Source organism: Aliifodinibius sp. S!AR15-10 (assembly GCF_031569985.1).
GTDB lineage: Bacteria > Bacteroidota > Rhodothermia > Balneolales > Balneolaceae > JAMQKA01.
Map to the genome: position 1 here is coordinate 1 of NZ_JAMQKA010000035.1, position 57,671 is coordinate 57,671.

Below are 57,671 nucleotides of genomic sequence, written 5' to 3' on the forward strand. Positions count from 1 at the left end.
CGGTTTGAAGGCACTGGCTGACAGCGCCTCCGGTAGGCCAACTACCATCTCTACAACAGTATGTAAAAGAACATGTTGCTTAAGTCGGACAACATGTCTCTACTTCAAGGCACACACGTCAGTTCGAGATAAAACCTGTCATTGCAAGTAATCCAGCGACAATCCTATGCGTAAACAAAAAACGGATGAGGAGTCGCCGCATCGACCGCATCGTTGAGCCAACAATTTAGTAATTCTTATGTTGAACTCAGGTAAAGCCGGGCCTCCTCACGAGGGGGTTTGAATAAGCGCTGGTGAAAATCTCCTCTTTATAAGATTAACGCACTTACCAAGACGACTATCTCATACATAGTGAGACCAACGTCTCATACTTACCGAGACCATCGTCTCGTAGATCTTGAGACGACTATCTCAGTGCCTGTGAGACGACCGTCTCAATTAATTTAGCACCTCCTCTGAAATGCAACAATATTTAGCGTCAGTTCGAGACAGAACCTGTCATTGCGAAGAGGATTAAGTGATCATTGGAATCCCGAAAACTTGCGGGAGGCGATCTCCCGGCGGGTGAACAGTAAATGGACGGGGAGATCGCCACGTCGACCTCAAGATGGAGCCGGCTACTATCAAAGACGCCTCCTCGCGATGACAGCTATAATTTTTGTGATCCTTATATCCAACTGAGGTCAGAGTATGCTTGGAGCAAGGAGTAAGGTTACCGCATTTGTCAGGATTACGGGCAGATCGGATATCAAAACCCCGTATACCAGCCAGAGCCTACTACGGAACACATAATGAGATACATACCTAGCGAGATATCCTTTGCTTATTTTGTCTTCCATGTTTTATGGCCTGTGGAAAATATGCAATGCTAGTAAGTGTTCCGGCCAGCAAACCCAGGATGGTTGTAAGTATTGATAAGGGCCATAAAGGTTATAAAAATCTATTTCAGATCATTATATAACAAGATGCAAAGACAAATATAAGTGCGGCTATCCTCCTATTGCCTATTACGACTTTTTTAGAGCCTGTATCCCACCAAAACATAGAAATTATTGGCCGTAGTACCCTCAGATGCCAAGTTCCATTCCGCCATTCCATCAGTAATTTCATAACGCAACTCAAAATTAAACATACCTGAACTGATACCCAGCCCTGCCAGGCCGCCTAATTCATACCTTCTGTAATTGCCAAGCAAAGCCGGTTGAATTTCGCTGGATGCATCGCCATATCTACTTACCCCTTTGTTGGTTGTATTAAAAGCGAACCCGTTGGATACCCCTGCGTTCAAATAGGGCTGAACGTTATCCCAGCGAAGGTGCCGTCTAACGAGGATGTTCAGTTTCAAATAAGAGGCTCCGATTTGGTAGGTACGTGTCTCGGAGCTATTGCCCCCTGTTGTAGTGTATGTATAGTTCATTGGTCGATAAAGCAGTTCAGAAGTGGCGGACCATTTGCCAAGATTTCCTGGCAATAAGAGGTTTAGAGTAGCACCAAGAGTAAGATTTAGCGATTCATCAAAGACTAAATTGGTACTGGAACCGAAGGAGTGCCGATTATAGGAAACCTGTCCTCGTGTGGCTCCTAACTGCAGCGTAAACGATACTTTAGCTTTTTCCTGTGTGTGGACGTACTGTACTCCGGGAGCCGTACAATGTTGATTATAACGTTCAAAAAGCTCAATCATCGGCTTCATCGAGTACCGGAGATTATCGATCTCCAGGACAGCCGAACAGCCCTTGAAAAGTGATTTTAGCTGTTCTATGTACTCCTCGTTTCGCATTACTATTGATTGCCCATTCCTGTTTCCCTTTGAGACCTGGTGGATAAGCGGGTGTACTCTACCATCATGGGCTGCATAGAAATGGAGCTCCTGATCCATGTATGAAAACAGCGAAGTCTCACCTCTAACCAACTCCTGTAGAAAAACTGTATCCACCCGTGAATCAGGCATATCTTCCAGATTTCCAATACTACGTGGATTGGAATCAATTCGGACTTTACGGCTCACATAAAACCGGTTATCCACATGAAAAGATTTTAGATTACTGGGAGTGTATTCCTCCTCTTCCATCTCTTTGTTCCTTTTGAAGCGGATGAATCTGGGGTTCTTGATCCATCCCCGGAAATCAATATATCCGTAGGTGGTATCATTATCTTGAGATACTATATATCCCTCTACAAAATTAGATTGGGCAATTCCTTGAGTAGTAATAAGAGAAAGTACTGCCGCTGAAGTCAGAATAAACTTGATGAAATTCATTTCTAAATTCTGATTTAGAGTTGATAGATCTCCATAGATATAGAATTTCTCTTAAAACGCACTATTGTTTTGTAAAATGAGTTTTATGATTGTCAGTAACGAAATAAACCTTTCAACAGCGGGGTGGAATAAGATATCGTTAAGGTACTTTCTAAGATAAGTAGAGGTCAGGGAACTCCTTGAGTTGGACTCAACTACAAATATTATTCTTCATCCTCATCACCATAAAGCTCAGTCAGACCATTAATCATGTCTTCGGAGATACCCGCGGTCACAAATCCGCCGTCGTGGTAGAGGTTTTGCATGGTCACTTTGCGGGTGAGGTCGGAAAAGAGCGTTACGCAGTAGTCCGCGCACTCATCCGCACTGGGATTGCCAAGCGGGGCAATTTTGTCAGCGAACGTGTACATGGCGTCAAACCCTTTGATACCGCCGCCAGCCGAGGTCTTGGTCGGAGCCTGCGAAATGGTGTTAACGCGGATGCCGCGGTCGGCCAGCCGGCTACCGTAGTTCCGGGCAATGCTCTCGAGGAGGGCTTTGGCGTCGTTCATATCGGAATATTTTGAAAAAATCCGTTGTGCCCCGATATACGAAAGCGCAACAATACTAGCCCCGTCATTGAGAATACCGGCTTCATCCGCATAGCGCAGAACCTTGTGGAGCGAAATGGCAGAAATATCCAGTGTCTGCTGCAACCAATTATAGTTTAGCTCCTCATATCCTTTCTTCTTACGGATGTTGGGCGACATGCCGATGGCGTGCAGGATGAAATCAATGCCTCCATATTCCTCCTTCACGTTCTCCATCAGCTCCTCAATTTCGTCTTCATTCGTCACATCACACGGATAGATGGAAGAACCGGTTATTTCGGAAAGTTCATCCAAATCCCCAAAACGCAGGGCTACCGGTGCGTTACTCAGTGCAAACTCTCCACCTTCACGATCACAGGCCAGTGCAATTCGCCAAGCGATGCTGCGATCATCAAGTGCCCCAAAAATTAATCCCTTTTTCCCTTCCAGTAATCCATAGCTTTTCTGATCCGACATAAACTCGTTTCCTTACTTAACTTTCCGTTTCTTTTTGATGTGGTCGAAAATAACAAAAGAAATGGTTCAAATCCCAAGCGATTCGAAACACAAATAGAACCCAGATAACACGGATCAAGCTAATTTATACGGATAGTTTATTTTAAAAATAGGAGGCAGAAGTGGATGGGATTTGCACTGGAAACAAAGTTTGGCATCAAAGTGCAGGGATACAATGTCAAAAGAGATCGGTTAGGGCAAAAATCCTACTAAGGCTTCTTTATTTCAACGCGGCTAACAACCGAAGCCATACTACCGAAAATGCCAATCCCCCCGTCTACGTTATACCTGATATTCTGAATTTCCCCCAGTGACACGGATAGCCTTGCATCTCTCTGTCCATTTTGGGAGCGTAAAAAATCATAAATATTATCATCAATGGCATTAATGACTATATCATTTTGCCCGTAAAAGGCGATCGCGGCCCAGGGTACCCGAATAATGATATTTCCATCTTTGTTAGTTTGATAACTTTCTTCATTGGTAATTCCGATGGTATTCTTAATATATGCTTTGATAAATTCTCCATTTCTATTGACCAGGTCTCGATAAAAAGGCGTTAACTTGTTCTCTACCGGGTTTTCAGCATTAACTGTTATATAATAATAAGTCTGGCGCCCGGGAAAACTACTGCGGGTTGATACAATTTCAATTGGAACCTCTCCCTGATACAGGTAAGCAGGCTTTGGTTGTTTCACCGTTTTAAAAGTACCCGGAACAAATGTCTCGGCTACTATGACATCGCCACCAGGTAAGTCAACCTTTAGCTGGTACCACCGGTTCGATTTGACAATGACGCTATCTGCCGGGTAGTATTTACCGTGGTTCCCATGCATGAAACCATAAGATTCGGATACGGCGTGGTCATTACTCAGGAGCCTAACCTGAACATTTGCATTACTTACTCCTACGCTGTCCCAGTAAAAGAAATCGTCAATTGAAGTAGTTTTTGTCACCCATACGGAAGGCATTTGGTGACCCGCTATGAGGTAGGCCTCAACAGCATAATATTCCTGGTACTGCTCCTGGTTGTAGAGCTCGCAGCCAGAGACCAGGAATAAGACCAATATGCATGAGGCTGTCGGATTCATAATTCAAAATTTTATGCTGTAAGAAATACTCGGCATCAGGGGTAGTAACCGCACTTCATTCCGTTTTGCAAGATTGTGATCCAGGTTGTAGTTGTAAAACCAGATATTTCTCCTTGAATACACGTTTATCACCTGCACCTGAAGCTCTGTTACTGCCACACCCCAGAAGGTGCCCGTTCGAGTACAACTCAGGTCAAGGCGGTGATAAGGAGGCAACCGCGATCCATGTACTTTCCCGGTAATAATCTGGGGACTGTCTGTTGCACTTAACGGGGAATTAAATGTTTTTGATCTGGCAAGTGGCTTGGTGAAAGGCTGTCCACTGGCAAGGCTGAAAACGGTTGAGGCGGACCATTGCGCATTGAACTGATACTCCATCACCAGGTTCAAATCATGACTTCGATCAAACCGTGTTGGGTAAAATCCGGCAGTACCTTTCCGCGCCAACGGCTCGTTAAAGTTGGGAAATCTGCGACGTGTCACGCTGTAGGTATATCCCATGAACCCGGTCAGATCACCAATATGTCGTTCCATAAATAATTCAATTCCGTAGGCATACCCCTTTCCGAATCGGAAAATATCCCTGTAATTCATACCTGACCAATCTGGCAAAAAAGGATCCGGCTCAAAAAGACTCGACATGGTACGGTAATACAGCTCAGCGTCAATTTTATATCCAGCCCTTGGAATGGTTTTGATCCCTAAAGCAAACTGGTCACCGTATGCCGGGGGAACCTGGTCAGTTGCAGTGAGCCACACATCCAATCCAGTAAATGAATCATTCGAAATAAGGGTCATAAACTGGCTGTACTGTCCATATGCTGCCTGGAGGCGCAACGGCTCGATAGGACGATATTCAAACGAAAGCCTGGGTTCAGCTCGAAAAAAATCGCCGCCTATTATCTGGTTGATACGGACCCCTGGAGAAAACATCACATTATCAAATAACATCCAGTTGTCCTGAAGGTACAAAGAGCTGTACAACGAGCGAATTTCAGTTTCAAATGTTACATACTGGTCTTCCCTGTCCTCAAAGGACAACGTCTGATCTTTAATCCACAACCCTACTAAAAATTCGTGATTGCCCTCAGGCAAATATTCCACTTTAGCACTAACAGAAACATCATGAATGCCATTAGATCGTTCATAATAGGTAGAAGCGACATTGACACCCGGAAAATTATAATACCGGGAGTTAGAAATATTAATTTCAGTAAAAAGGTTATCAGAAAGAATATGTCTCCACTTAGAACTGATGATCTGGTTCCCATACTTCAAATCAATACCTACATCTTTTCCGACAGGAAATACCAGGTTATCCAAGCCGGAATAAAAGGAAAGGGATACTTTGTTATTGGGATTGATATTCCCGCTTACTTTTCCGTTCAGATCTGTGAAATAAAAATGTTCAGGAATATCTTCGTAGGACTTGCGGAGAACGCCAAGCATCGGTTCCAGTGTGGAACGGCGCATCGCCAGCATCCACGATCCGTTTTTGCCAAGCGGACCTTCCAAGGAAGCCCCCAATGCCAGGAGTCCCAGGTCGACAGTTCCTCCAAATTTATTCTGGGATCCCTCTTTGCTGTTTATGGATATTACAGAACCCAATCTCTCTCCAAACTGGGACGGGTAGTTTCCCTTGTACAGGTTCACATCACCTATGGCACTGGGATTAAAGGTAGAGTAAAAACCAAAGAAGTGCGATGGATTATATACTGTTGCATTATCCAAGAGAATGAGTGTCTGGTCCGGACTGCCCCCCCGGACATACAGCCCGCTGGAAAAATCCGACGCTGATGTAATGCCCGGCAGCAACTGCAGAGAACGAAAAAGATCGGTCTGCACAACAGATGGAAGATCATTCACTAACGACGCCGATACATGGGCGATCCCGATATTTCGACGCACTTCGTTCTGCATTTTCGACTCCACCACAACGTCTTGCAAGCGGTACTCCATTGGTTCCAGGGATATATCAAGTCGTAGACGCTCCCCGGGAAGCAGGGTAATCTCCTTTTCAAATCTTTTATAACCAATATATGTTGATACAAGAGTATAGGTCCCCGGGGCTATATCGTTCAGCTCATAATATCCCATACTGTTTGTTGTGGTGCCTCTGCCCTCAGGAGAAAATGCAATATTAGCTGAAATTAGATAGTCACCGGTATTTAGCTCGGTTATATACCCATAAACAGAAGAGGGGGCTTGTGCACCCACTAAAATTGGCGAAACCAACAATACTGCAAGTATGATAGGCCATTTACTCATTTTTTGATCCCCTCTCTTGTCTCTCTACTTTATTTATATAAAATTCGCATGATATATGCACCCTTTCTAGATTAAATTGTCCTAATTTTTACAAATATTTCAACCTAAGTTTATCCACAGCCTCCTCATTCTCTTCTTTCGGATCCAAATTGTTTTACTTTCCCCAGAATTCATATTCACCTCATACCCTTATTTTTTTAACAGACAACTTCCGATTCTAAAAGTGTATCACTTAACTCACGATGATTAAGATGAAGCTCCAGGCTCGAGTAATAGTGAAACCTTTAAGGTTTGGGGAATTTCTTTGAAAACTTAGATGGACTTAAAATGGAAAAGCTCGCAGATTGGGAAAATTACTACACTGGACAGCCTTCAATTCCTATAATTGAAATGTCTAAATTTATCACTGATTTCTTCTGTTGAACATGACGTTCAATGTCCTTATTTTGCGAGACTTTGTCCCGTGGCTTTATTTTGGGATAAAATTAATCACACAGTATTTACAGAACATCTTGAATTATGTTTGAAGATCTTCAATCAAAGCTAGATAAAGCGGTTCAGTCCCTGAAGGGCGAAGCGAAGATCACCGACGTCAACGTTGCGGAGACGGTTCGCGAAATTCGTCGTGCCCTGCTCGATGCCGACGTAAACTACGAGGTTGCCAAGGAGTTTACGAACAGGGTGAAAGAGCGTGCGATGGGTGAAGATGTTCTGACCGCTGTGAATCCCGGCCAGCAGTTCACCAAGATTGTACACGATGAGCTGGTCAATATACTCGGGCAGGATCGTGTGGATATCAGCGTTGCCCACACGCCCCCGACCGTTATTTTGATTGCCGGCCTGCAGGGTTCTGGTAAAACCACGTTCTCGGCCAAACTGGCCCGATACCTGAAAAGGGAGAACAACCGGAATCCCATCCTCGCGGCTGCGGATGTGTACCGGCCGGCGGCGATCGACCAGCTGAAAACACTGGCGGGACAGATTGATGTGCCTGTATATTCCATTGGTCAAAAAGATGCCGTTCGCGTTGCCAAAGAGGCGGTGTCGATGGCCAAGAGCCTGGCACTGGATACCGTTATCATCGATACCGCGGGCCGTATGCACGTGGATGAAAAGATGATGGACGAGGTCGCCGAGATTAAGAAAGCGGTTGAACCGCACGAAACACTCTTTATCGTCGACTCCATGACCGGTCAGGATGCGGTGAATACGGCAAAAGAATTTAACGAAACCATCAACTACGATGGTGTTGTACTGACCAAGCTTGACGGTGACACCCGCGGTGGTGCTGCCCTTTCGATTAAGAATGTGGTGCAGAAACCGATCAAGTTTGTGAGCACTGGTGAAACTCTCGATGCTCTCACGCCGTTCTATCCCGACCGGATGGCACAACGGATCCTGGGCATGGGTGATGTGGTCTCACTGGTTGAAAAGGCACAGAAAGAGTTTGATGAGGAGGAAGCCCAGAAGCTGCAAAAGAAGATCAAGTCCGACGACTTTAACCTGGAGGACTTCCGAGATCAGCTTAAGCAGATTCAAAACATGGGAAGCCTCACTGATCTGGTGGGTATGATTCCCGGGGCCAGCCAGGCGCTGCAGGATGAAGAGCTCGATGATGAGGCATTTAAACCAATTGAAGCGATCATCGACTCTATGACTCCCGAAGAACGCAGAAATCCCGATATCCTGAATGCAAGCCGGCGCAGACGTATTGCCCAGGGCTCAGGAACAAAAGTCCGGGAGATTAATGATCTGATGAAGCAGTTTAATCAGATGAAGAAAATGATGAAGAAATTCTCAGGCATGGGTTCCATCGCCAAGCTGATGAACAGTATGGGCGGGGGAATGAAGAACATGCCTTTTGGCAGGTAATGTATTGACGTGCTTATGTGTTAACGTGTTCATGTGCAAAATTTCTACGTTAACACATTAACACGTTAATACTTTGATACTTTGATACTTTTAGGACATTGCTTTTTAGCCGAGCAGTTTCCTAAATAAATATTGCGCAAGATTCCGACGTAATCCTCAAGAAACCAATTGTTAAACAAAACACTATAGGAGAAACACACATTGTTAAGAATAAGATTACAACGAAGAGGTCGTAAAAAGCGTCCTATTTATCACGTTGTGGTAGCTGATAGCCGCTCACCCCGTGATGGTCGTATTGTTGAAGACCTGGGACGATTCTACAACCTTTCCACACTTAACCAGTTGGAACTTGACAAGGATCGCGCAATTCACTGGCTCAAAAAAGGAGCACAACCGAGTGATACGGTACGTTCCATCCTCAAGAAACAGGGGCTGATGTACAAAATGCACCTGATTAGATGGGGCAAGTCGGAAGAAGAGATCGAAGCTGCCATGGAAGAATGGCGTGAACAACGCGCTGACGAGGTTGAAGAGAAAAAAGAAGAAGCTTCTAAGAAAGAACAACGCCGCGCCCTTCTCGAAGCCGAAGAGAAAGAATATCAGAAACAGCTTCAGAAAAAAGCGGAAGAAGCCGCCAAGGAAAAGGCAAAGCAGGAAGCCCTTGCTTCTGATGAAGATGAAGAAGAGGAAGATGAGACTACGGCGGAAGTTGCTGAAGAAGAACCTGCTGAAGAGGAAGTTGTAACAGAAGAAGCAGCTGAAACTGAAGAAGAAGTAGTCGCTGAAGAAGACAAAACGGAAGAGGTTGAAGCCCAGGCAGAAACAGAGGAAGAAGTAGAAGCTGATGCTGAAGCCGAGGCCGAAGTTGAGAAACCTGAAGCGGACGAGGAAGAAGAGCAGGAAGCTGCTGAAGAAGAAACGCAAGAAGCCGAAGCCTCTGATGCTGAGGAAGCAGAAGAGGATGAGGCCGAAGATGAAGAGGAAGCCGAGGAAGAAGTAACTGCTGAGGCTGAATCTGATGAAGAGCCTGAAGACGAGGATGAAGAAGAGGCCAAGGTCTCTACGGACATGCTTGCACAGGAAGCGATCGATCATATTGAGAATACCCCGCTTGAAAAGCTGGAAGGCTTTGTCACTGATGATGAAGACCGTGTGACGGTTCAGAGAGCATGGGAAACCAAGCAGGAAGAAGGCTAGCTTTGCCAAGTGTACTGCACGTTCAGCTGTAGCACACTAAATTATGTAGTACACTAAGTGCCATGCTGGAACCTATTGCAAACCAGTATCTACTGATCGGGTATGTTAACCGATCGCATGGAGTCCACGGAGAGGTCTTGATTATCCCCGAAGTGGAGGTTCCCACGCTTTTTGAAGAGATTGATATCGTGCATCTGCAAAACAGCAGGGGGGATTTAATCCCCGCCCGTATTGAGTCGTTTCGAGTGCAGGAAAAGCAGAATCGGCTCTCGTTCTTTGTTAAATTTGAACACGTAGCTGATCGCAATGAGGCGGAACAGATAAAAAACTGCCCGGTGTATGTTAACCGGGCAGCTGCCGAGAACCTCATTGATCAACCGGCAACGGTGGATCTCACTGACTACGAGGTGTATGATGAGCAAGATCAACAGCTCGGAAAAGTCGAATTCACCATCGATAACCCGGCGCACCCGATACTACAGGTGAGCACTGACGATGATCGACAACTTCTGATTCCGTTTGTTGATGAGTACATTGTAACATTAAATGAAGAGGATAAAATCATCAGGTGTCAAAACCTGGATCAACTGGAAGGCTTATAACCGATGATGAGAATTGATATCATATCGGCTGTTCCCCAGGTGCTGGAGAGCCCGCTGAACCACAGTATTGTTGGAAATGCCCAGGAGAATGGAAAAGTGGAAATTCAGATCCACGACCTCCGCGAATACTCCGAGGACAAGCACAACAAGGTGGATGATTATCCCTATGGGGGCGGTGCCGGAATGGTACTCACCCCACAGCCCATTTTCTCGTGCATTGAGAAGTTGAAAAGTGAGCGAGACTATGATGAGATCCTCTTTACCGCACCGGACGGTGAGCATTTTAATCAACAGGCAGCCAATGAGCTGTCGGTTCAACAGAATCTGATCATTTTGTGCGGCCATTATAAAGGTGTTGATCAGCGCGTGCGAGATGCCTTGATCACCAAGGAGTACAGTATCGGTGATTTTGTGCTTTCGGGTGGCGAACTACCTGCCCTGGTAATTGCAGACGCGATTGTTCGTCTGCTGCCGGGCGTGCTGGGCGATGCCGAAAGTGCCCTGAGCGACTCGTTTCAAGACGGACTGCTGGAGGGACCTGTTTACACCCGACCAGCAAAATTCAAAGGCATGGAAGTCCCGGAGGTTTTGCGATCCGGAGATCATCAAAAAGTGGAACAATGGCGACACAAACAGTCGCTGGAGCGAACAAAGCAGCGTAGACCTGATATTTACAAGAAATTTTTAAAAGAACACTAAGGACAGTACAATGGATAAGCTAAAACTTGTCGAACAGACACTAGTAAACGAAGACATACCTGATTTTCAATCAGGAGACACTGTAAATGTACATTACCGTGTACGTGAGGGAGATAAAGAACGTATCCAGCAGTTCGAGGGCGTTGTTATTTCCCGGCGCGGCAGCGGTGCCAATGAAACTTTTATCGTACGGAAAATTTCCGTTGGTAATGTCGGTGTTGAACGAATTTTCCCGACCCACTCACCTTTTATCGCCAAAGTGGAAGTTAAACGACGCGGCGATGTACGTCGCTCCAAGCTCTATTACCTGCGTGACCGACGTGGTAAGTCAGCTCGTATTAAAGAGAAAGAGCGTCAAGAGACAGCCAACTAGAAATTAGATTCACCAGTCACCGGGATACTGTGGGCTTACTTAGTACCTGTTTGTGACTGTCTGATACACTTGTAGTGTAGTGCACTTTAAAGATAGTGTACTACACTTTTTATTTGGAGAATTCCCGTCTTGTACCACTGTTACTACTATTTTACTGGTTTAACGAGTTCGAGATAAAAACTGTCATTGCGAGGGATTCCGTGGCAATCTCATAATAGGATAAATAAAAATCGGGCAGGGAGATCGCCACGTCGACTTCAAGATGGGGCCGGCTACTATCAAAGACGCCTCCTCGCGATGACAGCTATAATTTTTGTGATCCTTATATCGAACTGACGTTGGTTTAGCACAATGCACATCCCGATCGATATGAGAAATATAGAATAAGGGCTCTTTGAATAAAGGGAAAGGAGAGCTAAAAACTACCCTTGTACGTAGTTGAACTGGAGAACTAATATAATACTAACTTATATCAACCGGATTATTCCTTGGTTGCCTCGTATACAACCATCGGTGGTACGTTCAAAAACTCCATCTCTGTACTGATATTGCCAAACGCTTTCCTGAGAGGATCCTTAAGATGGCCGGAGGTCTGATATGCCAAAAACTTGCCGCCTTTCTTAAGCATATCTACCGTTTGTGAAAGGATTGATGACTTCATGTCAGGTTCTAAAAAGGAGAACGGGATACCTGAAATTACATAATCCACCTCATCCAGATATTTCCCCTTTAACAACGTCTTTACGTGCTCAACGCTGTCATTAAAAACTTCGACGCGCGGATCTGAAATTTCCTTAAGCTTGTCATAAAAATCTTCATTCGTCTCAAAAAGGATCAGTTTAGAATCCTTTGTCATTTGCTTCAAAAGATAATCGGCAAATACACCGGTCCCAGCGCCATATTCCAAAATCACGATATCTTTGTCAAAATCAATTGGTCCGCATACACGCCGTATCAATAATTTAGATGAGGGCGTTACCGATGCTACGTCTTTATCTTTTAAAAAGTTTTTCAGGTACGTAATTGTGCTTTTCAAAATATCCAATGTTTTACAGTTAACGGTTACCGGTTGTTCAATAAATATAAACGATAACTTATTAACAGGTTCCTATAGTTCTTGTTCAAGCTGCTCAATCTGATCACGAATTCTGGCGGCCTCTTCAAACTCCATATTCTTAGCCGCAGTGTACATAGAATCACGTAGATATTCGAGAAAATTCTCCTTGTTTTCAAATGTAACCTCTTTCATGGCGGGATTCGCTTTGTACTTTATTCCCTCCTCAGCCACTTTAACGACCTCCAGGGCCTCTTCTTCCTCTTCAGACTTCTCATCAAGGTCGAATGACTGTGCGGAAATGAGGGCCGGATCCACAAGCGGTTTGAGCTCTTTCTCGATCGTCTTGGGCGTAATGCCGTGCTCCTCATTATATTCTTTCTGAACTTTACGACGACGCTCGGTTTCATCGATCACGGTTTTCATGCTGTCGGTGATCTTGTTAGCGTACAGGATGGCCTTACCTTCCACATTCCTTGCAGCACGTCCCACAATCTGGAACAGCGAGGTTTCGGAGCGTAGGAAACCCTCCTTGTCGGCATCGAGGATGGCCACGAGGCTCAGCTCCGGAATGTCAATACCCTCTCGCAGCAGGTTAATACCCACCAACACATTGAAATCTCCGCGCCGGAATTTGAACAGGATCTCTACCCGTTCCAGTGCATTAAGCTCGCTGTGCATGTATGCCGCTGAGATACCGATATTCTTCAGGTATTCGCTCAGTTCTTCACTCAGTCGCTTCGTCAGTGTAATACAGAGCACACGATCGCCTTTCTTGACACGCTCCCGTATTTCATCGATGAGATCGTCAATCTGGTTGTCAACGGGTCGTACTTCGATCTCGGGCTCCATGAGTCCGGTTGGACGAATAATCTGTTCTACGTATACACCACCGCTCTTCTCAAGCTCATAGTCACTGGGTGTCGCACTCACAAAAATGCACTGGTTGGTAACCGACTCCCACTCCTCGAAGGTCAACGGCCGGTTGTCCATGGCCGACGGCAGGCGGAACCCGTGCTCCACCAACTCCAGTTTACGAGAGCGATCACCACCGTACATCGCTGAAATCTGGGGTACTGTCTGGTGACTCTCATCCACTACCAGCAGGAAATCATCCGGGAAGTAGTCGAACAGGCAGTAGGGCCGCTCACCGGGTTTTCGATTACTCAGGTAGCGCGAATAGTTTTCAATACCGGAACAGTAGCCGATCTCCTGCATCATCTCAATATCGAACAGCGTTCGCTGCTGCAGTCGCTTGGCCTCCAGGAAACGCTGCTCATCTTTAAGCACTTCCACACGCCAGTGCATCTCCTCGCGGATCTGTTTAATCGCCTCTTCCAGCCGGTCTTGCGTGGTCACATAGTGCGATGCAGGGTAGATCTTAAACTCATTTACCGTTTCCAACACATCGCCACTGTCTACATCGAAAATCTCCAGCTTCTCAATTTCATCCCCCCAAAAGTGGATGCGCAGTCCATCCTCCGCGTAGGCGGGATAGAGGTCCACCAGGTCGCCGCGCACCCGGAACGTGCCACGGCCAAAATCGTGGTCTTTACGGTGATAGTGCAGGTCCACCAGGTCATAGAGCAGCTTGTTGCGCGGTATCTCCATGCCCTGCTCCAGGTTGATAATCAGCTTCGCATACTCAGAGGGCGAGCCGATGCCGTAAATACAGCTAACCGAGGAAACAATAATCACATCACGGCGACCGGAAAGCAGTGAACTGGTAGCCCTCAAGCGCAATCGCTGGATCTCATCATTAATGGAAAGGTCTTTCTCAATGTATTTATCCTGTGACGAAAGGTATGCCTCCGGCTGGTAGTAATCGTAGTATGAGATAAAAAACTCGACCCGGTTATCAGGGAAAAAGTCACTGAGCTCGCGGTATAGCTGGGCCGCCAGCGTCTTGTTATGACTCATCACCAGTGTGGGTCGCTCCACCTGGTCGATTACATCGGCCACCGTTCGGGTTTTACCAGAGCCGGTGATTCCAAGTAATGTTTGATATTGATCGCCGCGCTCAAGACCTTCCACCAGTTCTTTAATGGCCTGGGGCTGATCGCCAGCCGGTGGAAAAGGGGATTGTAAATCAAAATGGGACATATAAATGGATTGTTGCTTCTAACTTAGTCTTACTTCAAGAACAGGTCGGGAGTGCCACTCCTACCCAACGTACAACGGATTGATATAATTTTATTTACGCATCACAACTAAACAAAAATTGATGCTTATCATTCTCCAAAAATCACATATTTTTAGGCCAATTGACAGTTAAATTTTCAGCTCTTGTAAGAGCTCATTGAATGATCTTACAGGTAAAAGCATAATTTGTAACATGACTCCGGAACAAAAGCTAACACCACAACGGGAACGTATTGATGAGATTGACCAGCAGATACTTGACCTGCTGGCTGAACGTACGCAAATCGTCAGTACGGTGCTCGAAAAAAAAATTGAAAACCAGCTGCCTATCTTTGTGCCTCACCGCGAAGATGCAAAAACGGAATCATTCCGGGAACAGGCGGAAGAGCGCGGGCTGGATGCCGACTGGGCGGAAGATTTCCTGCGGATGATTATGTCGTCTTCGCGTGCCAGCCAGTCTAGCAGTAAATTCCCCCGGGCGACGGAAGAACCGCAGCATATTTTAATTGTTGGTGCTGAAGGTGGTATGGGAAGCCTGTATTCGCGCATTATTGAGCAGACCGGCCATCATGTATACAAAATTGACAAGCAAAACTGGTATGAGCTAGAGGAGATGGCACCAAAGCTGGATATGGCCATTGTCACAGTACCCATTAACGTGACGGAAGATGTCATAAAACGCCTGGCACCTAAACTCAAAAAGGGTACAATCCTTGCCGATTTCACCAGTAACAAAGAGGGGCCCATCACCGCTATGCTGGAGCATCACGAAGGTCCCGTGCTTGGGCTCCACCCGATGCATGGACCCGATGTCCACAACCTTTCCAAGCAGCTGATGGTATTTTGTGCGGCCCGCGGTGGTAAAAAAGTCCAGTGGTTCAAGCAGCAGTGCGCTCTCTGGGGCATGCAGGTTATTGAAGCGGATCCTGAAAAGCACGATCATGTGATGCACCTGGTGCAGGGACTCCGTCACTTCGTAGCCCTTCTGCACGGCTCTTTTATGGAAACCTACGATCTGAAACCACGCGACATCCTGGACTATTCCAGCCCCATCTACCGCGCTGAACTGATGATGACGGGTCGAATTTTTGCACAGAGTGCCGAACTGTATGCGGATATCGTATTTGCCAACAAAGAGCGAAGGGAACTGCTGCTTAACTTTTTTGAACACCATCAAAAACTGGTTAAAATGGTGGAGGAAGATGACAAGGAGGGTTTCATCAAGGAGTTCGAGTCGGTGACCGATTTCTTTGGCAGCTTTGCCACGCAGGCGCTCGAGGAGAGCAGCTACCTCATTAACCGGCTGGCTGACCGTTTTGCATAGCAAATTCCCGGGGAATGGAGAATCTAAAGGTTGTGCCGTTTCCCGGCTCACTTTCCACTTTGATGTTGCCGCGATGGGCTTCTACGAACTCTTTGCATAACAGCAGTCCCAGGCCCGTCCCCTGCTCGTTGTCTGTCCCCGCCCGTTTGGGACGCTCTTCCGGGTTAAAAAGGGTATCTTGAATCTCTTCGGGCATACCTATCCCTTGATCTGCTACCTCTACATGCACAGCGTCGTCCCCTTCTGTCAGCCGGACGGTAACTTCATCCCCGGCATTGGAAAATTTGATAGCATTTGAGATAAGATTTCGCACCACCGTTGAGATCATCTGCAAATCCGCAAGCACAATCAATGGCTCCACGTCCGATACAAATCGAATCTCTACCTCTTTCCTGTTGGCCTGCGTCTGGTACAAACTTATGCTTTCTTGAATCTCTTCTGAAAGTGAAAATTCCTCCGGGGTTAGTTCAAGATCATCAGTTTGGAAACGCGTCCATGAAAGCAGGTTTTTGAGTATTAACGTAGCCGTGTTGGACGACTTTGATATCATTTTTACACTGTCAAGAATCTCCTCATCCAGGTCAATTTCAGCTAAATCCTCTTCGAGTATCTCGGCTAGTCCCGAAATTCCAAACAGCGCATTTTTCAGGTCGTGGGCTATGATGGAGTATAACTTTTCCTTTGTTTCGCTCAACTGCTGGACCTGCCTCTTTTGATGCTTGATTTGATCCCGGGCTTCCTTCAGGCTGAGGTGCGTTTTAATCCGTGCCAACAATTCACCAGAATTGAAGGGCTTTTTCACATAGTCAGCACCCCCAAGGTTTAGCCCCTTTACAATATCCTGCTCTTCTGAACGGGCAGTTAAGAATATTACCGGTATATCCGACAGCTCGGGGTATTCTTTCAGTTCTTTGCACACCTCAAAACCATTTTTCCCCGGCATCATAACATCCAGCAGGATTAAATCAGGTGCATGATTCCTGGCCGTCTTCACCACCTGGTCGCCACTGGTTACTGCAGAAATACGGTACCCCCTGTTGTCCAAAGTCTTTCCCAACAACTGAATGTTTTTAGGCACATCATCGGCTATCAAAATTAAGAAATCCGACTCTTGCTTTCCTTCAATTGAACCTTCCATGGAATTGCAGTTGATTTTATTTTCTACTGACGAAGTTATCTCTTCAGCTTTTCAAGCAAGCTGGGATATTCATTTTCAATTATGCTGCGAATCTGCTCGATATCGAAAAGGTGTATGGCCGACTTAAACTGGCTGTTGAACTTTCTGAGCTCCTGCACTGGAAAATCGTCCTCAATCTTCTTCATTAGTCCTAGCAGATCCTTGTAATTATCCATCATTATTGAATCGAGATCGAGTTCAGAGACGATGGGTGTTACCTCAGCATCCAGTTTTTTGACCAGTTGCTTTCTTTTGCCCGTGCCATCGGGAGCGGACTGCTCTTCCAATTCTTGATCTTCGATCTCCTCACTTTTCATCTCATCCCGGTCCCCGTTTCCAATATGTTTGGCCAGCTCAAATAGTATCTGAGCGCGACTAACCGGTTTCCTGAGATAACCATCAAATCCCTGGCCCTCCAGTTCTTCCTCATGGGCTTTAAATGCCGACGCAGTAAGTGCAATGATCGGCAGGGATTGCTTTGTTTCTTTGATCTGCTTCATAGCCTGAACGCCATCCATTTTTGCCATCTTGATATCCATCAGAACCAAGTCCAGGGGCTCCTCACTTGCGACACGTACCGCTTCCATCCCGTTTGAAGCCTCCAATAATTCAAGAGGTTGATTTTTTAAAAATTCGACGACCAGCTTTCGGTTCAACTCGATATCATCGACGACAAGAACCCTGCTCTCCTTGAGGGTTACGTCCATATCACTAAGATCATCCTCTCGGCTCTCTTCATTCACCGAGGCAATTGTCAGGTCCGGCAGCAAAAGCGTAAACACACTGCCTTTGCCCCGCTCACTTTCCACTTGAATGCTACCATTCATCAGGTGTGCAAGGCGGGATGATATCGCCAGTCCCAAACCGGTTCCGCCATACGTATCTGAAATAGAATTGTCTTCCTGCTCAAATTCACTGAATATGGCCTGCTGTTTTTCTTGTGAAATTCCCATTCCGGTGTCCTTTACATAGACCTCTAACTTCACCCGGCTTTCAACCTCATCTATTTCTTCAGACCGAACGCCAACTTCAATATATCCTTCTCCAGTAAACTTGATGGCGTTCCCCACAAGATTTACCAGGATCTGCCTCAGTTTCATCTCGTCAAGCAACACCGAAACCGGGGTGGACTCATCAATTTCAGCTCGTAATTCCAGTCCCTTTTCCTCTGCACGCAGTGAAAAAATACTTTTCACTTCATCAACGACCCGCATCACATTCACCGGGTGGATGTTCAGCTTCTGTTTTCCCGCTTCAATTTTTGACAGATCCAAAACATCGTTAATCAGCCTCAGCAGACTTTGCCCACTTTTATATACGTTTTGAACGTACTCTTTCTCCAGGTCGCCGTCTACCAGCTCTTTCAGCATATCGGCAAAGCCAAGTATGGAGTTCATCGGGGTTCGTATTTCATGGCTCATATTCGCGATAAACTGGCTTTTTGCCCGGTTGGCCTCCTCAGCCCTTTCCTTGGCCTCAATCAGTTGTTTTTCAAGCTCCTTATCCTTGGTGATATCCCGTGCCATGGAATACATGAGTCCGGTCTCTTCATCAAAGGTTGACGCCCATGAATACCAATACTCAGTGCCATCTTTGGCACGCAAGCGATTTTCAAAACTTACAAGCATGTCCATTTCACCCGAGGCAAGCTTGCTGATCTCCTGCATTGTACTCTCAATATCCTCTGGATGGATCAATTCGGTAAACGGCATGCTCAGAAGTTCCTCCTCCGTATATCCCATAACCTCTTGAAAATGGGGATTAAACTCTTTCAAATACCCATCCGGTGTAGCTGAGCACATCAAATTCAGGGGCAGTGAGAAAAACTTGTCTATAACCTGCTCCCTGTGTTTTCGTCCTGAGATATCCCGTGTCACTCCCAGGAAGCCCAGGACTTCCCCACTATCGCAGACCAACTTTTTTAATAGGGTCTCGGTTTCAACGGTACCACCCTCTTTTTTCCTGAGATGGGCTTCAAATGTGTATGGTTTATCATCGGCCGCTTCAATGGCTTCTTTGCCAACCCTCTTGTACGTTGCTTCCTCTACATAGAGCTGCTTTATGTTTTCTCCCACCATTTCGGAAGGCTTATAACCCAGGATCGGTTCAACAGAATCATTTATCGCAATTATCGATCGGTCTTTATCAACCAGAATAATAACCTCGGGAAACGAGTCCAGAATACGATGTAGTACTCCTCCATTGTCTGAGATAGCTCCCAGGATTTCATTCTTATAGCCCGAAATCCATTCCATTTGCAAATGATATTTTAAAGATAAATTCCAAAACTAAAACAGTCTTATTTTTATACTTTTCAATATAAAACATATTGCAATATTGATAATACTGGTTCCAAAACCAAACCTTGCACTTGGAGTGGCAGCAAGTTGTAGCATGAATCCTCACAGAGGTCTCTACCGTTACTGATTATCAGGGATATTGGTCTATAAATGAATCTACAGAATGGTATTGACGACTGACGTTATATCCGTCAATCAACTTCGAAATCCACAACAATTTCTGTTCCCGGTTTATCGTTGTCGGAGATTAGCTCCAACTCCCCCTCGAGCTGACGTGTAAGGGTATTTATCAATGTCATCCCGAGACTTTCCTGCGAGTTGATATCAAAATCAGGATCAACACCTTTGCCATCGTCCTTGACACGCAATTCAACCAGGGCTTCAGATTTGTTCAAATGAATTTCAATAGTCCCCTCCTTCTGCTCATGAAAGGCGTGTTTAAATGAGTTGGCTACAAGCTCATTAATGATCAATGCACAGGGAATCGCCTGGTTAATATTGAGCTTGACAGGAGCCATATCAAAGACAATATCTATTTCCTTGTCCATGAGGCCGTAGGTAGATTCAATGGTTTGGACTAATTCTTTCACGTAGTCGTTGAAGCCGATGTTAGAAAAGGCATCAGACTGATAAAGTTTTTGATGCACCATGGCCATTGACTGGATACGCAGCTGACTTTCGCGCAGCGTGCTGATCGCAGCCTCATCGTCCGTATTCATCGCCTGTAGCTCCAGCAAACCCGAAATAACGGCCAGGTTGTTTTTCACACGATGATGAATTTCCTGGAGCAGTACCTTCTTCTCTTCAAGATTCTCCCGGATCTGGCGGTCCGCTTGTTTTTGCGATGTTATATCAGATATAAAACCCTCAAGAATAATTTCATCTTCCTTCGCACCCTCAATAGCTACTCCGCGTTCCCAAACCCACTTCATATTGTCGTGCTTGTCAACAATTCGATACTCCAGCTCAAACGACCTGTTATGACGGATCGCATCCTGGATATGCTGCCATACAAACTCACGGTCCTCTTTGTGGATTACATCCCCGTAAGACAGCCTGCCTTCCTCATCGTGCATAAAAGTCTCCGGCTCATACCCGGTCAACTCCTGGCAGCCTTCACTAATAAACCGCATCGGCCAGTTCGGTGTGTTTTTGCAACGATATGCAATGCCCGGCAGATTGGAAAAGAGCCGTGACATCTGTTTCTCATTCTTCTTCAGGGCCTCTTCCGCATTTTTTCGATCGGTAATGTCATGAATCACCGTCTGTATTGCTTTTTCCCCTTTATATTGGATGGGAATCGAGTGGGCCTCAATATATTTCTCTTTGCCATCCGGCAGCAAAATTTTGTGCTCCCCGGATTCGATACGTTCTCTCTGCTCCAGCCTGCGTTTACGTTCCAGCAGTTCATCGAGGTAATCGGGATGACTAAAGTCCAGTATTGATTGTCCAATCAGTTCTTCCCGGCTTGAGGCTTCATACAATTTTGCTCCCTCCTCATTGATAAATACAATTTTGCCATCCTGCACAATTTGTACCGGCTGTGGATTCTCCTCCACGAGGCGTTGCCAACGCTCTTCACTATTTTTCAACTTTCGTCGAGCCTCTTTTTCACTCGTTATATCAACACAAATGCCAAAGACTCCCTGTGGTTTCCCATCCATCATGAGAGGGAACGTGGTCAAATGCACTACCCGTTCTTCGCCATCCCGGGTAATGCCGATAATTTCAGACTCCTGGACCTCCCCGGACAACGCCTTTTTAAAGTTTTGCCATGTTGACTCCCGGTAATCCGGGTGAACAAATGGTTCGAACGTCCTCTCCTTCAGCTCCTCTTTGGTATAGCCGGAAAGTTCTTCAAATTTTTGATTAGCACCCAGGAATTTACCTTCGGTGTCAAAATAATAGACGGGGATGGGATTATTTTCAAACATCAGCCGAAAACGCTCCTCGCTTTCCCGTAGCTTTCTTTTGCGCTTCTTCTGCTCGGTGATGTCCTGTAATATTCCAAATACGCCCTGAACCTCATCTCCCACATACATCGGGAATTTAGTAACCCGGATATCTTTTTTTTCGCCTCCTTTAATTTTAACCTGGATTTCGTACTCCCCGGATTTTCCTGAAGCTGCCGCTTTGAACTGGCGAATAGTTCGATCCAGGTCTTCCTCCACGATAAAAGACCGAAAATCTGTCTCCAGCAGCTCCTCTCTGCTATAACCCGTAAATTCGACAAGTTTTTGATTTACCCTCTGGAAGTTCCCCTCCAAATCAAAAATATATACCGGGTGCGGATTATGCCTGAAAATAGACTGGAAATGCTGTTGTGTCCTTTCAATCGCCTTTTGAATACTCCCGTTATCGGTCATTTCGTGAATATAACACAACACGTAGTCCGGCTTTCCCTGCTGGTCACGGATCAAGGCACCACTCAAAAACAAAGGGATTACTTCCCCAGACTTTGTACAAAACTCCTTCTCTGCCTCAAACTCCTGGCAATCTCCATCTGCCAGATCCTGGAAAATCGTGTTCCCAGTTCCATTATTGGTTTTAAGCAGATCATAAAAAGATTTGCTCTGCAGTTCCTGTTTAGTATAACCCAGCAGCTCGCAAAAAAGGGAAGGAAGCTCATCCCAAGTTCCATCTAAATTTATCCTGCACTTTATCACAGGACTTGAATGTAAAACATCTCTTGAATCCATAATTTATAGCCAACAACCATATTTACCCTAAGCGTAATATTACATTTTCACCCGTAACATTCTAAAATAAATGTTAAAGAAAATTAATCTAAGTTTCAGCAACTTTTATAATACTGCCTAAGAAGCCAGGCTATGTGCGCTTTTATTAGAAATCAATGCATGATCTTCTCTAAAAAACTCTTGAACTGACTTGTATTGTAGCTTGCCATCCCACTCTTTTTTGCTACAATCTTTCCCTGCCGGTTGATTACGAACGTAGTTGGCAGCACCGTGCTCTGCAAACTCCCGGGACGGGGGCCGGCAAGATGGTAGACGGGGAAGGTAAACTCTTTGCGCGCAATAAAAGCCTCGGCCTTTTCCGCATCTTCATCCACCGACACCATCACAAATGCGATCTTCTGTGAATCTTTGTATTCCTCGTACAGCGACTGGATATTGGGCATCTCCGCGATGCAGGGTGGGCACCACGTGGCCCAGTAGTTTAAAAAAATCACCTTCCCCTTAAATGCAGCCAAGCTGACCGGCTCCCCCTCAAATGAGAGCAAGTCCATATTGAGACCGGCCGGTACCTGCTCCGATTTCGGCAGTTCTGTCTCCGGCTGAATAAGCCCAGTCCAAAGTACGACCTGTTGCAAGCGACCCGCTACCTCCGTATGCCAGCCCGTGGCATAGAGCACCACTCCCAAAGCCAGGATTACGCCCCACTCCACCAGGTCTCGCTTACCAAACCATTTGGACTGGCTTTTATCTTTACTACTGTTCTTTTCTTGATCCATTTAAACACCTTTGATCTGTCTATAGAGCGGGAATTAATTCCCGCGCAAGTGAAAAGGCCCATAATTTTCATTTAACCCGTATCCAATAACACTTTGCGCCCAATTGAGATTTATCGGAATTACAATATGATCCATCCATCAACTCATATCATCAAACAAACGTGGCAATCTCATCCAGTGGTTTCTTCGTGATATCCGGCACCTCCACCCCCTCACTGGGATAGCCCACGACAAGCAACAAAAAAGGACGCTCATTTTTAGGTCGATCCAGGATCTCGTTCAGAAATCCCATGGGGTTGGGTGTATGGGTCAGAGAGACTAAACCCGCACGGTGGATCGCGGTGATCAACATGCCAGTGGCAATACCGACCGACTCCTTCACATAGTAATGCTGCGTCTTGTGTCCCTGCTCATCCAGGTCGTAGCGCTTTTCAAAGATGGCAATCAGGTAGGGCGCCTCCTCCAGGAACGGTTTGTGGTGGTCAGTACCAAACGGTTCGAGCGCCTCCAGCCACTCCTCGTTGGCCCGGTGCTCATAAAACTCCCGCTCCTCTTCCTCGGCCGCCTCCCTGATCTTACTCTTCACCCCGGGATCGCTGACCGCCACAAAGTGCCAGGGCTGCATGTTGGCACCGTTCGGGGCCGTACCCGCCGCCCGGATGCAATCCTCAATCACTTCTCTTGGCACAGCCCGATCCGCAAACTCCCGAACCGTGCGGCGTCGCTTCAGATCCCCGTAAAAATCGCGGACTCGTTGCCTCATCTCCTCTTCGGGGTATTCCTTGTAGTTTTTATAGGGAACAAAGTTTTTCTTCATTGTGGGAAACCTTGTTGACGGTGAACAAATTCAGACTTCAAACTTAACAAACTAAACTTCAATATATTTCCCGTTTTTGCCGGAATATTTTTCATGGATGACTCTGGAATCATCCAGCAAAACAGTGGACACTATCACGTTCCCTTCGTGCTGCAATGATCTCATTACCCAATACTTTATAGCCTTGGAAAACTCGGTTATGTTGGGGCACGCTGCAGCGTGCCCCAACAAGCTCTCCTTAAATTGAATAGGTCCTTCCCATTGCCATCTCCGTTCCGTTGGCTGTCCTCTGTAGTTTCAACGAAAGAGGGCTCTGCAGCTGAAGAACGCAGGCGCTCCGTGTCCAACGGGTCCATGACCCAGTTGCCGCCCATATGCGCTTATAGGTCGGTAGTACAACTACCTCCAACGTTGACTTGTAATTACTTCCCAACGGGTAATTGGTCTGCCAACGAGGCTGCCAGATCCTGCGGGATACAACCGGGTTCTCCTGGCTCCCTTACTGGTTGATCGGCTTACCCTTTACCACCCAACGTTGCTAACCTTACGGCTCGAGCTTCCTGTCCTTATAACCCCAGGGTGTATGATAGGGCTTATCATGGTGTGTGATATGCCATATCATTCGCTGCGATAAGGCATATCATAATGGGTGATATCTGCATATCACACAGGCTGATAAGTCATATCACAACTCCTGACAGGTAATATCATACCGACCGACACTACTTATCATGGAATCTGATTGCTGGGATCAGACATCCTGAGCACCCTTTTCAGACAGCCGATAACTATAATGATAAGGGAGTTGTACCGTAAGGGTGGAGCGGGTGTACAGTAGGAGTTACAGTATTGTACTTTACAGATATGCGATGCACCTGGCACGGGAGGGCATCCCGTTTAGCTCCCACAACTGGTTCAAGTTTGTATTGTAACTTGGACCAATAAGTAGCTGACTGCTTGTAAGGCACAAGTTGCAAACTTGCGCCAGATAGGGGAATAAACAAAAGGGCAGCAACCAACATCCGGTTTCATCCCGTTGTCGTCATTTCGATCCCGAAGGCTATCGGGAAGAAATCTTTCCCGGTAAGGTCTCTTTTCTAAAAATAGCATTCACTACTGATCCAAGGTTGCAACTTGGACCAAAAAAAGCAGTTGACAGCATATACGACATAAGTTGTAAACTTGCGCCAGATAGGGGCCTTTTTGGGATAATTCTGACCTGTAAAAGCTATTGCACAAAGCGCCCCAAAGAAGACACCAAGTTTCGCAAAGGTAAATAAAACTTTGTGGTCCTTTGTGCCTGCTTCGTGTACCTCTGTGGTACCCTTTTGTTCATTTTTAAAGGCCTAATACTGTGGACCTTCTTCCCAATTCCTAATTTTTCATTCTTAATTCATAATTCATATCCACAACCTGGCATCCCACCCGCTCCGGGTGGTCCTGCACCAACGTGCCGCTTTTTAATCCCCGGGTAATCCACAAAATCAGGAGGTCGCCAGAAGCCGTTATCGCCAACATGTACCCAAAGAGTATAAACCAGCCGCTTCCGGTGGCCATCCCGGCAAGAAACGGCAGGAGTCCTAGCACAATACCCGGCATGGCCGCTCCCCAGCGGTAGGCGCTTATCTCCACTGGCTCTACACAGTGGGCGTAAGGCGCTAGGGCCTTCCAGTTGACCCCAAACCGGATCGAACTCCAGGATTTGTCGCCCAGGCAGATCCAGGTGAACCCGTGGAGAAGTTCATGAGCAATAACGCCCACGATCATCAAAAAAATGAAAAACAATGGTTCCTGGTAAAACAGGGTCAAATCACTGCCGGTTTTACGTGCGCCCCAGATCATGCCATAGGGAATCAAAAAAAGAAGACTAAGGGGAATAAAAAGGCCAACGCTGATGAGGTTGGCCTTGACCATTGATATCGAGTAATCGTCGCTACTCACCTTCCTGCTCTTCTCCTTCCTCTTCCGGCTGACGCTGCGCCAGCTCCCGATCCAGGTCCAGCAGTGCCGCGGGATCTCCATCAATCATCTTCAGCCGTTCCAGTATTTCGCCGGTCACATCCTCTTCCTCCACCTGTTCATCAATAAACCAGTGCAGCAGCGACGTCAGTGGGTAATCCTTCTCCTCCTGGGCCAGAGCATATAGCTCATGAATTCTTCCGGTAATGTATTCCTCGTGTTCCAGCGCCTGCTCAAATACCTCCTTCGCAGAACTTACATCTATCTCGGGAGCTTCCAGCGTTTTGAGTTCAACATTTCCACCGCGACGTAACAGGTGATTGTAGAGCCGCATGGCGTGATCAATCTCCTCCTGCCACTGCATCTTCATCCAGTGGGCAAACCCGTTCAGGTTTTTTGATTCAAACCACGCCGAAAACCCCAGGTATATATATGCTGATTGGAATTCAGCCTGAATCTGATTGTTAACCTCTTCCTGAATCTTACTTTTGACCATGATATCTCCTTACCTGTTTAAATAGTATTTGATTAGTCTATGTCTTTGGGATCAGCATACAATATAATCAGGGTATACTCAAAAAGTTGTATCGATGTGTTCGATTAAGATGTTGAAGAGTTGAAACGTTGAGTTGTTGAGATGTTGAATTGATAGAATTCTTGACCAGTCCACCTCATTTGACAGAAATGCATTTGTTTTATATTTATCGCCCTTAACCAATATGTGCGACGCACTTACCAAGTGCATCGCAAATTGCTTAAAAAATTAAGCTGCTACATTTCATCTTTTCCATCCAAATACACAATCCATGCCCGTTGCTGGGCCAGTCGTTCCTGGTAGCGAAGAGAGAGCACCTCTTCCGACAATTTTTTGATCCACATTTGCGACAGTTCAATACTGCCCTCATAGGCCAGCCGGTGGATAAGTGATAAGTAGGTATCAAAATACTCCAGGTCCAACGGCAGTTTGAGCAGGCGGTTTGCATAGCTTTCCAACAGGTTATTATCAGCATCTAAATCCAGCACATTTTGCAGGGCCCGGATCTTCAGCCGGTAATACGCCAGGTCGAACTCTCCCGGCTGCAGAACGATATTTTCATACCTAAGCCTCAAGTCATAGCTCCATTGCAGGGAGTCCAGCCGAACGGCGAAAGCCTCATCAAACGTAGTATCAGACTGCTGTGCTGCCAGGCTAACGGCTTGGTTCAGGTACTCCCGGGCTTCGGTATAATTTGTAGCCATCCGGTGGGCATCGGCCGTAAGCAACTGGTACTCAATTCTTGTTGCATTGGGATCGGCCTGGGCAATGACCGGATCGGTATGCCCCGCCCGCAGGTTCCAGAGCATCCAGAGGAGCTGGGGCGAACGCTCTTCGGGATCAATCTCCTTCAAGGCAGCGAGCGTTGATATTACCCGGGTGGTGTCGTTCAAGATTTCGTACAGCAAGTATTGATCAAAGAGTTCGGCTGCCCGGGGCACCTTGTGGGGACACTGCTGCTCGAAAATGGAGAGCCGTCCAAATATTTCGCTGGCCCGCTCCCGGTCACTGCTGTCTATGCGCACGGAATCGAGCCGCTGGTGCCACCCCTCCACCAGCACCGAAAACGACTCGGAATAGCCCAGTTCTATGCTCCCGCACCTGTATGCATCAAGAAACTCTTGCGGAGACTTTTCATCGATCAGGTAGCGCACAAAAGACCCGGTCGTCGTGTAGCTGACAGCTGAGCGATTGGTATAAAATCCCCAGTATGAGAGCGAGGAACTCATCTGTTCTGCTGTGGGATAAGGTTTATGAGCTGCCACCAGTTGATCGATGGTGGAGCGGGGAGAACGATCGGGATTCAGGGCAACGGCGATGCCTTCGGTCAGTCCAATGTTTGGGACAAGCCCGGGCCAAGGCAGCAGCGCCGTCACCGCATGCACAACCTCGTGTTTCAGGGAGCCGTCCACCTGCGTTTTGGCAATATGCACCTGCGGTACCTGCTGCCATACCGTTACGTAACTGGTATATTTTGCGCCTACGAGCTCTTTCTTCTGCCAGGGATGTGCATACAGGTAGAGCTCAATCTTTTGGCTGGAATCAGGCTTGTCTATGCCCAGAGAATGCTGAATTTGATGGATATAAAACTCAATTTCGGTCGCCATCCGGTCGATCTCTTGATCGGAGATCGCTTGTTCTGCATAATAAATACGGGTATGGTCGGTCTCCAGCTGACCACCCAGCCGTTGTTGAAGGGTTTCTTTTGGGGTGATGATCCTCGTTTTTTCCAGCTGCATGTAGCCGGTCAGCAAGCCCAGCACAGCAAGACCCAGGATCCAGCGGTAGAAACGATCCTCGTCCAGCATCGGGACCAGCCATATTACCAGGATCCAGCAAAGCGTTAAAAACCGAAATGCAACCAGGGATAGTGGAAATTGAATGGCTTCATCATAAATGGGCCCCGGCCAGTAACCCCACACATGATTATAAAAATAAAGCTGCGGAAGGGTGAAAAACTCATACAGGAATCCGCCGAACGTGATTAACAGCAGTACCACCACCGTGAAAAATCTGGGGAATGGCACTCTGAACTGACGAGATAAGCGACCTATACTGTAGCCAAGGAACACGCTCGGAAGCGGCAGGAATACCCAGAATCCCAGTCCGTGTACGGTAAAACACCCGGTTAACACGGAAAACAGCGCCAGGGGAAGGCCTGCCAGGTAGAGGAAGCCGTTGATTTGAATCGCACACCGCAGATCCATCCCTGGTCCCGCTTTCACAGCCGCGATCCCACCCCAGTACGCTCCAATAGTGGCGGCCAGTATCGCTGACTCGATGTGGAAGTCGCGCAGCAAAGGGATGAAGAGGGCCACAAGTCCGACGGCAAATGGAGCCAAATATTTTATCCTGGATGTCATAGGCGAGAAACGTGAGACGGTAGATGTGAGACGATTTTCATTCACGTTCGCTGGTTATTTCCAAAGATATAAGCACGATAGTGATCTGAACTTGGATAATTATGCGTAAGGTTACTTCTAGTAATATATAGTTAGTAATATATAGTTTAATTGATCATAGTAATAAACACTGAAATTCAATACCAAACATAAAGTACCACGAGTTCGTGATTCCTTTATTCTACTTCGCGAGCTGAAGCTCGCGGTACATGGCTTCATCTCACCTCTGACATCTGCCGTCTCAGGTTAACTCTTGAACATGGTACTCAACACAAACCAGATATTCTCTTTACGTTCGGTAAGGCGACGTTTGAAATAGGGCAGCCACCTGGTGCCGTAGGGAACATAAATCCGCGTATTGTATCCCTGCCGGGTAAACTCCTCCATGGTATCCTGACGGAGCCCATACAGCATCTGGAATTCAAAACGCGACTTCCCAATTTTATTTTCTTCCGCGTGGTCAATCACCCAGTTGATCAGCTCATCATCGTGCGTGGCGATGCGCGGATAAGGGGTCTTTTGCAACAGTGTGGCGGCATATTCTTTAAACGCTTCTCGTATAGCCGGCATACTCTGCAGGGCCAGCCGCTCCGGCTCGTTGTAGGCTCCTTTACAGAGACGCACATCCGCCCCGATCTCTGCCAGCTCCTCAATATCCTGCTTTGTCCGGTGCAGGTATGCCTGTATCACAATACCAACATGCTTTCCGTACTCCCGAAAAGCTTCCTTAAAAAGTTCTATCGTTTGCTGCGTGTAATCAGAAGCTTCCATATCGATGCGTACAAATTGGTCATGCTTCCGGGCGGTGTCCAAGAGACGAAACAGGTTATCGCGGCAGAACTCCTGGTCGATATCGAGACCCATCATGGTGAGCTTGATGGAGATCGAACTCTTGAGCCCGGCCTGCTCGATGCCCTTAAGCAGATCGATGTAGTTCTCGGCGGCCTCCCTGGCCATTTTCCGGTCTGTAACGTTCTCCCCGAGCAGATCGAGGGTCACGTTAATACCTTTCTCATTCAGATCACTGACTTTGGGAATCGCCTGTTCGAGTGTCTCTCCAGCCACAAATCGCCTGGCTAGCGCAAAGGGTAATTTCATTAGCTGACTCTGTTTTTTATTCCGAAGTGCAGGAAAATAACCAATCCAAGCTAAAAGATGTAGGGAAGCATTCTGACTTCGTTACATAATCGGACAAGTCGGTTTGGTTGGTAGAAATACTAAATTGGCTGGGCCCAAGGCTGGGAGTAGGGCTACAAATAGTACCTGAGATTAAAATACTAGGTGATTTTATTTATGAGCGGCTGAGCTTCTTTTCCTTTTTTTACTGATAAAAGTATGATACCCAAAATCCCGGCAACAAATAGTCCTGTATCTTCCAGAATACCCAGCTTAATTGCTGCCGTAAAACCAATAACAGACCATATTCCTGGAATTAGCAGAATCCACCATGGTACTTTTACAGCCGTCCATAACAATATACCAAAGGTGAAAATCGTGGCTGGACAAGGTGTTACTCCAAACATCGGAGCGTAGGGATAGCCATGCCCCAATTGTGCTCCAATTAAAGGATAGATTACCATGGCGTATAGGATTAAAATTGCGCCTGTAAAGCCATACACATCTCTTTTTAACTGAAACTTCAATTGTTTTTTCCAGACTCCCACGCCGAGAAAGAGCAGACCCTGGATGATGAAAAGCGTTCCAAAACCGTATGCAGCTGTATTAATGGAAGTAAAAAAGGTTAGATGATAGATTGTCCCCATCCAGAGCCAAAAGGCGGATAATATAAGGCTGATCATTCTATCACTGCCTCCGGTTTTTTGAAAAGCCAAATAAATAGACAGTCCACCCATCAAATAAGCGACAACTTGGGCCGGCCATATTGAGGTATTATAGGTTTTGAAAAGCTCCAGAAATTGGTCGGTCGTAAAAGGCAATTCCATCATTGGATCTATAGATTACGTTCAAATCCTTTTCAGAATGATGAAATTAGATCCTCAGAATCAATAGCAGAGATACCTGCAAATAGCTGTAGGCGAATATATTACGAGCAATTTTTACGGAATAAGAGTTACCCCAAATTTGCTTGCTATTAATGAGGTGATAACAAAGCAGATAATGGTGATCGCAACACAAATAGTAAGCGACCACCAAAAACTAATGCCATTCTTGAGCAATACCGGCATGGCCAAGAACATAGGTAGCGTTGGAATAACGTACCAAAATGTATAAAAGGCGTGATTGCTTATTTTTTCGTCTCCCTGTCCCTCTATATACAACCAGATCATCACCATGATGGTAACAAAGGGCAGCGAAGCCAAGAGCGCACCCAACCGGTCGGTTCTCTTGGCTACTTCCGAAACCAAGACTATGATGAAGGCCGTTACCACGTATTTTAGAATGAGGAATTTCATAGTCTTGCTGTTCTTTAGTTTGCAATTTTAGCTTCACTGCTCTCAAACTGTGCCAGCAGAGCAGGTATCACAATCATGTTAAGCAAGGTAGAACTAATGAGGCCACCCAGGATAACTTGCGCCATCGGTGATTGTATTTCGTTACCGGGCTCACCTACGGCCAGCGCCAGCGGAATGAGGGCCAACCCCGCGGTCAGAGCCGTCATCAGGATGGGATTAAGCCGTTCCATTGCGCCCAGCCGTATGGCTTCCATAAAGGACTTGCCTTCCTCCCATCGCAGGTACTGGTAGTGTGAGACCATCAGGATACCATTTCGAGTGGCAATACCAAACAGGGTGATAAAGCCAACCAGGGAGGCGATGGATACGATACCGCTGGTAAACCACACGATAAAGATACCGCCGATCAGGGCAAAGGGTAGGTTCAACATTACCAACAGGGCCGTTTTCAGAGAACTGAATTCCAAATACAACAGCAAGTAAATGAGTAAAATAGCAACGATACTCAACAGTGAAATGGTGCGGGTCGCTTCGGCCTGGCTTTCAAACTGTCCGCCGTATTCCACGAAATATCCTTGTGGGAAATTGATGTTCTCAGAAATATTAGCACTAATGGCATTTATGGTACCGCGCAGGTCGCGCCCCGCTACGTTAGCCGAGACTACAATTTTACGCTGCACGTTTTCGCGACTGATGGTATTGGGACCGCTGCGCGATTTGATACTGGCCAGCTCCGCAAGCGGAACCACGGTTCCGTCTTCAAGAGTCAGATCGGCATTGCGCACGGCCTTAATGCTGCCCCGGTGCTCCTCGTCATATCGGACCATCAGGTCAAACAACCGGTCGCCTTCGATAATCTGTGAGACCGTCTCACCGGCAAAAGCCACATCTATCTTTTCCGACAGATCGGCTATGTTCATCCCATAACGCGCCAGGGCCCGCCGGTCGGGACGAATCTGAATTTGCGGGACATTCTGCTGCTGTTCGACCGAGAGATCCACTACTCCTTCGACTCCCTCCATCTGGCCTCGAACCTCTTCAGCCAGTGTTCGCAGCCGGTACAGGTCAGGACCAAAAATTTTAACGGCAATATTGGCGCGCGTCCCCGAGAGCATGTGGTCAATACGGTGGCCGAGGGGCTGCCCGATCGTGATATTGGTCCCGGAAACCACGCTTAAATCAGACCGCAGCTCTTCCAAGACCCGCTCCTTGGTCTTCCCCTCCGGGATGTCCAGGTCGGCATTAATTTCTGAGGCGTTGACCCCCTGGGCATGCTCAGAAAGTTCTGCACGGCCTGTTCGTCGTGCCGTACTGGTCACTGCGGGGTGGTCCAACAAAATGTTCTCAATACGCTGGCCAATCTCATTGGATTCATCCAGGCTGGTGCCGGGAATGGTAACAGCGCTGATAACCAGCGTGCCCTCATTAAATTCAGGTAGAAATGAGCTTCCAAGGTACGGCGCTATTACCAAAGTCCCCAAGAACAGGACCAGCGTGCCGGTCAACACACTTTTTTTATAACGCAAAATAGTATCAAGCACGCGTTCATAACCGGATTTGAGTTTTTTGGTAAACCAACTTTCTTCCAGCTTGCCTTTTGATGCTTGTCCCGGCAACAGGTAATAGCAAAGCACCGGTGTTACCGTCATCGCGATAATTAGAGAGGCCCCGATGGAGACGATGTAGGAGAGTCCCAACGGTTTCAGTATGCGTCCCTGCAGCCCACTCAAAAAGAAGAGCGGGATAAAGACGATCATGATAATCAACGTGGCATTTATGATGGAGGTCCTTATCTCCTTGGATCCTTCAAAGACCACCTGCATCGCTGATTTTTGTTCCGACTTTGGGAGCTTGGCATTCTCCCGAAGTCGCCTGAATACGTTTTCGACATCGATGATCGCATCATCAACGATCACCCCGATGGCAATAGCCATTCCACCCAGTGTCATGGTGTTGATGGTGATATCAAAAAACTCGAGCACAAATACCGAGGTAATAAGTGCAAGCGGTATGGCCGTCAGCGATATGACCGTAGTCCGTATATTGGCCAAGAAAAGAAACAAGATAATAATCACCAGGATGGCACCATCCCTAAGGGCTTCAATCACGTTATCGATGGCCAGGTTAATAAAATCAGCTTGCCGAAAAATATGGGTGTTGATCGAAAATCCTTCGGGCAGGTTTTGCTCAATCTGTTCCAGCGTTTCATCCACCCGTTCGGTCAGCTCCAGGGTATTGGTATCCGGCTGTTTCTTGATGGATATAATCACCGCCTGATTCGCATTGACAGAGGCATCACCGATCTTCTGAGCGGCATCAATTGTTACGTTGGCCACATCTCCAATGGTAATGGGCTGGTTGTTGCGTTCAGCCACTACCGATTGCCTGATATCATCCAGCGAGTGAGCTCGACCAATACCGCGGATGGTGTACTGCTGGCTGTATTCCTGGAAGAATCCCCCTGAAAAGTTCTCGTTGGATGATTCAGTCGCTTCTAATACTTGACCCAGGGTCACGTTATAGGCCTTCAGCTTGTCCGGATCTACGCGGACCTGGTACTGCTTTAATCCGCCACCTATTGGGACTACCTGTGCCACCCCGGGAATAGCCAACAGGCGTCGCCGGATCTCCCAGTCGGCAGCAGTGCGTACTTCCAGTTCCGAATGCCGGTCACTTTCTACGCTCACCAGCATGATTTCACCCATAATGGAGGTAATGGGTGCCATCACCGGCGGAGGCACCTCTTCAGGCAGGCGGTTGCTCACCAGCGAAAGTTTTTCGTTGACAATTTGACGGGCTTGGTATAAATCAGTCCCCCATTCAAATTCTACCCAAACGATAGAAAATCCTTTTGAGGTGGACGAGCGAACGCGCCGCACGCCGCTGGCGCCGTTGGTAGCTGTCTCAATCGGCAGGGTCACCAACTGTTCCACTTCCTCCGGGGCCATGCCGTGTGCTTCGGTCATCACTGTCACGGTAGGGGCCGTCAGATCGGGAAACACATCCACCGGCATTTCATAGACCACGTAGGCACCGGCGATGAATAAAATAATGGAGGTGACCACGACAACGAGTCGGTGCCTCAGTGATCCTTTAATAATTGCATCTAACATAACTCAGTCCTGTTGAGTGAATTTTAAATTGCACTAAGGATACTTAATGGGTGTGCCCGTGGGCCGGTGCTTCGGACGAAAGAGAAGCCAGCTTCACTTGGTAGGCATTTTTCGTCACTACATGCTCACATCCCTGCAGCCCGGAGGTGATCTCTACCCATCCGCGGTCTTCAATGCCTATTGTTACCCGCTGCTGCCTGAACGATTCACCGGAGACATGCACATACACATTGTAGTTTCCTTCCTCTTCAATTAAAGCCGACTGCGGGATCGCCAGGACATTCTCTTTGGTCTCAGTATTGATATGCACCGTGGAAAACATGCCCAGTGGGAGTCCATTTTGGGTGTTGTCGAGCTCATAAATCAGGGAGAGTGTACGACTCTGCGGATCGATGCTATTCGTCCGGCTGATCAATCGTCCTCCCAGCTCACTGACTTCATACAGACGGTCATCGCCCTGCACCCTAAAAGTCGCCTGACTGGCATTGGCAATTCGGTTCTGCCGGGCCGCAGGAACATTCGCCTTAAGCCACACGTTGGAGGCGTTCGCAATACGGTACAGCGGCTGACCGGCTTCAACCTGCATGCCGGGCGTGACGTTAGATTCTAAGATGGTACCATTAATGGGGGCCTTCAATTCAAAGCGATACGATTGCTGAGAATCGCCGTAGCTATCGACATTCGTTGTTTCTATTTGGATGACTTCGCTGATCGTCTGGTAGCGCGTCAACGCCTGGCGGTACTCGATACGAGCTTTCTGAAGTTCGGTCTGTGGAATTGCTTCTTTTTTGTACAAGCGCCTGGAGCGCTCAAGGTTGGCCTCGGCCAGTTCCAGCTCGGACTGAGCATTAATAAACTGCTGGGCATAATTGTCTCCCTGGCCTGATTGAATCGCAGGATTTAGCACCGCCATCGAAGCTCCTTTTTGCAGTTGCTGACCTACAACCGGAAGGTTCCCGTTTTGGCTGGACAGTATAATGCCCGAAAAAGGAGCGGCAACGACCGCCTGACTGTTTTGGGCCGCCATAATTTCCCCGGTAGCATCTATTGTTTGGGTAAGCGTTCGCTGCTGCACTTCCTGCGTAGCAAACGGAATATCCCACTGCTGTTCCTTTAAAAAAGTGATAAGGTTGGGATCCTCCTCTGCGTACGTATGGGGTACCTCATCAGCCGAGTTATAGACCGGAATATCGTTTACCTGCAAAGTATCATTAACCATCCCGTAAATTTCGATGGTCAAATCATAACGTCCGGCCTGTTCAAAGGTAATGTTCGGACCGTAAATGCCTGGCACCTGTACCTCGGTTTCCCTGGCTGATATCTCGGCACCATTTTCGGAACGGAAGGTAAAGTACACCTCGGAATCGGCCATAGGGGTGAAATCGGAGAGACGGGTCAGGTGAACCGCGAATGTGGCTTCCTGGCCGACAATGATCTCCGGGTATTCCATGAAGAGCTCGGTCTCATCGGTCCATTGTGTAACGGCGCCGCTTCCTTCACGCTGTACACCTTCACTTTCAGAAGCAGCTTCTTGACCCTGCTCGTGCTGCTCTTCCCCTTCATCGTGCGTATGTTCCTGTTCACTTTGGCTGGCTTCGGTTGTCTGCTCGTTGCTGTGGTCGGCCCCTTCGCCATGGCTGTGATCTTCATTGCCGGAGCTACATCCGGCTATCAAAAGCCCGGTTGTTATGAATAAGAATATGATTAAGCGTTTCATTGGTTGTAGGTATTTTGAGTTAAATTAATCCTGTCCATCAGCCCATAGTGTCATGCCAAGACCTGGATTTCGGACTTTCCCTGAAAGAACACGGATAACACCGATTATGCTGATCTGACAATTATTCCGCGGTGATCCGCCGTATCAGCGTCATCTGCGTTCCAGAAAAACCAAATTTCAGGTTGATCAGACACTAGTTATGGTGCTCATGATCACCATCTTCACCGTGGCTATGCCCGTTGCTACTCCCTATCTCAGAATGGGCGATCCAGCTGTCGAAAGTTTCTCCGGCAGCATCCAGCTCAACCGATTGGCTTTCACCAGTTTCAAGATGCACGGGTGTTGTGGGACCAAGCTCCGTCCCGTTGGATAATTCAACACCAACCGAAACCTGTGGCAAGGCTTCCTGGGTGGTGTTTTCTACCGTTCCGTTGAAGGAGCCAGTTTCGCTGTTATAAGACAAGGTCAAGCGAATGCCTCTTCGGACTTCATCGTAGGTTTCATTGGGTCCCAGCATTGTGCCAGACCCTCCCCCGGAGTGGGAATGTGCATCTTCACTTTCAGAGTGGGTATGGGTTGCATCTGCTGTTTCGGAGCCATCATGGGAATGCTGTTCGGTTTCGTGGGTGTGGTCGGCCCCCTTCCCATGCGTGTGATCAGACTCTTCGGAACCACATCCGGAGATAGTTAATCCTGCTGCGATTGTAAGAATAAGAAGTAAGCGTTTCATATTGTTATGGGTTTTAGCTATCAGCTTTCAGTGTTAGTAATCAATTGCCCTGACAGTTGAGTATTGATTATTGAGAGCTCATTAATATTGAAATTCGTCCTGCGGTTTGTACGTCCAGTTCAAAAAGTGCCTGGTTATAATCGGCAATAGTGTCATAGATCATCGTCTGTCCATCGATATAGGCCTGGGTGGCATCGAGCAATTCAACCAGTGAATAGCGTCCCTGCTGGTAGGCGGCGCGGGCGGCTTCCAACATCGATGCATTCATCGAATCCTCATTCATTGATTCCCATTGGTTGAAAACAAGCTCAACTCGCTCGTAGGCCGTTTCCACTTGGTTGCGTACTGCTTGCCGCTTTAAAGTCAGTTCGGTTCCCCGAGAATGTGTCTGAGCCCTGGTAATCGTTACATTCCCTCGGTTCTGGTTAAAGATGGGAAGCTTGATTGAACCGCCTATTACAAATCCCTGAGCACCATCGGATTGCTCTTTGTATCCAAGATTTAAATTCAAGTCGGGCAAGCGATTCCGTTTTTCAACCTTGTATTGAAGCTCGGATGCATCGACCATCTGTTCCAGGGCTGCGAGGTCCGCCCGGTTAGCAAGGGCATGCTGAATAAGGGTCTGCTCCTGCAAACTTATGGGTATTACCCTCAAGCTATCCGAAACTTGAATCTGGGTACCCAGCTCTTGTCCTGAAAACAAATAGGTGGCCAACAGATTGCCTGTTTGCCGAAGATTCAACTGCACCTGGTCACGCTGTTTGCGATACCGGCTGAGTTCCACATTAAATCGCTGCACCTGCAGACCTGAGAAGGCACCCTCGACCTGGCGTTCCTTTGCAGATTCCTGAGCTTTCTGGATAACCTCAAGCGCCTCGTTATAGATATCCAGCTTTTCTGATAGCTGCCAATATTCAGCATACAAGGCTTTAACCTGCCGGATCAACTGGAGCCGATCGTATTCAAATTGTAATTCGGCTGCTCTTTGTGATTTAGAAGCACTTCTACTGCGTAGGAAAGGTTGGCCCAACAGCTCAATAGGCTGGGAAACCATGTAGGTTGTTTCCTTGTAATCGATGCTACCGGCATTAAGCTGTTCCCGGTTGACGCTAACCTCAGGGTTTGGATAGGCCTTGTACTGGATCGCTTCTCCCTGCTTGCGCAGCCAGTCGTATCGAGCCAACTCCTGCTGGAGGCTATTCTGTTTAAAAAGCTCTACCGCTTCGTCAAGTGAAATAGATATTGTTTGCGAATGGACAATCACTGGCAATAATACCAACAATAGAGTCCACTGGATATACCTGGACATGGTGGTAAATTGTAATTTATAGGATACAATTAGGGAAGAGAGCCTCTAATGAGGGTATATTAGGCTATAGGAGGGCCGCGATGGGAAAAAGAAGAGAGGTGATATTGATCAGCTACCGACTTTGGCGGAGGCAGATCAAAAAGGGTGGGTATTTCGTCGAACTTTCGATTCACCAGGTTAAAACCGGTATAGAGAGAGCCTACAGCATGTTTCTTAAGATCGGGTTTTACCTGAAGAGGAGTCGTCAGCGTACCTATAATATCGGAGGCTGTGCTCACTTTATGCTGATGTTTGCTATCTTCTTGATTATGGTCATCAGCCTGCATTGGCTCATCGTGGCTTTCATGGGCATGCAGGTGAACATGAACATCAAAATGACTACTGATATGAACGTTTAAATCATGAAGGTGAGCTCCCTGCCCAAATAGCACACAGACAAGAGTTGCTGCTACTATTAACAGCCCTGTCGCTTTTACGATATGTTTTTTTGCATTAACCACCTCAAAGGATAGTTAGAAAGGGTCTCAATATCAAAAGTGTTTAAGTGTGCGGGTCCATATTTCTAATCCGGCACTTAAGAGTGGAATTCAATCTAACGTCAGTTAGTAATAAAACTGTCATTGCGAGAGATTCAGCTACCTTCGGGACCCCGACACCTGTCGGGAGGCAATCTCCCGATGGGTGAACAAAAAAACGGACGGGGAGATCGCTGCGTCAACCTCATCGTTAAGCCAAAAAGGGCAACAAAGCCTCCTCGCGATGACAGTTACTTTTTTGAGTTAGTCTTATCTTGAACTCAGGTTAATCTAATTAATTAGCTTGCAGTTTCTGTTATCTTTTAACGGCCCTTTTCAAGCAGAGCAATATCTCATACTGGCTTTTGACTTTACCATCTACAACTCAACATTTCGACTCCTAAACTATAAACATCTCTTTTAAAATAACTGCCTCCCCATTTTTTTTGCTTTGGAGAATGAAACATTATACCCACCAGAGACGTACTGCACCAATGTTCTTGAATCAAAAATTTACCAGGAGTAACCATGACTGCTCGCAATATTTACATTACAAAAGTACTAGCGGCATTTGGACTTGCGCTGTTGATATCGTTTTTGATGGTACTAAGTGCCACAGCCAAATCCAATGCTACTAATACAAACATCGATGATCCATATCGAATTGAAGAATTCAATATCAGCACCCCGGGAGAACTGGAAGTAAAGACCTCCGGTGGACACATTACGGTGGAAGCTTCCGAAACCAACACCGTGCGCGTAGAAATGTATGTGCAACGCAACGGCCGGGACCTAAGTCCTTCAGACACTGACCTCGATGATTTTGACATCGACATTTCGCAATCCGGCGACAAGGTGACAGCCATTGCCGAGCGAAGGGGTAAAGTGTGGAACTGGGGACGTAATAATATTTCCGTTTCGTTTGTGGTCTACACGCCACGGGAAATGAAAACCGACCTGCGAACCAGTGGCGGACACATTGCCGCCTCCGGGCTGGATGGCGATCAACGCCTTTCTACCAGTGGGGGACATCTCGAGATGACCACCCTGAAAGGCACTGTCGATGCCCGTACTTCCGGGGGACATATTGAGATCCGGGACTTTTCCGGACAGATGGATGCCCGAACCAGCGGGGGACACATTGAAGCCGAAAACGCAGAGGGGCGTATTAATCTGCGCACAAGCGGCGGCCATATTTCGTTACGGGATCTCTCAGGCAGCGTGGAAGCCTCGACAAGCGGAGGCAGCATCGAAGCTGATCTTAACAGTATTGAAGACTTTGTGGACCTGCGAACCAGTGGGGGTCACATCAACATCAGTGTACCGGATGGTATTGCCCTTAACCTGGACCTCAAAGGCAATAGGGTAAGCACTAAGCTTTCCAATTTTACCGGCGAAGTGGAACGCGATGAAGTTCATGGCTCTATTAACGGTGGAGGACCAAAATTAACCGCTCGTACATCGGGGGGCAGTGTTCGTATCACCTACAACTAAAAGGCCCGATAAACCTAAGAGTCTGAAGGCACTCCTTTTGGGGTGCCTTTTTTTATTTCGCTCCTCCAGGACCCAAACGAGCTTTTCTTTTCCAGGTTAACTTTTTAAAAATCGGCCATGCTAAGTTATCTTAACCACTGGTCACTTGTTTATTAAAAATTCACACTATTAGCCTATACTTAGGTCAATAAAGAAACTTTTATCAACTGATATAAACTAACCATCAATCTAAAACACCTGGAGTTATGAAACTCACACGCCTGTTTACATTTATTACATTAATTGCCGTTTTAGCTGCCTGTGGAGGTGAATCCAGCCAACAGCAGTCCAGAACCATAGAAATCACAGGACTTGATGCCATGAAATTTGCCGTCTCCGGTGAAGCCGAGGGCCTTAGCGTAGCTGATGACCTGGGCTCAAATAGCGAGCTGGTTCGGCTTGAGTCTATTACAGTACAACCCGGACAAGAAATAACCATTGAATTAATAACCCAAAGTCAGCTGCCCAAAACTGCGATGGCTCACAACTGGGTCCTGCTTACCATGGATGCAGACCCCGCGGCTTTTGCCAAGGCAGCAATTCAAGCCAAAGAGAACGAATATATACCACAAGATCTCACTGATAGTATCATTGCTCATACAGGACTTGCAGGCGGTGGAGAAACGGTATCCGTCACGTTCACAGCCCCGGAAACAACCGGTGAATATGATTATCTCTGCAGCTTCCCGGCTCACTTTGGAGCAGGTATGGCTGGTAAATTGATTGTTGAGGAGAGCGGATCCTAACTGATATTTTTCACAGGTTCCAAAATAAGCAAGGCCCGATTTGTTTGATCAAATCGGGCCTTTTATTTATTGCACTGATAACTACCTATTTTACTTTGAGGTAAACAGTTTTTTGTGTTTCTACAGCTTTTTTGGAAGCTCTCTGAATATCTTGCTTAATGTCATCAGCCTTCCGAGTTAGTACATTGTCTTTGCTTTGATTAATCTGCTTTGAAGCGGAACTTGTAGCGCATGTCACTGTAATATGCATAGGAGTATAAATTCCCAATGTTAAGTTACCAACAAGCATATTTACAAAACTTAGCTTCGTTTCAACCATAGCTACTCCGTTATTGCATTGTTCAGCAGCTTCGACTGTTTTCGGTGGGACCAATCCATATATCCACGAAGAAGCAAAAGACTGCTCATACTCCTTTGCAGATGGTTCCAGTCCCGTGGTTACTTTTGCGTTGTAACAACCCGAAATTCCAATGATTAATACTAGCAATAATGTAGATTTTAAAAGATTCATAGTCGTTTATATCTAAAATTCAGATTATAATGATTGGCTGGTCTCCTGTGAATTAGTTTGAGTTCACCTGAAAAAAACCACCCTCTTAATAACTTTTAGATACTCCCAAAAAAATAACCCTAATGCAAATTACCGGTGGTAGATAACATTACACACTTGAAAGAACATAGACGAGACTAACACAAAAAGGCCCAGATATCTCCGGGCCTTTGTTACCTCTGAAAATTAAGTAAGTACTACTTAACCTTTAGCAAAACAGGTTTTTGAGTCTCAACGGCTTTTTCTGAAGCAAGTTGGATATCTTCTGTAAACTCCTCTTGTGTTCGTGTTAATACAGTATAATTTTCTGAATTATCACTATCCACATCCAACTCTGCTGACCCTGAAGCACACGTAACCTTGATGTGCATTGGTGTATAAATATTAAAGGTTAACGTACCTATCAGTCCATTTACAAAACTAATTTCGGTATCAACCATAGCTACTCCGTTGGGACAATGTTCAGCAGCCTCAACCGTTTTGGGCGGTACCAAACCAAATATCCACGAAGAAGCAAATGTTTGCTCGTAGACAGTTGTAGACGGGTCCAGTCCAGTAGTTATTTTAGCATGATAGCATCCTGATATAGCTATAATCAAGACCACCAAAACTATATTCTTTGATAGCGTCATATCCACTCCTCATTTATTTTATTTGTTATTTCTCTCGTTCATTCTCAATCTGAACAGCAATATCATATTCGCACTTAAATAAATAAAAAACAAGAACTTAATATTTATAGAACAGTGGAGTGGACAACAAGTTCGCTATTTCAACCCGGATTATTTACCAAGAAATTTGGTTGTGCACCATACCTGATTTTTATATATGGAATAATATCAATGGTCCAACCTTCTTTTTTACTATTTCGTGAATAATCCGGGTTAAGGCATTTCCAGGAAACGGTTATACGCCTCTTCTTCCAGTTTCTCTTTGTGATCCGGATGCGCAATTTCTATTAGGGCTTTGGCTCGCTGACTCATATTTTTCCCGTACAGATTGGCAACGCCGTACTCGGTAACGACATAATGCACGTGAGCCCTTGTGGTTACAACTCCCGCCCCCTGTTTCAGGTATGGTACAATCCGGGAAATCCCTTTGCTAGTGACGGAGGGAAGGGCAATTATCGGTTTTCCACCCTCACTAAGCGAAGCGCCACGGATGAAATCCATCTGTCCGCCGACTCCAGAGTAGTGATAGGTTCCTATAGAATCTGCACAAACCTGGCCGGTCAGGTCCACCTCCACCGCACTGTTTATGGCCGTCACTTTGGGGTTTTTTCGGATGACAGCCGTGTCATTGGTATAGGCCACATCCAGCATGGCCACCTGTGGATTGTCATCAACAAAGTCATAGAGCTTTTGGGAGCCCATCAGGAAGGTGGAAACGATCTTACCCGGATGGCGTTTTTTCTTCTTATTGTTTATAACACCACTTTTTACCAAGTCAATGATCCCATCCGAAAACATCTCGGTATGGATACCCAGATTTTTATGATTCTTCAACGCTCTAAGTACCGCATTCGGGATACCACCAATCCCCATCTGTAGTGTGGCGCCATTCTCCACCAGCTCTGCACAGTAGTTGCCGATCTTTTGTTCAATCTCACCAGGCTCACCAACGAAATGCTCCGGCAGCGGGTTCTCATGCTCAACAACTGCATCAAACTCCTTTACATGCACCATCCCATCGCCGTGAGTCCGCGGCATCCTGGGATTTACCTGGGCAATCACTTTCTTAGCCGTCTGAACGGCAGCCCGGGAGGCATCTACAGAGACCCCCAGCGAGCAAAAGCCATGCTTGTCTGGTGGTGAAACATGCACCAAGGCCACATCAAGCGGCAAAATATTATTACGGAACAGGTACGGCGTTTCACTCAAGAAGATCGGGAGGTAATCCCCACGCCCCTCATTGACTGCCTTGCGCACATTGGCACCCACAAAGAGTGCATTTACGGTGAAACTGTCTTTATACTCTGGATCTGTATACGGCGCCGGCCCCTCTGTGTGCAGTGAGATGACCTCTACATCCCGCAGTTCATCAGCCCGGTGGGTCATCGCTTCCAGCAGGTGGTGCGGGGCAGCCGCCACGCTGTGGACAAACACCCGGTCCCCGGACGAAATCAATTTTACAGCTTCCTCTGCGGATATATATGATTTCTTCATAATAAAATAATCTCTTGCTTTAGGTTACGTTTTATTGCTGCATTCAATCTTACCTTACAATATCCTTGGGTTCTCCACGATCACATTTCTTGCAGTTCAGCTTGTGCCCTATCTTTGATTCCCGGCCCTCTTTCGTTGTCACCCACGGACGCAACTGCCAAGGTGGATTATGCCGCACATGCTGGTTATGACCGCATTCCAGCTCAGCTACCCAGTCATCTTCTTCATCTTTGTGGTAACCGACAATCGGCTGTTCCATAACGTCTATTTACGAACTTGCTCAATTAACTTTTCAAGGTCCAGTGACTGAATAGAGCCAATGGCAGCCTCTAACGCACCTTCGCGACAAAGTCCACTCATGGACGCATCCTGGAAGCCTTCCCTTGCAGCTCGAATACATTCTTGCTGAACAAGCCGGGCTATTGCAATAATCTCTTTTTCATTACTTTCCATGGCTTTATATTTCTCAATGTCTTACTGTAGACTTTCCTAATTGATAAATCTCTATCGCCGGCATACCAGCTTAAGTTTTATCTAGGGTTCCCCTGTTTTATTTTCATCCTCAAACTTACCAGTCCCTTCCATGCGCAAAGCAAAGCTGACGGCAATCTTTTGAGCCATCTCCTTTGCATACTCCGCCACCTCTCCTTTATATAGTTCATCAATCGTTTCCTCAAATATGTTCAGCCAACGCTCAAAGTCCGATCTCTTAACCGGCAGGGGCATATGTTTCTTCATGGGTCGACCATTGTACCGCCGGGTTCTAAACAACAGATTCGACCAAAAGTCAACCATCTTCGGCAGATGGGTATCCCAATCTACCTGGGCGTGATCATTAAAAATATATCCAAGGCGGTCATCTTCCTCCACCTTGCCATAAAAACAGTGTACAAATTCCCTGATGTCATCATCAGAGGAGATATCTTTCTTATCCTTCTGTTCCTTCATTACTTATTTGAACCGATTTCGTTGATAATTTCCACCATTCTGCTCCCAGTGCAACTGCCGGTAATATAGCCGCGCCGGAAACCACATAATAAACCCACATTCCGCTCCATGCCACGGGCCACAACCGTGTCAGGAAAAGCAGGCTGACGAGCACTATCACAATTGAGAGTGCTACACCAGTAAAACTCCGGATATCCAGCTTACTCAATTTATGCAGATACGCAACACCCGCCAGTGTAAACCCCCCAAGCAGCAGCACATGGAGATAGAAAATCCGGAGGGCGTGATCTGACAACCAAAAACCAGAAGGTATTACCGAAGCAACGACCTGCATCACTCCTTTCAAAAGAAGCAACGCCAGTGGCCAAAGTATTATGGGTTTGGGGAGTTCTTCATTTCTCAGCATTGTATATCCAACCAAGCACAGACTGACTCCCGTTATGAGTCCCCCAACGCGAGCTGTTAAAAGCATGGGCGTCGTTAATAAGGACTCAGAAATACCATACGGAAAGGTCAGCGGCGCTCCCAGCAATATAAGTGCGGACAGCGTTGCGGCCGAGAACGGAAGGGAATCAAAAGAAAACTCGAACAACTCATCCAATATGGCAATGGTGCTCAATACCACCCAACCCTCGGTAAAACATGCTAAAAAGAAATGGGTTAATGCCTTCCCAACCAGCGGGTTAGCCAGATTCATAAACTGTGCCACAGCCACACCCCATGCGCCAAATGAAGAGACTACCAGCATTACAAGGGCTGCCTCAAACCAAGGATTCCTATCCTCCTCCGATACCTCTTTTCGCACCAAAAGATAGCCCGCCACAAACAGGTACCACCCGATCAGTACCAAGCCAGAGAAAATAACCGAAAGCGGCATAGAGGTGGTAGCCACAGGTACAGGGTGGTACCCAAACAGTAGAAAAAATGGGTATGAGAGTAATCCAAACAGGAGGATAGCCCAAAGTGACCAGTACATCATCTTGAGCCCACGGTTTTTTCCCTCCAATAATAACTTAACCTTGCCGTACATGATTAAAAGCGGTAGAGCCGCCGCCCATCCAAAAAACATAAGGTGGGAATGCGCATGACGAATGTTTTGCAGGCTCAGCTCACCCGGAAGCGGAATTAACATGCCTAACCGAAAAAGCACACCCGTGAAAGCGGCCAACACAAAGCAAAACAGAATTACCTGCCACTGGTATCGCCCGAATGTTTTATCTAATGCCACGTCCAGATACTCATTGAAGGATTACTCGTCTGCTGTTTCTGCTTCGATTGGTCGTCCGGGAAACATTATATGCGCCCACGGTGTACCGGGTTCCATCAGCCAGGAACCGCCTTTACCGGCTGGTGCGCTCGAAATTCCGGTAGATTCTTCCGTTGCATAGGGCACGTACACCACGTAAAGTGGATTTGCTTTCTTCACTTTCCCCTCCTCATAATCAAATGCGTCTTCTGGCCCTGAGAGACTATACAACGCCATAGGCTTTTCGGGATAATAGAGCTCACCGGCTTCAATTTCTACTTTGCGGATGCTGTCCACTTTTGACCGAGAAAGTCCTTCCGCCCGGAGTTCGCGTCCCCGTTTCATAAACGGCTCAAGATCTTGGTAATAGCAAACAACATGGAATTGCGGGTTTTGGGGATCATCGGCCAAACAGATTAGTTCGTTACTGGCTTCTCGCAGTGTGGTCAACTCACCGGCCTGTGTATAGCCAAATACTTTTGCTCCATCCTGCTTATTTGCAGGGGCCGCACTTACTGCAGCCTTTATCTGTTGAGCTTTCGATGGAATATTGTTTTGAGCGTAGGTTTCAAGAGCAAAACAGGTGCATAACAGCAATACTGCTATAAATTTATGTATCTTCCGCATATCGCTATAATAATTTGTTGGAATTATATTTACCGCTGACTCATATAAGCAAGCGATGTTTTAAGCTGAACAGTACAGAGAAACAAGATAAGAATTTGCAAGAGCTTTGAAATAGTGGGATTGAAGGTCAAAAAGTCTAAGATCATAAGGTCTATTTTTCTTCGATTTTCTTAAATATTTCGACTATCCGGTTTTTTTGTTCCGCTGCAGTTTGTGATATAGAAGCCAGGTTCTCACCTTTATATGATTCCGAATCCGCAATTTTCAGACAATATTCAATTCCCTTCTCCAGGTTCTTCCTAAATTTGGTCAGCTTCCTGAGTTCTCCTTTGTTCCCATCTGCCTGTTCAGCGAGATCCTCCAGGTAGTCCACATACATCACCATCTCCTTGGCAAACATGTGGGGACGTTTGGATGAGACAAGCGATTCTCCCCGACCGTAAATGTGATCGACCATTTCTCTTAGCGAGTATGTTCGGTCGAACCATGCAATGTTGGGACCGGGACAGATCGCCTGGGGAGCCCTGTGCTCTTTCAGGATACCCAGATCAATCAACGCCCCGTTGCCCAGGTGATCGCACAGGCAAGCCTTGTCCAACACCTTTTGACGCATGTTTTCTTTTTCAGCTTCATCTTTATCCATCTGGTTAATCTGATCTAGTTTCAACAGTTGATACTGGTTTGAAGCGGTGCAGATCGGCTGCTCGGTGAACTCGGTGTTTGCCTCTAAAAAACCTTTTGGGCAGGGTGACCCGGGTTTTCCCTTCTCTATCCGCTCTTGATGCCAGGCTTCGGACCCGGTATTCCGAACATTGTTAAAAGGCACGCCCAGTGGTGAGACACCGCTCAAATACAGATCCTGTTCCTTCGCATTTTCCAGCAGCTTTCGAGTGGTTTTATCCACAGTCGTAGCTTCTGGGACCATCAAAAAGGGACTACCCCAGCCGGTGGCATCCATGCCAAAATCATCCAACAAGCGCTGTGCTTCTCCGGATGTCCCGATTCCACCCTGCACGGTAAGTCGGGGTTCCATGATCTCCCATTCCTCAGAAAAACCGGCCCCTTCATCTTCATAGAACTTTTCTACCAGAGGGCGCACCGTCTTACTCAGCATATCCCGCTTTTCCCGGAACTCTTTCAACAGGCTGGGTAGCAAGTACCCATCGGATGCAAATGCATGTCCCCCGCAATTCAATCCAGACTCAATCCGGTATTCATAGACCTCGAGTCCCTTCTTGGCCAGGTATTTACCCTGGATAAGTGCCGAACGGAAATCACTGACCTTCAAGATGATTTTCTTTTTTATTTTTCCCGTGGCATCTCGGTAAAAATCTTTGAACTCAGTTATGTAGTTGTACAACCGCGGATTGAAGCCTGCCGACAAAACCAGGCTTGAAGACAGTTTACTGTTGGCATATCCACGCAGTGCAGCGTTGGCATCACTGAACTCAGCACTCATGGGCGTTCCATTTTTCTCGTAATTGAGCCCATCCACTTTTGCCATAATATTTACGTCAATGGAACCGGGCCGCATCAGCCTGGAAAGCTCGCATGCCAGTTTATCGCGGACCTTACCAGCATCAGTCTCCAATAGGCGATCGTACATCCTACGTGGCATACTTCCTTTTGGCAGAAGCTCAAAATATTTGGCTTTGTCGTTCTCCTCGAAGAAAGGCTGATTCTTTATCTTTTCAAACTTGTCCTGCACAATCTCCTGAACCAAATCCAGATAAGCGGTAATACGCTTTGCCCGTCCGTCCTCTGCATTTCGTGCAATATTATTATAAGGCAGATCCAGCTTCCGGCAGTAGAACTTTCTGATTTTTTCAATCAGCAGATCATCCACAATCGAAATCACCGAACTTATGCCATACGGCGCTACGCGGATAGGAGAATCAATGGAATGGCCGGTACCCATTACAGGTATAGAGAACGTATGATTGGTTGTTTGCATAAAATGGTTTGTGAGATTCAATAGGTTAAGGGCCGGGAGGACGATGTCTCCCAACCCAAAATAATTCTAAAACAGTCAGTTAAGTCTCTTTTCAAGCTCCAGGGTCTTGGGGAAGAGGATATTATTCTCAAGGTGCACGTGTTTATGAAGGTCTTCCTGGAACTCCTTCAGGTTAGCATAGAGCACCCGATAGGTCGCACAGGCGTCTTTCGGGGGAGTAAAGTTGTTGCTCAACGCTTGGATCTCCTCCATGCCGCTGCCGGCTTCCTCATGCTCCGATTCCATCATGCTGATCGGATTGGCCGCCGTCTTGAAATGTGGAGCTTTTCGCTCTATCCCATTTTTTTCAGCATCTACCAGTAATTTCACGTATGGAAACAGGATCTGCTCTTCCTTTTCCAAATGCTCTGTAAGTTCATCCGCAAGCGCCTCAAAGCGTTTCAGTATTTCTACATTCTCGGGATGCGACCGACCGTGGACTTTAGCAACTTTTTGGGCGTAAGCACGGATTTCGGGCAGCTTGTTTCGGACGTAATTGTGATGATTATTGACAATATAATCTACCAGGAAATCGGGTGACCAATCCTTGTAATTGTCTGCAGGCCCACCTCGTTCGCCAAGCATTAACAACTCGTTCGTGATCGACTCAACATCTACACCTTTCTTTTCGCAGGCTTCGGCAACCGTTCGTCCTCCACCGCAACAAAAATCAAGGCCGTATTTTTTAAAAACCTGTGCCGTTCGATAGTCGTTTGCTACAATTTCTCCAATTGTTCGTTGCTCTATTGTATTCATAATCTTTCTATTTGGGTTGATAATAATAACATATTTAAGACTATTTTATCTTATTTATACAAAATCTTCATTTTTATTTAAATCCGAGGCCGACCTGAAGAAACTCAACATGAGTTAGGTCAGCCCCGGTATAAGTACTATATCTTTATTAATTTAAGAGACGAGTTCTCCACTTTTCTTATCTTCCCCGCGAGTTGAAGAAGCAGTGGACTCAGATCTCAGCCGCGCTTGAGCCGCAGCCAGTCGAGCCACCGGCACTCTGTAAGGGGAACAGGAAACGTAGTTAAGACCGAGACTGTAGCAGAACGCCACACTGCTTGGATCACCGCCGTGTTCACCACATATTCCCATCTTTAGGTCCGGCTTCACACTGTGCCCTTTCTCAACCGCCATACGCACCAGTGAACCGACACCTTCCTCATCGAGCACCTGGAACGGGTCGTGTTTCAGAATCCCCTCATTCAGGTATAGCTCAAGGAATTTACCGGCGTCATCACGGCTGTATCCAAAGGTCATTTGCGTAAGGTCGTTGGTTCCGAATGAAAAGAACTCCGCTTCGGAAGCGATCTTGTCGGCTACGATGGCGGCCCGTGGAATCTCGATCATGGTCCCCACTTTGAACTCAACCGTTTCTTCCGCTTCCTCAAACACCTTTTCTGCGATCTCATCGATGACATGGCGCTCGTGGATAAACTCTTCGGACGTACCCACCAGCGGTATCATGATCTCGGGCTGCACCTCTTTGCCCTGCTTCTTAATCTCAACAGCGGCCTCCAGGATGGCCCGTGCCTGCATCTCGGTAATCTCGGGATAGGTGATACCAAGACGACATCCGCGGTGACCCAGCATAGGGTTGAATTCGCTAAGCAACCGGATCTTACGTTTCAGGTCTGCTTCCTTGATGCCCAGATCTTCTGCCAACGCTGCGATCTCCTCATCTTCATCCGGCAGAAACTCATGCAGCGGGGGATCCAGCAGCCGCACGGTCACAGGCAATCCCTCCATCGCTTCGAATATTTCGATAAAGTCCTGCTTCTGATACGGTAGCAGTGCTTCCAACGCACTTCGCCGCTCCTCTTCGCTTTCGGAGATGATCATGCGCCGCATCGCCTTGATACGCTCATCACCAAAGAACATGTGCTCGGTGCGGGCCAGGCCGATGCCCTGCGCGCCGTATTCACGTGCCTTGGCGGCATCTTCTGGGGTGTCGGCATTGGTACGGACGTCCATATCGCGGAAGGTGTCCACCCATTTCATGAACGTGTGGTAGTTGTCGTCAAACTTGGGCGGCTCGACTTCTTTTTTACCATTAATCACCATGCCCTGGGCCCCATCGATCGAAATCCAGTCACCGGCATGGACCGTAACTTTTCCGTTGGTAAATATCTGGTTTTCATAATTGATAATGATATCGCCGCAGCCGGCCACGCAGGGTTTGCCCCATCCGCGAGCGACAACAGCAGCATGACTGGTCATGCCACCGCGGGAGGTCAGGATTCCTTCGGATGCAGACATTCCGCCCACATCTTCCGGGCTCGTCTCTATACGGACCAGAATTACCGATTCTCCTTCCGCCTTCATCTCCTCGGCGGTTTCCGAATCGAATACGACTTTTCCAACAGCAGCGCCGGGTGAGGCCGGGAGTCCTTTGCCCAAGATCTCCTCTTCTTTCACTGAGCTTTCATCCAGTTGTGGGTGCAGAAGCTGATCGAGATGATTGGGCTGCACCAGGTTTTCCACGGCTTTGTCTTTCTTCAAAATCACTTCATCCACCATATCGATCGCTATCTTAACAGCGGCTTTGCCTGTTCGTTTGCCATTCCGGGTCTGCAGGATAAATAGTTTGCCCTGCTGAATCGTAAATTCAATATCCTGCATATCCTGGTAATGCCGCTCCAATTTATGCGTGATTTCGCGCAGTTCATGGTAGGTGTCGGACATCACCTCTTTCAGCTCATTGATGTTGCGAGGGGTACGAATACCGGCCACCACATCTTCACCCTGGGCATTGATTAGGAATTCTCCGTACAGTTCATTGGTACCGTCAGAGGGATTCCGGGTAAAGCAAACACCCGTGGCGCAATCATCGCCCATATTTCCGTACACCATCGCCTGCACATTCACGGCCGTACCCAGCAAACCGGTAATTTTGTTAATCCTTCGGTATTTAATGGCCCTGTTGCTATCCCAGGAACCAAATACGGCGTTAATGGCATAATGCAGCTGCTCACTGGGATTTTGGGGAAACATGTGCCCGGTGCTTTTGCGATATACGGCTTTGTACCGATCGACGAGCTCTTTCATATCCTCGACGCCAAGCTCGGTATCCAGCTCCACGGATTTTTCATCCTTCAGCCCCTGGATCGCCTCTTCAAATTCTTCATGGGGCACCTGCATGACCACACCACCAAACATGTCGATAAAGCGACGATAACAGTCAAAAGCAAAGCGTTCGTTATCAGTTTTTGCAGCCAGCCCCTGTACCGACTTGTCATTGAGCCCCAGATTAAGGACGGTATCCATCATGCCGGGCATGGATTGTGCCGCGCCCGATCGCACCGACACCAGGAGTGGATTGCTGGAATCGCCAAATTCAAGGTCCATGAGATCTTCAATGTGATGGATCGCCTCCTGTACTTGTTCTTCCAATCCCTCCGGCCAGTCACCCTTGTGCTTGCTGTAGTACTGGCAAACCTCTGTTGAGATAGTAAACCCGGGAGGAATCGGCAGGCCAATACTGCTCATCTCCGCAAGGTTGGCCCCTTTGCCCCCCAACAGTTGTTTCATTGCGCGATCACCTTCAGCTGAACCTCCACCGAATTTGTAAACCATTTTCTTTCTGTCCATAACCAGCTCCTTATACCGTTTTTGAAAAGTTACGGTCGGTTTTTCCCCGATTTAGATAACGATCAAAACAGATCGCAATATTTCTCAGGAAAAGCCGGCCTTTTTCAGTAATTACAATTTCATTCCGGTTGATGCTTACCAAGCCGTCCCGTTCCAGTTCGACCAGGTTCTGTAATGCATCACCAAAATATGTTTCAAAATCTATGCCCCATTTTTCTTCCATCTCCGATTTGCTGAGGCTCTTCCTACACATGATTCGCATTATTGCATCCTTTCGGACCAAATCGTCCTTGCACAGATGCAATAGTCTTTTCACGGGCAGGGTACTTTTTCCCAACAATCTATAATACTCATTCATTTCCTTACTATTCTGCCAATAGCGATTCCCCACATTTGAAATCGCCGACATTCCAAATCCGTAAAGATCGGCACCGGCCAGCGTGCTGTAGCCTTGAAAATTACGCTGTAGGCTGTCATTATCTATTGCCTGCGACAGCTCTTCATCCCTGCGCGAGAAATGATCCATTCCAATAAAACGGAAGCCGTTCCCTGTAAAATGGGCAATGGCCTCCAGGAGCATGGACAGCTTCTCATCCGTAGTCGGCATCTCATTTACGTTCAGCAATCTTTGAGCCGGCATTATTTGTGGTATATGTGCATAACTGTAGACGGCGAGCCGGTCGGGCTTCAGCTGCAGCACATCGTTCATGGTCTGCTGAAATGTTGCCAGCGTTTGACGTGGCAGCCCATAAATAAGATCAAAGTTGATAGATCTTATCTCCTCTTCCCGCAACCAATCCGTCACCAGTTTTGTTTGCTCATACGGCTGTATGCGGTGGATTGCCTTCTGTACGTTGGGATTGGTGTCCTGAACGCCCAATGACGCCCTGTTGCATCCGATAGACTTTAGCACCCGGATATGTTCACGGGTACAGCGCCAGGGATCGATCTCTATACTAAATTCCGTTTTCGAGTTGGTGTTGAACCGCTGGTGAATGGCAGAACCCAGGCGGGTTAGCTGGTCCGGCGCCAAAAAAGTGGGGGTCCCACCCCCAAAATGAATCTGGACTACTTTCGAATCGGGATGAAGCAGCTCTTTTACCTGGTCCATCTCGTTCTCCAGGTAGTCCAGGTAGATATCCCCGCGATCCTGGTCCTTGGTAATTACCTTGGTACAGCCGCAATACCAACACAGTGAGAAACAGAACGGAATATGAAAATAGAGCGAAATTTGATGTGCCTCCTGGTTCCGCTTAAAAATACACTTTTTCAAGTCCAGGACCGCCTCCTCACCGACCTCCTTGAACTGCGGGGCTGTAGGATATGAAGTATACCGCGGCCCCTGCACGTTGTATTTTTTGATAAGATCGAGATTCAGGCCCGATGCATCCATAATTCCAAACTCAGTTTAGGTGTTTGGGCATGAATTCCGTGGTGCCCTCGAAGAGCTCACAAACCGATTCCTGGTTATGATAACTGAATTTGGGAGTAGAATATTCAGCTGCAATCAACAGCTCCTTCTCATCGATCTCGAAATAAAGTGAATTCCCTGCCCCCCTGATTTCGAGGCATTTACGTGGTATAGCGAAGTGACGATTGGTCTTTCCAAAAAAGTTTGCAAAACACAGTACGATATAGACAATAGTCCCATCTTGTTGATTTATCATCATGTTTTGGATTACGCCTACATCTTCTGCGTTCGGAGTCTTTATTCTTGTACCCATGATATCAGTTACGAGTTGGATCCCTTTTTTCATGTTTCTAGATATTTAATTACTAATTTTTTGTTGGCTCGCAACTTCTGCTTGCCAGTTGACATAAAACCAAATGCAAAACCAGTGCCAAAAATGGTATCGTAAGTATAAAACCAATTGCCACATCAGTGACTATCTGCTAAATCAGTGTTATCTGCGTTCTATTAATGCAGCTAGAAATCCTTTCTCAGGAATAGGCGATTCCCCCTCCAGAGCGGAAGTCCCAACCACAGGAACAAGCATCCCGCGGCCACGCTCATTCCGAGTCCACTGCCAAAGAACCGGCTGAACACCGCACCGGTATATCCCATCAGCGCAGAAATATCGAACTTTAGCAGCACCAGGATGCGCGCTAAGTCGATAGGGTTTAAAAGCGAAATTGCGAGTACCGGTTTTTCCAGCGGGTAATCGCCCAGTGTAAACACCAGGAGCAAAATCAGGCCGTCGTAGAGCACCGCCAACAGCAGCCAGCTTACGAGCGAAAATCCGAGTCCTTTCACTTTGTCATCGAAATAGCGGAGCCCAAAGACAAAGCCGATGCCTGTAAAAATCAACGTAAGCAGCGCACCGAGTCCAAGTACGATTGCCACACTCACGGCATCTGTACTTACCAGCACGCCGGAGTAGATCAGTGGCACGCCCACACCCACCAGGAATGCGGCTGTTAACGGAATTGCCAGCCCGCCGTACAGTCCTTTAAAAAGTGACTTCCTGTCCAAGGGCTGCGCCAGAAGGAGCTCAATAAATTCGCGCGACTGGTACAGGAAGAGCACTCCGTAAATCATGCTTACCAGGGGGATAAACAACAGCATGATATTCGATATGCTGAGCATCGCTTTGGGCCCTGTTCCACCAAAACGGATCAGGGCATCAGTCAGGAGCAGGTAAATTAAAGCGTACCCGATAATCCACTTTCCGCGAATCAAATCTTTCCATTGATATTTTAGAATGGTCATCGTCTTCATGCTGCTTCCTCCATCATTTTGGCGACCGCGCTTTCCAGGCGATCTTCCTGCTTCAAGTTCATCAATTCACTCATAGGACCATCGTATCGCACCTTACCTTCAACCAGGAAGATCAGGTGGTCGGCCAGCTCCTCGATCTCGCTCATGATATGCGTGGTGAGCAGGATGGTTTTGCCATTTGCTTTTTCCTCCCGGATCAACTTTTTAAACCGTACGCTTGATTTGGGATCCAGCCCCGCCGTGGGTTCATCGAGGATGATAATTTTGGGATTAAACATAAACGCCAGCGTGGCTCCCACTTTCTGCCGATTGCCGCCGGACAGCGTACGAAGTGGTTTGTGAAGCTCATTTTCCAGCTCAAAGAGCTCGATCAGCTCGTCCTCTGAGGTCTCCTCCACACCGCGGATCTCCTTGATGAAATCCAGCAGCTCGCTTACGCGCATATTCTCCGGGTAGCGTGCCATCTGTGGCATGTAGCCGATCTGGGAGCGGTAGTCACTGTGTCCATTCAATTTCGTGCCGTTAACGGTTATCGTGCCTTCATCCGCCTTAACCAGTCCCAGCACATGCTTGATCATCGTTGTTTTTCCCGAACCGTTGGGACCTACGATGCCCGTGGCCTGGCCCGCCGGAATCTCCAGCTCCAGGTTGTCGAGCACAATCTGATCTCCAAATGCTTTCCTCAAACCTTTAATTGTAATCATCGTATCTGTCTCATTTTTGGGCTGGAATCTACCAGTGTCTCCGGGGTGAGAACCGGCATGAATCGCTCAGCCGCATCCAGCACTTTAATGAGCATGCTTCGCATCAGCAGCAGTGCCGTGGGTTGTTTCTCAACCAGGATAGAGAAGAGTCTTACCGGCCGGTACGGAACATCGCCTATTCCGTCGCGATCCAGGTCGTATCCTTCATAGTGACTCCAGTAGTTGTTGTTAAATTCGTTGAAATTTTGTCGACTGTTGGTGGCCACATCAAAAGTGTTTTCGATGAAGTTGTTTTTCTCGAAGACATTATCCATGGAATTGGCCATCAGCTTGATCGCCCACCCGTTTTGTTGAAAATCATTATTCCTGACGGTATTGCGGCCTGAGGACTCCATGTAAATTCCTATCGAATTCTCTTCAAACCTGTTGCCCTCAACCCTACTTTCACTGATCTCTTTGAGCAGCAAACCATAGGCCGCAGAACCCCAGTTTCGCTGGAACAGGTTATCCACAATTTCGACTTCATCGGTATACATGACCGCCACGCCGGCACCGTTGTCCCGGAATACATTTTCTTTGTAAACACACCGGTCAGAAAACATAAAGTGGAGGCCGTACCGCAGGTTGTTTTCACTGGTATTTCCGGAAATTGAGATATCTTCGACAAACTCGAAATAGATGCCATCACGATGTCCCGTCACCCGGTTGCCTTCGATCTTCACATTCTTGCTATACCAGAGGTGAATGCCGTTTCCGGACTGTGTCTCTCTTTCCCCGGAAGCGATGAGCGTGTTGTTTCGGATAATGGAATCAGACGTCTTGGAAAGGTAGATGCCAAAAAAATTGTCCACCAGCTTCACATTTTCAATCAGACAATTGCTAACATCTTCCACCAAGATACCGGCATAGTCCTCAATGAAGCTTGTTCCCGCGTGATGTACTTCGATATTCCGTAGTGTCACATTACTTGCATGTACAATCAATACAAAACCCTTACCCTCGCCGTCAATAACAGCTGTTCCACGACCTTCAATAGTAAGGGGCTTGTCGATCTTAACGTTGGCCTCCAGGTAGCGCCCCTCTTGCAGGATAATGGTATCGCCGGAATCGGCTCTTGCAATCGCCTCGGTCAATGCTTGGATTTCGCCGTTGGGAGATACTTCTATCTGGCGTGCTTCAGACAAGCCTGCACCGAGGACCAGCAGGAAAAGCAGGTTCAGTAGTAAATTTCTTGTTTTCTTCATCGCCTCAATCATTTAGTACTTAATTTTTGGTCTTGCTCGTTTCTTTACATCAACCCATAGATCTTGAATAAGCCACAGTAAAGTCCAGGGATGCCGGGTGGAGCGAGGCGGGGTGTGTTCACCTGCTTACCACCTTGATATCCAATTTCTGTCCTCGTCATAACTCATCCCAGCTTAAAGTTTCACCAGGATACTCTTCCAGATGAGCTGCTGCAGCCTGCTGAGATTCCAGCGCCAGCAGTGAGCTTCCCATCGGGCTCTGGATCACCTCGCTTTTAATAAAAATCGCTTCGCTGGCATCCAGCCAGTTGCCCGGGTTGTTGAAGTCATTTACCCAAAGTTTTGCAGATGCTGATTCAACATTTCCTTCCTCAAGGTAGGCCTCCATACATTCAATGGCATCAAATTTATAGGCCTTTCCTGTTTCGGTCACCATCTGCGATGCAAACCGGGGATCCATGATCATCATCTTACAGTGGGCACATTCATCGCTTTGGTAATGAATTTCAGCCGGTTGCTGGCTGCAGGCTGCAAAGAGCAGCAGAAGTGCTCCAATCGTTATTTTCTTAATCTTGCCTGTGGTTTTCATTTTTCTGTTTCTTTTTTGGGATAAGGATAATAACCCTTATCTGGATTCCTCAATCATATTATTTAACCTTCTCTTGTAGGGGCACGGTACACCATGCCCCTACACAAACTCTTTTGTTACGCACCGGCCAACGTATTTGGATTAACTTGACCCTTCTTCTCAGAAGTGGCAGTCTTTTCCTCAGTACTCTTTGAAATATTCGCCTTACCTGCTCGCCACCAGGTTAATCCTGCGAGGCCCATCGAGATGAGGGCGAAGATAAACCCGATGTGGGGCATGGAGGTGGTGCGCATGTTCAGCAGCTGCTTGGTGCCAATCAGTGGGGGCTGGTAACTCATACCAGGTATCTTAATAGGGGCGTTGGGATCCAGGTTGTGGCCGTAGTCATATTCCCACAGCCAAAAATCGGCCAGCCCCACAATGGCCAGTGCTACAAACAGGATCAGCCATACCATAATCCATTTTCGGCTTCCCCAGCCTGCAACGGCAAGACCGCCCAGAATGAGAAGGAGGAAAAGCGGGGGCATAATTTGCAGTTCGGGGATCGATTCCGGCGTAATCGGCTTCATCCCTA

General features: G+C 47.1%; 49 protein-coding genes (1 of these 49 running past the window's edge). 9 read left to right on the top strand and 40 right to left on the bottom strand.

Annotation, left to right across the window (positions count from 1 at the left end):
* Positions 1-1,018: 1,018 nt before the first annotated feature.
* The 4 genes from NC796_RS18560 to NC796_RS18575 all read right to left on the bottom strand — a co-directional run bounded on the left by NC796_RS18560 (position 1,019) and on the right by NC796_RS18575 (position 6,704).
* Complete coding sequence (locus tag NC796_RS18560) at positions 1,019-2,260, bottom strand: outer membrane beta-barrel protein (RefSeq protein WP_310686598.1); 1,242 nt, start codon at positions 2,258-2,260, stop codon at positions 1,019-1,021.
* A gap of 203 nt (positions 2,261-2,463) precedes the next feature.
* Positions 2,464-3,306, bottom strand: a complete 843-nt coding sequence (locus tag NC796_RS18565) for an enoyl-ACP reductase (protein ID WP_310686600.1) — start codon at positions 3,304-3,306, stop codon at positions 2,464-2,466.
* Positions 3,307-3,554: 248 nt separating this feature from the next.
* On the bottom strand, positions 3,555-4,436 hold the full coding sequence (locus tag NC796_RS18570; protein ID WP_310686602.1) for a DUF4249 family protein: 882 nt from the start codon (positions 4,434-4,436) through the stop codon (positions 3,555-3,557).
* Positions 4,437-4,439: 3 nt separating this feature from the next.
* Complete coding sequence (locus tag NC796_RS18575; RefSeq protein WP_310686604.1) at positions 4,440-6,704, bottom strand: TonB-dependent receptor; 2,265 nt, start codon at positions 6,702-6,704, stop codon at positions 4,440-4,442.
* A 519-nt stretch (positions 6,705-7,223) separates the two neighbouring features.
* Here NC796_RS18575 and ffh point away from each other — a divergent pair.
* The 5 genes from ffh (at position 7,224) to rplS (ending at position 11,447) form a co-directional block, all read left to right on the top strand.
* Complete coding sequence (ffh, locus tag NC796_RS18580) at positions 7,224-8,576, top strand: signal recognition particle protein (protein ID WP_310686605.1); 1,353 nt, start codon at positions 7,224-7,226, stop codon at positions 8,574-8,576.
* Positions 8,577-8,777: 201 nt separating this feature from the next.
* Positions 8,778-9,773, top strand: a complete 996-nt coding sequence (gene rpsP, locus NC796_RS18585; protein ID WP_310686606.1) for a 30S ribosomal protein S16 — start codon at positions 8,778-8,780, stop codon at positions 9,771-9,773.
* A 62-nt stretch (positions 9,774-9,835) separates the two neighbouring features.
* The gene (rimM, locus tag NC796_RS18590; protein WP_310686607.1) at positions 9,836-10,375 is read left to right on the top strand and encodes a ribosome maturation factor RimM; all 540 of its coding nucleotides are present in this window, start codon (positions 9,836-9,838) and stop codon (positions 10,373-10,375) included.
* A gap of 6 nt (positions 10,376-10,381) precedes the next feature.
* A complete protein-coding gene (gene trmD / locus NC796_RS18595) occupies positions 10,382-11,074 on the top strand; it encodes a tRNA (guanosine(37)-N1)-methyltransferase TrmD (RefSeq protein ID WP_409070396.1) in 693 nt (230 codons plus the stop codon).
* 10 nt (positions 11,075-11,084) lie between these two features.
* Positions 11,085-11,447, top strand: coding sequence for a 50S ribosomal protein L19 (gene rplS / locus NC796_RS18600; RefSeq protein ID WP_310686609.1), 363 nt, complete (start codon positions 11,085-11,087; stop codon positions 11,445-11,447).
* A gap of 481 nt (positions 11,448-11,928) precedes the next feature.
* Here rplS and NC796_RS18605 read toward each other — a convergent pair whose 3' ends face one another.
* On the bottom strand, positions 11,929-12,483 hold the full coding sequence (locus NC796_RS18605; protein WP_310686610.1) for a methyltransferase domain-containing protein: 555 nt from the start codon (positions 12,481-12,483) through the stop codon (positions 11,929-11,931).
* A gap of 72 nt (positions 12,484-12,555) precedes the next feature.
* On the bottom strand, positions 12,556-14,604 hold the full coding sequence (gene uvrB, locus NC796_RS18610) for an excinuclease ABC subunit UvrB (RefSeq protein ID WP_310686612.1): 2,049 nt from the start codon (positions 14,602-14,604) through the stop codon (positions 12,556-12,558).
* A 232-nt stretch (positions 14,605-14,836) separates the two neighbouring features.
* Between uvrB and tyrA the strand changes: the two genes are divergently transcribed.
* Positions 14,837-15,967 carry a bifunctional chorismate mutase/prephenate dehydrogenase gene (gene tyrA / locus NC796_RS18615; protein ID WP_310686613.1) on the top strand — a complete coding sequence of 377 codons (1,131 nt, stop codon included), beginning with the start codon at positions 14,837-14,839 and terminating at the stop codon, positions 15,965-15,967.
* Here tyrA and NC796_RS18620 read toward each other — a convergent pair.
* The 16 genes from NC796_RS18620 to NC796_RS18695 form a co-directional block, all read right to left on the bottom strand.
* The gene (locus NC796_RS18620) at positions 15,939-17,105 is read right to left on the bottom strand and encodes a hybrid sensor histidine kinase/response regulator (RefSeq protein ID WP_310686615.1); all 1,167 of its coding nucleotides are present in this window, start codon (positions 17,103-17,105) and stop codon (positions 15,939-15,941) included. The genes tyrA and NC796_RS18620 overlap by 29 nt on opposite strands.
* Positions 17,106-17,140: 35 nt before the next feature.
* On the bottom strand, positions 17,141-19,399 hold the full coding sequence (locus NC796_RS18625; protein WP_310686617.1) for a PAS domain S-box protein: 2,259 nt from the start codon (positions 19,397-19,399) through the stop codon (positions 17,141-17,143).
* A 236-nt stretch (positions 19,400-19,635) separates the two neighbouring features.
* Positions 19,636-22,143, bottom strand: a complete 2,508-nt coding sequence (locus tag NC796_RS18630; RefSeq protein ID WP_310686619.1) for a PAS domain S-box protein — start codon at positions 22,141-22,143, stop codon at positions 19,636-19,638.
* Positions 22,144-22,295: 152 nt separating this feature from the next.
* Positions 22,296-22,919: a TlpA disulfide reductase family protein gene (locus tag NC796_RS18635; RefSeq protein WP_310686620.1), complete on the bottom strand. Its 624-nt coding sequence runs from the start codon at positions 22,917-22,919 to the stop codon at positions 22,296-22,298.
* 151 nt (positions 22,920-23,070) lie between these two features.
* On the bottom strand, positions 23,071-23,736 hold the full coding sequence (locus NC796_RS18640) for a nitroreductase family protein (protein ID WP_310686622.1): 666 nt from the start codon (positions 23,734-23,736) through the stop codon (positions 23,071-23,073).
* A 197-nt stretch (positions 23,737-23,933) separates the two neighbouring features.
* Positions 23,934-24,110: a hypothetical protein gene (locus NC796_RS18645; RefSeq protein ID WP_310686624.1), complete on the bottom strand. Its 177-nt coding sequence runs from the start codon at positions 24,108-24,110 to the stop codon at positions 23,934-23,936.
* Positions 24,111-25,110: 1,000 nt separating this feature from the next.
* Positions 25,111-25,677 (bottom strand): DUF3267 domain-containing protein, encoded by a 567-nt coding sequence (locus NC796_RS18650; protein ID WP_310686626.1) that lies wholly within the window; start codon positions 25,675-25,677, stop codon positions 25,111-25,113.
* On the bottom strand, positions 25,670-26,191 hold the full coding sequence (locus NC796_RS18655; protein ID WP_310686628.1) for a ferritin: 522 nt from the start codon (positions 26,189-26,191) through the stop codon (positions 25,670-25,672). Before NC796_RS18655 ends, NC796_RS18650 begins: the two co-directional genes overlap by 8 nt.
* A 275-nt stretch (positions 26,192-26,466) precedes the next feature.
* Positions 26,467-28,572 carry a hypothetical protein gene (locus NC796_RS18660; protein WP_310686629.1) on the bottom strand — a complete coding sequence of 702 codons (2,106 nt, stop codon included), beginning with the start codon at positions 28,570-28,572 and terminating at the stop codon, positions 26,467-26,469.
* A 306-nt stretch (positions 28,573-28,878) separates the two neighbouring features.
* Complete coding sequence (locus tag NC796_RS18665) at positions 28,879-29,730, bottom strand: proline dehydrogenase family protein (RefSeq protein WP_310686630.1); 852 nt, start codon at positions 29,728-29,730, stop codon at positions 28,879-28,881.
* Positions 29,731-29,909: 179 nt separating this feature from the next.
* Positions 29,910-30,578, bottom strand: a complete 669-nt coding sequence (locus NC796_RS18670) for a DUF6064 family protein (protein WP_310686632.1) — start codon at positions 30,576-30,578, stop codon at positions 29,910-29,912.
* Positions 30,579-30,689: 111 nt separating this feature from the next.
* Positions 30,690-31,046, bottom strand: coding sequence for a DUF3147 family protein (locus tag NC796_RS18675; RefSeq protein WP_310686633.1), 357 nt, complete (start codon positions 31,044-31,046; stop codon positions 30,690-30,692).
* A gap of 14 nt (positions 31,047-31,060) precedes the next feature.
* Positions 31,061-34,159, bottom strand: coding sequence for an efflux RND transporter permease subunit (locus tag NC796_RS18680; RefSeq protein ID WP_310686635.1), 3,099 nt, complete (start codon positions 34,157-34,159; stop codon positions 31,061-31,063).
* Between the two features lie 43 nt (positions 34,160-34,202).
* Positions 34,203-35,876 (bottom strand): efflux RND transporter periplasmic adaptor subunit, encoded by a 1,674-nt coding sequence (locus tag NC796_RS18685; RefSeq protein ID WP_310686636.1) that lies wholly within the window; start codon positions 35,874-35,876, stop codon positions 34,203-34,205.
* A gap of 193 nt (positions 35,877-36,069) precedes the next feature.
* Positions 36,070-36,606: a hypothetical protein gene (locus tag NC796_RS18690; protein ID WP_310686638.1), complete on the bottom strand. Its 537-nt coding sequence runs from the start codon at positions 36,604-36,606 to the stop codon at positions 36,070-36,072.
* A gap of 67 nt (positions 36,607-36,673) precedes the next feature.
* Complete coding sequence (locus tag NC796_RS18695; protein WP_310686639.1) at positions 36,674-37,915, bottom strand: TolC family protein; 1,242 nt, start codon at positions 37,913-37,915, stop codon at positions 36,674-36,676.
* An 80-nt stretch (positions 37,916-37,995) separates the two neighbouring features.
* Here NC796_RS18695 and NC796_RS18700 point away from each other — a divergent pair, with 80 nt between their 5' ends.
* From NC796_RS18700 to NC796_RS18710, 3 genes are all read left to right on the top strand, one after another.
* Positions 37,996-38,313: a hypothetical protein gene (locus NC796_RS18700; protein ID WP_310686640.1), complete on the top strand. Its 318-nt coding sequence runs from the start codon at positions 37,996-37,998 to the stop codon at positions 38,311-38,313.
* 645 nt (positions 38,314-38,958) lie between these two features.
* A complete protein-coding gene (locus NC796_RS18705; protein ID WP_310686642.1) occupies positions 38,959-39,924 on the top strand; it encodes a DUF4097 family beta strand repeat-containing protein in 966 nt (321 codons plus the stop codon).
* A gap of 245 nt (positions 39,925-40,169) precedes the next feature.
* Positions 40,170-40,709 (top strand): plastocyanin/azurin family copper-binding protein, encoded by a 540-nt coding sequence (locus NC796_RS18710; protein ID WP_310686644.1) that lies wholly within the window; start codon positions 40,170-40,172, stop codon positions 40,707-40,709.
* 85 nt (positions 40,710-40,794) lie between these two features.
* Here the strand turns inward: NC796_RS18710 and NC796_RS18715 are convergent, their stop codons facing one another.
* From NC796_RS18715 to NC796_RS18800, 18 genes are all read right to left on the bottom strand, one after another.
* The gene (locus NC796_RS18715; RefSeq protein ID WP_310686645.1) at positions 40,795-41,220 is read right to left on the bottom strand and encodes a Bor family protein; all 426 of its coding nucleotides are present in this window, start codon (positions 41,218-41,220) and stop codon (positions 40,795-40,797) included.
* A 236-nt stretch (positions 41,221-41,456) separates the two neighbouring features.
* Positions 41,457-41,891, bottom strand: a complete 435-nt coding sequence (locus NC796_RS18720) for a Bor/Iss family lipoprotein (protein ID WP_310686646.1) — start codon at positions 41,889-41,891, stop codon at positions 41,457-41,459.
* A gap of 252 nt (positions 41,892-42,143) precedes the next feature.
* Positions 42,144-43,424 (bottom strand): acetyl-CoA hydrolase/transferase C-terminal domain-containing protein, encoded by a 1,281-nt coding sequence (locus tag NC796_RS18725; RefSeq protein WP_310686647.1) that lies wholly within the window; start codon positions 43,422-43,424, stop codon positions 42,144-42,146.
* 49 nt (positions 43,425-43,473) lie between these two features.
* Positions 43,474-43,683: a DUF3565 domain-containing protein gene (locus tag NC796_RS18730; RefSeq protein WP_310686649.1), complete on the bottom strand. Its 210-nt coding sequence runs from the start codon at positions 43,681-43,683 to the stop codon at positions 43,474-43,476.
* A gap of 5 nt (positions 43,684-43,688) precedes the next feature.
* Positions 43,689-43,877, bottom strand: coding sequence for an acetyltransferase (locus NC796_RS18735; protein WP_310686650.1), 189 nt, complete (start codon positions 43,875-43,877; stop codon positions 43,689-43,691).
* Positions 43,878-43,958: 81 nt separating this feature from the next.
* Positions 43,959-44,372: a group III truncated hemoglobin gene (locus NC796_RS18740; RefSeq protein WP_310686651.1), complete on the bottom strand. Its 414-nt coding sequence runs from the start codon at positions 44,370-44,372 to the stop codon at positions 43,959-43,961.
* Positions 44,353-45,600, bottom strand: coding sequence for a hypothetical protein (locus NC796_RS18745; protein WP_310686652.1), 1,248 nt, complete (start codon positions 45,598-45,600; stop codon positions 44,353-44,355). Before NC796_RS18745 ends, NC796_RS18740 begins: the two co-directional genes overlap by 20 nt.
* A 21-nt stretch (positions 45,601-45,621) precedes the next feature.
* Positions 45,622-46,245: a hypothetical protein gene (locus tag NC796_RS18750; protein WP_310686654.1), complete on the bottom strand. Its 624-nt coding sequence runs from the start codon at positions 46,243-46,245 to the stop codon at positions 45,622-45,624.
* Positions 46,246-46,396: 151 nt separating this feature from the next.
* Positions 46,397-48,199: a hypothetical protein gene (locus NC796_RS18755; protein ID WP_310686656.1), complete on the bottom strand. Its 1,803-nt coding sequence runs from the start codon at positions 48,197-48,199 to the stop codon at positions 46,397-46,399.
* Between the two features lie 75 nt (positions 48,200-48,274).
* Positions 48,275-48,994 (bottom strand): iron-sulfur cluster repair di-iron protein, encoded by a 720-nt coding sequence (gene ric / locus NC796_RS18760; protein WP_310686657.1) that lies wholly within the window; start codon positions 48,992-48,994, stop codon positions 48,275-48,277.
* A gap of 153 nt (positions 48,995-49,147) precedes the next feature.
* The gene (gene ppdK, locus NC796_RS18765) at positions 49,148-51,841 is read right to left on the bottom strand and encodes a pyruvate, phosphate dikinase (protein WP_310686659.1); all 2,694 of its coding nucleotides are present in this window, start codon (positions 51,839-51,841) and stop codon (positions 49,148-49,150) included.
* Positions 51,842-51,851: 10 nt separating this feature from the next.
* Complete coding sequence (gene hemN / locus NC796_RS18770; protein ID WP_310686661.1) at positions 51,852-53,234, bottom strand: oxygen-independent coproporphyrinogen III oxidase; 1,383 nt, start codon at positions 53,232-53,234, stop codon at positions 51,852-51,854.
* Between the two features lie 10 nt (positions 53,235-53,244).
* A complete protein-coding gene (locus NC796_RS18775) occupies positions 53,245-53,565 on the bottom strand; it encodes a PRC-barrel domain-containing protein (RefSeq protein ID WP_310686663.1) in 321 nt (106 codons plus the stop codon).
* Positions 53,566-53,768: 203 nt separating this feature from the next.
* Positions 53,769-54,560 (bottom strand): hypothetical protein, encoded by a 792-nt coding sequence (locus NC796_RS18780; RefSeq protein ID WP_310686664.1) that lies wholly within the window; start codon positions 54,558-54,560, stop codon positions 53,769-53,771.
* Entirely contained in the window at positions 54,557-55,264 is a 708-nt protein-coding gene (locus NC796_RS18785) for an ABC transporter ATP-binding protein (RefSeq protein WP_310686666.1), read from the bottom strand. The genes NC796_RS18780 and NC796_RS18785 overlap by 4 nt, the downstream gene beginning before the upstream one ends.
* Entirely contained in the window at positions 55,261-56,508 is a 1,248-nt protein-coding gene (locus NC796_RS18790) for a nitrous oxide reductase family maturation protein NosD (protein ID WP_310686667.1), read from the bottom strand. The genes NC796_RS18785 and NC796_RS18790 overlap by 4 nt, the downstream gene beginning before the upstream one ends.
* Before the next feature lie 157 nt (positions 56,509-56,665).
* Positions 56,666-57,097: a nitrous oxide reductase accessory protein NosL gene (locus tag NC796_RS18795; RefSeq protein WP_310686669.1), complete on the bottom strand. Its 432-nt coding sequence runs from the start codon at positions 57,095-57,097 to the stop codon at positions 56,666-56,668.
* 116 nt (positions 57,098-57,213) lie between these two features.
* Positions 57,214-57,671, bottom strand: the 3' portion of a protein-coding gene (locus tag NC796_RS18800) for a hypothetical protein (RefSeq protein ID WP_310686671.1). 193 nt of this gene lie beyond the right edge of the window; the window shows 458 of its 651 coding nt (coding positions 194-651); its start codon lies off the right edge, out of view; it ends in the stop codon at positions 57,214-57,216.

Excerpts from the sequence above, each read along its gene's own strand:
- NC796_RS18695 (WP_310686639.1), bottom strand. The coding sequence starts at position 37,915 with ATGTCCAGGTATATCCAGTGGACTCTATTGTTGGTATTATTGCCAGTG.
- NC796_RS18620 (WP_310686615.1), bottom strand. The coding sequence starts at position 17,105 with ATGGAAGGTTCAATTGAAGGAAAGCAAGAGTCGGATTTCTTAATTTTG.
- rimM (WP_310686607.1), top strand. The coding sequence starts at position 9,836 with ATGCTGGAACCTATTGCAAACCAGTATCTACTGATCGGGTATGTTAAC.
- trmD (WP_409070396.1), top strand. The coding sequence starts at position 10,382 with ATGAGAATTGATATCATATCGGCTGTTCCCCAGGTGCTGGAGAGCCCG.
- NC796_RS18575 (WP_310686604.1), bottom strand. The coding sequence starts at position 6,704 with ATGAGTAAATGGCCTATCATACTTGCAGTATTGTTGGTTTCGCCAATT.
- NC796_RS18670 (WP_310686632.1), bottom strand. The coding sequence starts at position 30,578 with ATGATGGAATTGCCTTTTACGACCGACCAATTTCTGGAGCTTTTCAAA.
- NC796_RS18680 (WP_310686635.1), bottom strand. The coding sequence starts at position 34,159 with ATGTTAGATGCAATTATTAAAGGATCACTGAGGCACCGACTCGTTGTC.
- NC796_RS18665 (WP_310686630.1), bottom strand. The coding sequence starts at position 29,730 with ATGAAATTACCCTTTGCGCTAGCCAGGCGATTTGTGGCTGGAGAGACA.
- NC796_RS18705 (WP_310686642.1), top strand. The coding sequence starts at position 38,959 with ATGACTGCTCGCAATATTTACATTACAAAAGTACTAGCGGCATTTGGA.
- NC796_RS18690 (WP_310686638.1), bottom strand. The coding sequence starts at position 36,606 with ATGAAACGCTTACTTCTTATTCTTACAATCGCAGCAGGATTAACTATC.
- rplS (WP_310686609.1), top strand. The coding sequence starts at position 11,085 with ATGGATAAGCTAAAACTTGTCGAACAGACACTAGTAAACGAAGACATA.
- NC796_RS18750 (WP_310686654.1), bottom strand. The coding sequence starts at position 46,245 with ATGCGGAAGATACATAAATTTATAGCAGTATTGCTGTTATGCACCTGT.
- NC796_RS18775 (WP_310686663.1), bottom strand. The coding sequence starts at position 53,565 with ATGGGTACAAGAATAAAGACTCCGAACGCAGAAGATGTAGGCGTAATC.
- NC796_RS18710 (WP_310686644.1), top strand. The coding sequence starts at position 40,170 with ATGAAACTCACACGCCTGTTTACATTTATTACATTAATTGCCGTTTTA.
- ric (WP_310686657.1), bottom strand. The coding sequence starts at position 48,994 with ATGAATACAATAGAGCAACGAACAATTGGAGAAATTGTAGCAAACGAC.
- NC796_RS18735 (WP_310686650.1), bottom strand. The coding sequence starts at position 43,877 with ATGGAAAGTAATGAAAAAGAGATTATTGCAATAGCCCGGCTTGTTCAG.
- NC796_RS18785 (WP_310686666.1), bottom strand. The coding sequence starts at position 55,264 with ATGATTACAATTAAAGGTTTGAGGAAAGCATTTGGAGATCAGATTGTG.
- uvrB (WP_310686612.1), bottom strand. The coding sequence starts at position 14,604 with ATGTCCCATTTTGATTTACAATCCCCTTTTCCACCGGCTGGCGATCAG.
- NC796_RS18780 (WP_310686664.1), bottom strand. The coding sequence starts at position 54,560 with ATGAAGACGATGACCATTCTAAAATATCAATGGAAAGATTTGATTCGC.
- NC796_RS18630 (WP_310686619.1), bottom strand. The coding sequence starts at position 22,143 with ATGGATTCAAGAGATGTTTTACATTCAAGTCCTGTGATAAAGTGCAGG.
- tyrA (WP_310686613.1), top strand. The coding sequence starts at position 14,837 with ATGACTCCGGAACAAAAGCTAACACCACAACGGGAACGTATTGATGAG.
- NC796_RS18685 (WP_310686636.1), bottom strand. The coding sequence starts at position 35,876 with ATGAAACGCTTAATCATATTCTTATTCATAACAACCGGGCTTTTGATA.
- ppdK (WP_310686659.1), bottom strand. The coding sequence starts at position 51,841 with ATGGACAGAAAGAAAATGGTTTACAAATTCGGTGGAGGTTCAGCTGAA.
- NC796_RS18720 (WP_310686646.1), bottom strand. The coding sequence starts at position 41,891 with ATGACGCTATCAAAGAATATAGTTTTGGTGGTCTTGATTATAGCTATA.
- NC796_RS18570 (WP_310686602.1), bottom strand. The coding sequence starts at position 4,436 with ATGAATCCGACAGCCTCATGCATATTGGTCTTATTCCTGGTCTCTGGC.
- hemN (WP_310686661.1), bottom strand. The coding sequence starts at position 53,234 with ATGGATGCATCGGGCCTGAATCTCGATCTTATCAAAAAATACAACGTG.
- NC796_RS18700 (WP_310686640.1), top strand. The coding sequence starts at position 37,996 with ATGGGAAAAAGAAGAGAGGTGATATTGATCAGCTACCGACTTTGGCGG.
- NC796_RS18635 (WP_310686620.1), bottom strand. The coding sequence starts at position 22,919 with ATGGATCAAGAAAAGAACAGTAGTAAAGATAAAAGCCAGTCCAAATGG.
- NC796_RS18755 (WP_310686656.1), bottom strand. The coding sequence starts at position 48,199 with ATGCAAACAACCAATCATACGTTCTCTATACCTGTAATGGGTACCGGC.
- NC796_RS18675 (WP_310686633.1), bottom strand. The coding sequence starts at position 31,046 with ATGAAATTCCTCATTCTAAAATACGTGGTAACGGCCTTCATCATAGTC.
- NC796_RS18725 (WP_310686647.1), bottom strand. The coding sequence starts at position 43,424 with ATGAAGAAATCATATATATCCGCAGAGGAAGCTGTAAAATTGATTTCG.
- ffh (WP_310686605.1), top strand. The coding sequence starts at position 7,224 with ATGTTTGAAGATCTTCAATCAAAGCTAGATAAAGCGGTTCAGTCCCTG.
- NC796_RS18655 (WP_310686628.1), bottom strand. The coding sequence starts at position 26,191 with ATGGTCAAAAGTAAGATTCAGGAAGAGGTTAACAATCAGATTCAGGCT.
- NC796_RS18565 (WP_310686600.1), bottom strand. The coding sequence starts at position 3,306 with ATGTCGGATCAGAAAAGCTATGGATTACTGGAAGGGAAAAAGGGATTA.
- NC796_RS18730 (WP_310686649.1), bottom strand. The coding sequence starts at position 43,683 with ATGGAACAGCCGATTGTCGGTTACCACAAAGATGAAGAAGATGACTGG.
- NC796_RS18645 (WP_310686624.1), bottom strand. The coding sequence starts at position 24,110 with ATGGGCGGCAACTGGGTCATGGACCCGTTGGACACGGAGCGCCTGCGT.
- NC796_RS18640 (WP_310686622.1), bottom strand. The coding sequence starts at position 23,736 with ATGAAGAAAAACTTTGTTCCCTATAAAAACTACAAGGAATACCCCGAA.
- NC796_RS18795 (WP_310686669.1), bottom strand. The coding sequence starts at position 57,097 with ATGAAAACCACAGGCAAGATTAAGAAAATAACGATTGGAGCACTTCTG.
- NC796_RS18790 (WP_310686667.1), bottom strand. The coding sequence starts at position 56,508 with ATGAAGAAAACAAGAAATTTACTACTGAACCTGCTTTTCCTGCTGGTC.
- NC796_RS18625 (WP_310686617.1), bottom strand. The coding sequence starts at position 19,399 with ATGGAATGGATTTCGGGCTATAAGAATGAAATCCTGGGAGCTATCTCA.
- NC796_RS18560 (WP_310686598.1), bottom strand. The coding sequence starts at position 2,260 with ATGAATTTCATCAAGTTTATTCTGACTTCAGCGGCAGTACTTTCTCTT.
- NC796_RS18715 (WP_310686645.1), bottom strand. The coding sequence starts at position 41,220 with ATGAATCTTTTAAAATCTACATTATTGCTAGTATTAATCATTGGAATT.
- NC796_RS18740 (WP_310686651.1), bottom strand. The coding sequence starts at position 44,372 with ATGAAGGAACAGAAGGATAAGAAAGATATCTCCTCTGATGATGACATC.